Genomic DNA, 57,671 nt, shown 5'->3' with positions numbered 1-57,671 from the left:
CTTGCCCAGTTCATTATTGACGGATTCCGCAGTCTTATAGAGCGTCTTCATCGTCTTCATCTCTTCTGGCGTAAGCGGCTGCTTCGACAGATCCCTCACCGCAGTGCGGTAGGCGAAGCTCGATATTCTGGATAGAAATTGCTCCGCCTTGTTGAAGGGAAGCAGCGCAAGAGGCAGCTGGTTGATTTCATTTTGCGCCTGGCTGGTCAGCCTCCACACATTCACCAAACCTTTGCGCTGCATCCCCTGGGAGGCGGAGGATACTGCCAGCGTCTGCCCCAGTTGGTCGTGCAAGCGTCCCATATGATGGCTCAGATCGTGAAAGGCACGCTGATATTGATTCTCCGCCTTGATCAGCACGGAGTTCTTCTCCTGGTGCTCCTGATAGCCCCAGACGATGGCTCCGACGAACAGAAGCGTCGCAATCGGGAACATAATTGAACTTAAACGCGCATACATGGAGAGTCCGACCCCTTTCATTCCCAATGTGATGCCGTTATTGTGGGAAGAAGTGGGCTACATTATGCGCGGGTCGTTCTAATGAACGGACTCGAAACAAAAAAGGAAGCGCTCCGTTAGACGAGCGCTTCCTCAACAATCTCGAAATCCTCCGCATTGCTGCAAAGGCACATCTTGAATCCCGTATCAATTCGGCCCTGGTCTTTGCGGCCGCGCAAGACGAATTTCTCATGACATCGATTGCATCTGATCGTCACCTTTAGACGCTGCGACAACGTTATTCGCTCCTCCTCCTGCCGGATGTTTCCACACCCAGTATGGACGGAACGCTCAGGATTTAATCTCTTCCTCCCGCTTCAGGAAGCGGAACGGAGAAACCGCATTCGCTCTGTTCACCATCCGCATCCCCCTGAACCACAGGATGAACATAAACGGAACGGCCAGCCAGATCCAGGAAGAAGGGACGGTCAACAGCATAAAGTCGTATACCCCGTGCCAGACGATCGGAAACAGCAAGGCAAGCCACAAATAATTGCGGACGTTTTTGCCGACGGAAAATTTGGCCTTGCCCAGATAATATCCCATGAATACGCCGAAGAGAGCATGTCCCGAGACCGGAAGCAGCGCGCGCATGAAAAGCGTGCCGATCGTGGAAGGCTGCAGGAAGGCGTATAGGACGTTCTCCAACGTAGCGAAGCCAAGCGAGACGGCAACCGCATAGACGATCCCGTCGTAGGGCTCGTCGAATTCGGTGTGGTTATAAATGATATGATACAGCACGAACCATTTGAAAAATTCCTCGACTCCGGCGGAGATGATGAAAGAGTAGGTCAACGGCGATTCGCCCCACCAGAGAACAAGACTCCGCTGGACGATCATAATCGGAAGAACGATCAGAACACCGGTCATGAACATTTTCAGCACGACCGAGACCGGTTCGGTGTCATAGCGGTCTTTCCAATAGAAATAAGCCAATAACGCAATCCCCGGCACGATCGAAGCCGCTAAGATCGACACGATCAGCATTCCTTCGTCCCTCCCTTCACTCTCTCATTATAACAGCAAAAAGAGACGCGTAAAAAAAGAACTTTTCGTGAAATATGGTTTTTTTGAACATCCGCCGCTTCACGAATCGAGTAGGAGGTTGCCCATAGGTGAGTAGCCGACCTCTCACACCCTCGTAACTTACCGTTCGGTATACGGCGGTTCAACCCGCTTAAGCGCATCGTATTGGGCAGAGAAGTCATAATACCGTGCCTGTGCGAGCTTTTCGTTTGTAACAGAGCGTTGCAGTATCGCACTACCGGCATCCGCCAATATCCAAGCCTTTTGTTTCCCCATGGGTAAGCCTGCCACTCCGGCACTCCCAGCTTGCGCAAGTTTTGCACCATCGTTCTCGGCTTCTTCCACTGCTTCCAGATGTATATTCTCATCCGTCTTCGCAACCATTCATTCCAATTATGCAAGATTCCCTTCATGTCCGCTACGTAAGTAGCGCCTTCCCGGATGCTGTGCAAAAACTCGTCTCTGTTTTCCCGCAGCCACGGTAGCGCTGCCTAGACGGTCGTCTCGTCGATTTCGGGCGATCCGTGGTTGGCTTGACCTGCTTGTACGCTCGGTTCAGATTGTCTCTGTTCAGTATGCGTTCCATCAGGTCGTTTGCACCGTCTTTTTCTCTTCCTCCCCGAGCTTCGATGCTCCGCGCTCCCGCAACCTTATGTAAAAGTGAACTAGTGCGCGAGAAAATGGGGAGAGTGAGCGGACATTAGTTATGTAAAAGTGAACTAACGCGCGAGAGTGAGGGCCGTGAGCGGGCATTTGTTATGTAAAAGCGAACTAATGCCCGAGAGTGAGGGCCGTGAGCGGGCATTTGTTATGTAAAAGCGAACTAATGCCCGAAAGTGAGGGCCGTGAGCGGGCATTTGTTATGTAAAAGCGAACTAACGCGCGGAGTGAGGGGCGTGAGCGGGCATTAGTTGTGTAAAAGCGAACTAATGCCCAAGAGTGAGGGGCGTGAGCGGCATTTGTTTCTTTTTTTCCTACTCTACGTCCGCGAGACCTCCCTCGGGTAAGAGCGATAAGTTTCCCCTCATCCATCTGCCACATCTACATGATGAGATTCGGGCAGTATTGGACTTTGCGTTGGTGTTCAAGCTCGTCCGTCTCACCATGCCTTCTATGTGATTATCTGTTCGTCAGACCGAGGGTTTGCCTCGGCTTCCTTCAGGTTCGGCGTCATGGCCGACACCCTTGCCTTCAGCTAACAGTCCCTGCTGCCAAGCCTGTAATGGTGAACTTTCGCCACCTAGCTATTGACCATGCCGGGCGCACACAACACAACAAAGCCCCGATTCATTCGGGGCTTTGTTGTGTACCTATTCGGCAATTGCCATCAATTCGCGAAATGCTCTGCCAGTACCTTTACCGCGTCGGCGTCTATAATGACCTTACCGTACTCTTCCAGTACGGCCGGCGTAATTGATGTGGCTTCGCCGTATTCCGCCAGAACGGCGATAAGCGCATGATAACCTGAGCTCTCCAGACCGGCGGGATCAAAGCACAGTACCCACTGGTTCTGGTAGCGGTACAATCTGCCCTCGCCCGTCAAGCGTCCGTTCAGCGTCTTGGCCGCGCCGATCGCGTCCTCGATATCCCTGAAGCGATATATGATGGCTTCGCTTTGTTCAAGCGTCACTTCCAATTCGTAGACTTCTTCCTCGTCCTCGGCGGGGGATTCCGCATCTCTCTCCAGCTTGCCCCGGGTCACGATTACGACCATCCCTTGCGCCGGCATAGCGAATACTTCGACGGCAAGCGGTCCGGAAGCGTCGAACCCCAATTCGTTATAAGCCTGATCCATCATCTCGCTGAACAGCTCATGAACCTTGGGAATTTCGCGCCACATATCTTCCTTCTGGATCCCGCGCTCCGTCAAATCATCGAACGTGAGGAAAATCCGAATTTTGTCTTGGCTAAGCCGCTCCATCCTCATGACAGGATCCTCCTTCTGCCGGTGATAACAGCTTATGATTAAGCATATAATGCGTGAATGAAACTTTCTTGAGAACATGTTATCACTTCTCCCGCCGAAATGCACTAGGGAAAACCCTCGAATTGCAAAAAAACGGCACCGTTCCCCGCTCGGGGTGAACGATGCCGCCTCGCTTCGACAGCTGCCCGGCTAGTTGTGGCGGTGTCCGTTCTGCTCCAGAATCTCATCGACTTCCTTGCCGACCTCCGGATCCTGAGTGATCAGCTTTTTGACCTGGTCAAGTCCCCCGTCATGGGACGCGGAATGCTCCGACCGCTTCTCGCCGATTCGTCGAAATCCGTCTGCAAAGCCCGATTTCATCGCTTTTTCGATGGCTTCGTCCTTGAAGCCGCCCATGCGCCCTTTGACGTTCTGTCCGATGGACGAGGCCATCGTCATGAACCGTTGATTGCGCCGCATCATCATGACGACGGCCGCTCCAGCCAAACCGCCCAGTACGAATGTCCCGATTCTCAATTTTGCCACCTCCTTACCCTTTATATTTTGACCGCCGCCGCTCAGGACATGCCCCATCAAAATAAGGAAGCGTCGAAAGTGGTTTCCTGAGGTAAGTATGATACAATCAAGCAATCGCAACGAAATAACGGAGGGAATTCCATCATGAATCGTCGATTGATCGCATTAGGTTCAACTCTTCTTCTCGCCGGAGGCCTCGTATCCGCTTGCAGCAGCGGCGCAGAGCCCGAAGCCGGATCATCCCCGTCGGTTTCGCCAACGACATCGGCTACAGCCTCCGCTTCGCCGAGCGCGTCATCCCCTTCGGCTCCCGCGTCGCCGTCGGCAAGCCCGGAAGCCTCCGCGACCGAATCGAACGTCCCTTCGGAGCCGGTGGAAGTCAAGAAAGCTTATCGAATGAACAAAAACTACTTTATCGTCCCGATCGACAAGGAAACGACCGATAACAAGGTCGTGCTGCTGACCTTCGACGACGGCCCGAAAGCCCCGGAAACGCTCGATCCTCTTCTTGATACGCTTGACAAGCATAAGGCCAAGGCGATTTTCTTCGTCAACGGCTATCGGGTCAAGGCCAATCCGGACCTGCTGAAGCAAATCGCGGACCGCGGTCAAGTCATCGGCAATCATTCGTGGGACCATATCGAGCTGAAGAAAGAAAAGGAGCCGAAAATTCGCGAACAGCTCGAAAGCGTTCAAGCTATCGTCAAGGAATTGACAGGAGAAGCCCCCGTTTTCTTCCGCCCGCCGCACGGTTCATCCAATGATGCCGTTCGCCAGGTGGCCAAGGACAACGGATTGCTGTTCATGACCTGGTCCAACGGTTCTCTGGATTGGGATATGAACAAGATTTCCGAAGACAAAAGGCCGCAAGCCGTCATCGACAATGTCATGGAGCAGTTGCATCCCGGCAGCAATATCCTCATGCACGAGCTGCCCTGGACGGCCAAAACGCTGGACAATCTGCTGACCCGGCTGGAGGAAAAGGGATATTCCTTCGTCGATCCAGACGCCATCGATACCGAGCTGTAGAATCAAGTAAAAACGGCTTCGTCGTACTTGGAGTTCATGCTTGTCCGACCGTTCATAGAAAAGGGTTGTTCCTGGAGCCGAGCTCCGAGAACAACCCTTTTGATTATAATTTGATCGAATATAGCACTTCTTTAGCCGTAGGCTTCCAGTCGTCCAATTTTTCCGTGACGCTGTTAAACGTCCCCATGAACATCTTGCCGTCGTAATCGGTGAAGTAAATGTAATTGTACACTTCCGCTCCGTCCGGCGTCTTGATCTTAAACTCGACAAAGCCGTACGTCTTCTTATTGACCTCCAGCTTGCCGCTGTCAATCCACTCGCTGGCCGCAGCCTTATACATGCTCTTCATCTGTTCGACAAGCGGCTCGATATCTTTCTCCGTAAGCGGATTATCCACTACATTGATCGCGACATTCACCGTACCCTCTGCATCGGTATATACAAACTCCGGAGGATTTCCCGCGGGATACTTTACCTGCTTCATCTCATCCGTCATCAGCTCGAAATCCTTCGGAACCGATACGGTAACCTTATCCGAATACAGCTTGACTTCCTTCAGCTCGTAGTTGCCCTTCGGCACCTGCGTCTCCTTCTCCGTCTTTCCACAAGCCGCAGCTACCAAAGCCAAACCTACCAATACTACCAATCCAATTCGTTTCAAGTCCCTGCACTCCCTATTCTCTAGATGTGTCTTTTACATGGATACTGGATTTTTTTCCAGCATCATGTAGGACACGATCTATATTACCGGAAAGGGTTGGGACAACCCACAGGGCAAAAGACCCTAATATCCTAAATTTTCCCTAAAGAATAATGGTTAATCCGACACTTGCTAGGGCAGCTTCTCCAGACGCTGTCCCCACCAGAGCAAGCCGATAACGAGCCCCGTGAACAGCACGACCAGCGTCAAATAGAACCAACGGGAAATTTGACTGCGTTTCACGGGATGAACCTCGGAGCGCGGCGGCATGCCCGTCTCCGGCACCCCCGCGCTGGCGGCCGCTTCGGCAATGGCCAGCTCCAATTCCTCTATAGTTAACTCTTCTTCTGCAGCCGCAGGCTCTCCGAACGCCGCTTTCTTGGCGCTCATAAGTCGGTCCCATGCTGATGGAGAGCCTTGCTGATCTTCGTTCATGCTTCTTCCCTCCGAAAGCGGATAATACAGCCCATTATAAAGTCCACCAGAAAATGCGCGACAATGGGAGCCAGCAAAGTACCCGTGTAATCCATAATGAAGCCCAGCCCATAGCTGATGGCGAACACCATTCCCGTCGGGATCCAGTGGCGCAAATAACGAACATGGATCGCCGCGAACAAGATGCTTGTCCAATAGGGACCGATGGCGAACTGAATCGCCCCGCGAAACAATATTTCTTCGCAGATGGCCACCACGAGCGAAATCACGGCAATATGCCATACGGGACGCATACGGAAAAGACGTTCGTTGACGCCCCCGTCATCCGTGGCCTCCTCGGGAACAAACCGGGAAATGCCAAGATCGAAGAGCAGGACCAGAAGCGCCAATCCCGCGCCCCACAGCACAAAATCGTAGGTTGAGGGCACTGCAAAAAAATTCAGTGGATTCCGACGCTGTAATAAAACCCACACAATTCCGATAATAAGGGTAAGTGCCTGAGTAAGATAAAGATTGGCAAGCAGCATCTTATCATTTAATTCATCGACCGATACCTGACGAATCTTAATGTTGCGAATGTCGAATTTTCTCATGTTCCCTCGGCAAATGAAAATTTTTGTATGTTCAAGCCCAACGTTTTTTTCTATACTAGGACTACTATAACCTAATGACAAATGTCCGCTACTTAAAAGGAGCAACCGATGGAAAAGCGTCTAAATCGATCTGATCTCATGTTCTCTCTGGCCTTTCTGCTTATGCTAGTCATCGCTATAGGCGCCTTCTTCTACGGAGTCAAGGTAGGCACGGATCGCACCGAAGCCAAATATGCCGAGGAACCGTCCAAGGCAGCGGCGGCGGATTCGCAACCGAACGCCTATCAGCAGCAGGATTTAGTTTCATTTTATCATACCGTATTTTTGTCGTATCGTGAATTTCAAAACGAATGGCTCGCCGCCCAGAACAAGTGGCTGTCCGATCCGACCTCGGATCGCTCCGCTGCGATGAAGGAGCTGGCCAAGACGGCCAAGCGTAAATACGACGCCATTAAAGGCGTATATGTTGCGCCAATCTCTCCGCAGCTCCAAAACTCGCAAACCGATTACCTGAAAAGCCTGAAGCTGTTTGAAGAAGGGCTCGGAGAGCTGGCGACGACCGCGAATGAAGGATCGCCACAATCGACTCTCGACAAGATTAACGCCAATAGCTTCTATAAGCAAGGCTTGGCCCATGCGCTTACAGCCCAGCAGGAATATTTCGCCTCCATGCTCAAGTGGGCGGAGACCGTAGACATGGACATTCAAGGCGACTTCGTCAGCCCGGACGTTCTGTCGATCTCCAAATGGAAAAGCTTGCCGTTGATCGTGAAAATCAAGCTTTCCTCCGACTTTATGTCTCAGCAGGCCAGCCTCAACGAATATTTGCCGCACGATCTTACGGCAAAGATCGACCAGTTCATTAATTCCGGTCAAGCGGATAAACGCAAGATCAAGAGCTTTAACGCGATTGCGGAGCTGCTGACGAGCACCGAAGCGGTGAATGAGGGCTATTTTGTCGACGTCAAAACGAGATTTTACGACAATCAACTGCTGCCGCAGCTGCCCTTTTTCTCGGCCGGCAAATAGTTTTTTAGCCCTTTAACGCTATAAAGCGTCAATTGTTGCATATTCGCCATTGCTTTTGTCTGTCCGATTGCTATAAAATAGGAAAGGCAATCGGAAATACGCTCGTGCGTACAGCGACATGAAATTTAAAGAAGTGACCTTGCGGAGTCACCCTCTACGCACCGTTAGTCCGCCCTATGCGGAGGATCGGCGGTGGAGGGTGTTTTCTATATTTCGAAGGAGGGTTTTATCATGTTTAAAGTTCTCGTATCGGACCCGATCAGCGATTTGGGCATCTCGCTTCTCGTTGAAGCATCCGACATCTCCATTGACAAAAAGACAGGCCTCAGCGAGGACGAGTTGGTCGCCATTATCGGCGAATACGATGCTCTGCTCGTACGGAGTCAGACACGCGTAACGGAAAGAATCATGAATGCCGGCAATCAGTTGAAGGTGATCGGGCGTGCGGGCGTAGGCGTGGACAACATTGATCTCGATGCGGCTACCAAACGCGGCATCATCGTCATCAACGCTCCTGACGGAAATACGATCACGACCTGCGAACACACATTCGCCATGATGATGGCGCTCGCGCGCCATATCCCGCAAGCCTATGCCAAGACCGTCGGCGGCGTATGGGATCGCAAATCGTTCGTTGGCGTTGAGCTGCGGAACAAGGTGCTCGGCGTGCTCGGCATGGGCCGCATCGGCAGCGAGGTTGCCGCGCGCGCCAAGGCGTTCGGCATGGACGTGCTCGGCTACGATCCCTTCCTGACCGAAGAGCGCGCCGAGAAGATGGGCGTTCGGAAAGCATCCGTCGAAGACATTATCGCGGAAGCGGACTTCATTACGGTGCATACGCCTCTGACGCCAGAAACCCGTCATATGATCGGCAAGGAGCAGTTTGCCGTGATCAAGAAAGGCGTGCGCATCGTCAACTGCGCTCGCGGCGGCATTATCGATGAGCTTGCGCTCGTGGAAGCGATCGATGCCGGTCAAGTCGCCGGCGCAGCCTTTGACGTCTTCGAAGAAGAGCCGCCTGCAGCCGATCATCCTTTCCTGACCCACCCGAAAATCATCGTGACTCCTCACCTCGGCGCTTCCACCGTTGAAGCCCAGGAGAACGTCGCGATTGACGTTTCCGAGCAATTGCTGCATATTTTACGGAACGAGCCCTTCAAGAATGCCGTCAACATGCCTCCTGTCGCGGCTGACGTGCTTAACAAGCTGGAGCCCTACTTCCAGCTCGGCAAGAAGCTCGGCAGCTTCGCGGCGCAAATTGCCGAAGGCCCCGTCATGGAAATCGGCGTCACATACGCTGGCGATCTGGCCGACGTAGACACTCAGCCTTTGACGCGCAGAGTTGTGGAAGGCGTACTGGCCCACCACCTCGGCTCCGATCAGGTCAATGTCGTAAACGCGATGCATCTGGCCAAAAACCGCGGCGTGAACATCGTCGTAACGAAGTCTCAGGCAACGAAGGGCTTCACCAACCAGATCAGCGTACAGCTCCGCACGGACAAGGAAGAGCGTCTCGTTGCCGGCACGTTGCTGAACGGCTTCGGACCTCGCATCACTCAAGTCGACAAGTTCCCTGTCGACGTAGAGCCGCAAGGGCACATTCTGCTGATCTCGCACCACGACAAGCCGGGGATTATCGGTCGCGTGGGCACGCTCCTCGGTACAAGCGAGATCAATATCGCGTCGATGCAGGTGGGCCGGAAAATCGTCGGCGGCGCCGCGATTATGGTGCTGGGCGTAGACAAAGCCGTAACGAAGCAGGTGATCGGCGAGCTGACTGCCCTGCCTGATCTCAATAATGCCAAGGAAGTTCACTTGTACTAAGCGCATAACCCTCTCAGGGCGCGCCACAAGGCGGCAGAACGGGATGTTTCCCGGTCTGCCGCCTTTTCTCGTTCTCAGAATCGAAGAAGTCCTGACAAAAAAAGCCCTCTGGCTTGGACGAGGTAGCTTCTCAGTAGCTTCTCATCCGCCTAGAGGGCTTAATATGTCATTAGCTTTTTAATTCATCGAAGCCTTTCGGCCGATTCGCCGAAACGGGAAGCTGAATCGTGAACGTTGTCCCCACGCCAAGCTCGCTAACGGCCGAGATCGTGCCCTCGTGGGCTACAATCAGATTTTTGACGATCGCAAGTCCGAGCCCCGTCCCGCCCGTCGTTCCTCTCTTGCGGGCTTTGTCCGCCTTGTAGAACCTTTCGAAGATATAGGGCAGATCCTCCGGCGGGATGCCTTGCCCTTCGTCTATAATCCGAATCTCGAGGACGTCGCCTTTGTCGCCGGCGACTCTGGAGGCTCGCAGAGCGATCGCTGCCCCCGAAGGCGTATGACGCAGCGCATTGTCGAGCAGGTTGGTCAGCACCTGCTCCAGCCGGTCCTCATCCCCCGCCTCCAGCGTCAAGGACGGATCGTGCTCGGATTTCGTAAGCGTAATCTGCCGCTCCTTCGCCAATGCCGCGAATTTACGGTACACTCTGGACAGAAGCGCATTCACATCCAAGGGCTGGAAAGTCATCTCCAAATATCCGGCTTCCATGCGCGCCAGATCCAGTAAATCCTTCACTAGCCGCCCCATGCGCAGAGACTCGTCATGAATGACCTGGACAAGTTCTCTCCGCTCTTCGGGAGTCGCCGCAATGTCGTCCATCAGCGCTTCGCTGTAGCCCTGCACCATCGAAAGCGGGGTTCTGATCTCATGTGAGACGTTCGCTACGAAATCCTTGCGCATCTTGTCTACGCGGAATTCTTCCGTAACGTCCCGAAGCACGGCCACCGCTCCCCGAACGGAATCCGTCGAAGCGAGCGGAGTCATGACGACCGACCAAACTCCACTCTTCACATGAATTTTGACGGTCAGCTCCTTGCCGCTGGAGACGACGTTACGGAAGGTTTCCCGCAGCGGTCCGGGAATGTGGGCATCCCGAGCGGGAACATCCTCCTCCGACCAGTCAACGGAATTCCAGTCCTCCAGAAGATGCTTGCCTTGCGGATTCGTCAAGATGACTTCTCCTTCGGCATCGAAGGAAATGACGGCGTCCGTCATGCTTCGCAGCACGCTGCTGAGATGATCTCGCTCATGCTGAATATCGCGAATCAGCGTATTCAGCTCGGAGGCCATCTGGTTGAAGGTGTTGGCCAGCTCCCCGATCTCGTCGGACGATCGGGTGGCGACCCGTGTCGAGTAGTCCCCCTGGGCGACCCGGTTGGCCGCATCCTTCATCTCTCGCAGAGGATTCGTGATCTTGGTGAGCAGGAAAAAGGCGAAAAACGTCGTAAGCAGAAAGCCGACAATGCCCGAGTATATAAACAGATGCTTGATCTTGACCGGATCGGCGAACGTCAAGTCGATGTATTCGAGCAGGAAAAAACCGACCGTCGTAATGACGACCCCGACCAGCCCCATAATCGTCAGCCACATCTTGCCGACGACAGATTTCCAGATGGCCATAGGCTATTTCGCCGCCTCTAGCTTATATCCGACTCCCCATACGGTCGTAATCATGGAGGCCGCTTCGCCGGATACGCGATTCAGCTTCTCCCGAAGCCGCTTGACGTGCGTATCCACTGTGCGCAGATCGCCGAAGAAATCGTAATTCCAAACGTCCTTGAGCAGCTCCTCCCGGGAAAACACCTTATCCGGGGTGCTGGCCAAATAATGCAGCAGCTCGTATTCCTTAGGCGTCAGATTGACCTCCTGGCCGTTGGCGGTAACCCGATGCGCATCATGCTCGATGATGAGGTACGGGAATACGATGTTGTTGCTTGTATTCATTTCCTTGGACAGGAAAGCCGTCGCCGAGGAACGTCTCAGGATCGCCTTGATGCGGAAGATTACCTCGCGCGGGCTGAACGGCTTCACCACATAGTCGTCCGCGCCGACCTCAAAGCCCTGTACGCGGTTAACCTCCTCGCCCTTCGCCGTCAGCATCAGCACAGGCGTCGCCTTCTGCTGGCGCAGACGCGTGCATACCTCGATGCCGTCAATGCCCGGCAGCATCAAATCAAGCACGATCAAATCAAAATCCTCATCCTGGGCTTTGCGCAAAGCGGTTTCTCCATCCTCCGCCTCTTCAATCTCATAGCCCTCTTTTTCGAGATACATTCTAAGCAAACGGCGAATTCTCTCTTCGTCGTCTACGACCAATATCCGATTGCCCGTGTTCATGCATAACGCCCCTCTCGGTTAATATCCTCTGCGCCGTTATTATTCTGCGCCCGCGTAGGAATGCAATCCGGCAATAATAAGATTAACCCCGACCAATGTAAACATCACGACGAGGAATCCGATTACCGCAAGCCAGGCCGATCGCGTGCCTTGCCAGCCTCGGGAGAGGCGAAGGTGCAGATAAGCGCTGTAGAACAGCCAGGTAATGAGCGCCCATACCTCTTTCGGGTCCCATCCCCAGAACCTCGACCAGGCGATCTCCGCCCAGATCATCGCGAAGATCAGCGCGCCAAGCGTGAAGATCGGGAAGCCGATCGCAATCGCACGATAGCTGATTTCCTCGAGATCATCCGGATCGATATCGGACAGATGAGGATGAATTGCAGCAGTAAGCTTCTTGCGTACAAGAAGGCGGAGTAAGCCATACAGTACCAAGCCCGCAATTACGGACCAGATGACGGTATTGAGCTTGCGCCCCGCGTTGACCCCGTTCATCCAGGCCGGCGCCTCGAACAGCGGCTCCTTCATTCCCAGGAACGCCTGGAACTTAACCGTCTCGCTATTGTAAGGAGCCACGATCGGCGGAAGGCTGTACTTCACTTCCTTCACCGAAGTATACTCCGTCCCGCTGTCGTCGATCGTCGTCTTCTCTTGCGAGAAGGAAGCTTCGTAGCCCGATCCGCGGAAGGCGAAGACGGCTACGAGAAAGCCTACCAGCACGATAATAACAAAGAGGGAAAACTCCGTCCAGAACTGCGAGCGCTTGGCCGCTTTGTCCGTGCCGTTGAAGTCCACAACGCGGATCAGCTGCACGAGCGCCGCCGCGAAGCCGATGGCGAAGAACGCTTCTCCCGCTGCGGCTGTCGTTACGTGAATCTTAAGCCAGACGTTGTTCAGCGCGGGAATCAGCGGCTGCACCTCGGAAGGAAAGACCGAGGCGTAGGCAACGATTATAATGACCAGCGGAAGCGCGAAAGCCCCCAGCAGCATATTGCGATAAATCAAATGAATGACAATAAAAGCCAGCATGATCGCCATGCCCAGGAAGGTCATGAACTCGTACATGTTGCTCGTCGGGATATGCCCTCCTCCATACCAGCGGGTAAAGAAGAAGGTTAAGTGCGCCAGCCAACCGGTGACCGCAAGACCAAACCCGATTTTGCCCCAGCGCCTCGTATGGTCTTCCGGCTTGCGATTGCTCCAGCGCTTGCCTCCTACGGCAATCGCGTAGGTGATGAACGAGGCGCAATATAAGTAAAAGGCAACCATAAATGCGTCACTGCTGAAATCAAGCCACCACTTCAACGTGCATTCCTCCTGTTATCGAGCGCTTTGGGATCGACCTCTATGCCGCTTGCTCCCAACGCTCCTGCGACATCTGCTCTTAATCCGTAGCTGTTCTTGTTCGTATGTCCGCCCAAAGACAGCTTGTCTCCGTCAATTCTGAGCCAGATCCGCCTATGCTGCCAATAGAAGCCCATCACGAGGCCGATCATGGATATGGCGGCGCCGACCCAAATATAAGGCATCGCTTTATCTACGCGAATGTTCAAATACGTCGTATACTCGGAATACTTGATATTGTTCATTTTACCATCGACAAGCGCGTTTTCCACCTTCAAGGCAAATCGTCCGGTGCTGTCGCCGCGCTGCTTGAAGCTCTCGTTCAAGATCTGCTCGTAATACTTGCTCGTCTCGTTCGGCAGCGGGAAGTAAATATACACCTCGCCCTGCTTCTGCACGTCGGGGCCTTCGATGCGGAACACGAATGCCGGGTTGTTCGGCTCCCTAGTCTTCGTCATCGGGCGCTTCTGCCCGTCGAGACTGAAATCCGGGTAGTAATCGTTCAGCTTAAGCGTATATTCGCCCAGCGCGTATGTTTCCTCCGGATGATCCATCAGCAGATCGAAGCTCCCGATCGTCTTCCCGGTTTCCGAATCGCTCAGCGTCGGGTGCACGGAAATCAGACGAACCCTCTCCTGAAAGCTGTTCTGATACAGCTTGAGCCCCTTGTATGACAATGCGCTGTTCACGCGGATGTCGTGGCTCTTCACCTCGGTCAAGACCGGCTCGGCAAGCGGTTCGTCGCAGGCATCCGTGCATTCGAACAGCCGCGCCTTCGTTTCGTACAGCTTAACGACCTTGGTCCCCTTCTGATTGGCCGCAAGCTCGTCGTCGGAGTAGTAATCCAGGGTGAACTTATCGTTCGTCACATAGTAGTTGGTTCCGGGAATTTGCCGCGTTTCGCCTTCGTACAGAGCCAGATACTGGTCCATGTGCCAGGCCGGCACGCTGCGTCCCAGCACCGCCAACAGAAAAATAATCAATCCGATATGGTTGATATACGGCCCCCAGCGGCTGAAGCGGTTTTTCTCGGCGAGCAAGGCTCCATCCTCTTGCCAGACCCGATAACGCTTACGTTTCATCGCCTTGCCGAACTTCTCCAGCCAGTCCTTCGCAGGCTCTGTCAGATCGGCGGAGTATATCACCTGCTGTCGATTGATGAATTGCAAATGCTTGCGGATCTGTTGCTTGGACAGCGCGCGATACAGCGGCAGCACCCGATCCAGACTGCAAACCACAAGCGAGGTCCCGATCATGACAAGCAGGGTGATGAACCACCACGACTCGAACGTCCGGGATAAGCCGAGCGCATGATAGACAATGCCGATCGTGCCGTACTTCTCCTTATAGAAGGCCGCGAACTCGGAGCGCTCGGTTAAGTTGATCAGTGTGCTTTCCTGCTGGAAGATAGTGCCCAGAGACGCGCCGATCAATGTGATTATGATCAAGTAAACGGCAATCTTGACAGAGGAAAAAAAGTTCCATATGCGATCAACAAGATGCGGGTTCGCCTTCTGCGATCTGCGCGCTACCCCGTCATATCTCATCTCCAGCAGGGCTTTCTCGTCCTTAAGCAGCGCCTCGTCAAGCGGCTTGCCGCAGGACTCGCAGAGAACCGTTCCGACGGGATTCTGATGACCGCACTCGCATTTGGTATTCTGAAACAACGCTTAGGCCCCCTTGATAGACTTTACGACTTCGCTTGCATAAGCCGATTCACGCGTTGGTCGATCTCTTCCTCGGTCAGCAAGCCGCCAATGACGACTTCCTGAATTTTCCCGCCAGGGGTAATGAAGAACGTCGTCGGATATTGTTTGAGCCCGTATTTCTTTTCCGTCTTTCTATCCTTGTCCATTAATATAGGAAAGTCTACGCCGATCTGGCGGATGAAGCTTTCGACCGTCAGCTTGTCCTCGCTAAGGTTGATTCCGATCAGTTCCAGCCCTTCGCCCTTCCACTTCTCGTATTGCTTCTGCAGCGCAGGCATCTCGTCGCGACACGGCGGACAGAAGGTGCCCCAGAAGTTGACGATCAGCGGCTTGCCCTCGTAGTCCTTCATATCGTGAACCCGGTTGTCCAGGTCGGCCAGACGAAAGCTCGGCGGCTTGTCTCCCTTCGTAAGCACGACGCTCTTCGTAAACAGCGAATTGCCGATCGCGTAACCTCCCACAAGGAGCACGACGGCTAGAATGAAGTATTGAATCGGTTTTCGATAACGCCCCATATTGATTATTCACACCACCTATACGGCAATAACTCCATTGTAACGGAACGTTTGTCCGTCAGCAATCGACCCCTTCAAGTATACGTTGATTTTGCCGAATTTTTAGCGATTTTGTTTGTCTAAATTGGTACAATGTCACGGCATGCGCGAGGACAAGCAAAAACGCTTTCGGCGTCCTCCGACAGCCGGGGAAACTTTGCGGAGACGACACAGCGAAGCAGAACGTGATACATATAAAGTCTGTATCGTGAACAAAGAAGCCGGAAAACGGGGCTGCCCGTTCGCCGGCTCTGACGTTCGCGTAAAAGCTTCGTCTATTCCTTGTCCTGCGCAGAGGGCAGCTTGATCCCCTCCGCCATCTCCCGCAGCTTCTCCAGCTCGTCCTTCGTAAGCTTGCGATGCTTGCCTCTCTGCAGGTTGTTCAGGAACAGCCCGCCGAAGGAAATGCGCTTAAGCCTCGTCACCGGATGATGAATGGCGTCAAACATCCGTCGCACCTGTCGGTTGCGGCCTTCGTGAATCGTAATCGCGATGGTCGCGAATTTGCCTTCCGGATCAATGTCGTGATATTCGACCTCCGCCGGGGCGGTTATCCCGTCCTCCAGCTTGATTCCCTTGGCCAGCTTTTCCAGAGCGCTGCCGTGAGGCACTCTCTCCACGGTCGCGTGATACGTTTTCGGGACGTGATGGCTTGGATGGGTCAGCTTGTGCGCCAGATCTCCGTCGTTGGTCAGAAGCAGCAAGCCCTCGGAGTCGTAGTCCAGCCGACCGACCGGGTAGAGCCTTTCCTTGACCTCCTTCAGGTAATCGGTGACTACGCTTCTCCCCTTCGGATCGGAGACGCTCGTAATGACGCCTTTCGGCTTATTGAACATCATATAAATCTTCGTTTCCTGCTTAATCGCTTTGCCGGATACCGTGATTACATCGACGGCGGGATCGGCCTTGATGCCAAGCTCGGTGACTACCTTTCCATTCACGGTAACCTTGCCGGCCGTAATTAAATCCTCGCATTTGCGTCTCGAAGCCACGCCGGCGTTCGCGAGAATCTTCTGCAATCGTTCCTCCACGCTTCGTTCACCTCAACCCCATCATACCAAGCCGAACAATAACCAGCAAGCGGCAACGGCGGCGAAAAAGCCCACCAGATCCGAAAGCAGCCCGACCTTCAGGGCATATCGGGCTTGGCGAATGCCAACCGCCCCGAAATAAACGGTCAGCACGTACAAGGTCGTATCGGTGCTGCCCTGAATGGTCGAGGCGATACGAGCGGCGAAGGAATCTGGTCCCTGCTCCTTGATTAAGTCGGTAACGAAGGCAAGCGATCCCGCCCCGGTGATCGGGCGAAGCAAGGCGAGCGGCAGCACATCCCCCGGAATGCCGATACTCTCCATGAAGGGCTTGATCCACCCGATCAGCGCATCCATCGCGCCCGAGGCTCTGAACATGCTGATGGCGGTCATCATGCCGACCAAATGAGGAATAATGCTGATCGCCGTGCCGAAGCCGTCCTTCGCCCCATCGACGAACGATTCATATACGGGCACCTTGCGGAACGAAGCGTATAAGGGAATAAAAGCGATAAGAACCGGGATTGTCCAGGTGGATACCAGTTGAATAAACGCAATCACCGCGTTCAGCCTCCTCCTGCGGACGCGGGAGGCTGGATGGGCTTAGCCGTTGTTCGGGCTCCTGCGTTCGGGATTGTTCGTGCGGGAGGCGTCTTGCTCCTGCCGCGGTACCATCTGTCGATGAGGATAGCCGCTCCGGTCGAGATCAGCGTCGCCAGCAAGGTGGGAGCGACGATATCCGCGGGATGGACGGAGCCGAAATTCATTCGAATGGCGATGATCGTCGTCGGAACGAGCGTAATGCTCGCCGTATTCAGCGCCAGCAGCGTACACATCGCCGGCGTGGCGACGGTAGGCTCGGGATTCAGCTTCTGCAGCTCTTGCATCGCCTTGATTCCCATCGGCGTTGCGGCATTGCCGAGTCCCAGCAGGTTGGCGCTCATGTTGGACAAGATATACCCCATGGCCGGGTGGTCTCGGGGCACGTCGGGAAACAGCTTCCGGACCAGCGGAGCCATCAGGACCGACAGCTTGCGCACCAGACCGGACTCCTCCGCGATTCTCATCAGTCCCATCCAGAATACGAGAATGCTGACCAGCCCGAAGCATACCGTAACGCCAGTCTGGGCGCCGCCGAAGGCCGCTTCCGCCACCTTCTCCATCTTGCCGTTCGCCGCGCCGAACAAGACGCTCACGACAATCATGCCCATCCATATCCAGTTCACCATCGGTTATGTCCCTCCTTGCAGCAGCAGCGCTCGGATAGCGGTCCGAATCGCATTCGCCATTGTCGCCGTTCGCGCGGATGTCCCGGAAGCCAACGTGCCGATCGACGGATTCGGCTCATTCGCCTGTCCAGGCTTCTCCCGGTTCGGGTCCGCTGCCAGCGGTACGGAACCGATCTTTCGGTCATGCAGAACGAAGCTCAACTGCCCCCGATAGCCTAGCTGATAGTGCACGGTTCCTTCCTTAAGGGGAATAAGTCGAACTTCAAGCTGCTCTCTTTCGCCCTTGGCGAAAGGATAGAAAAAGCTTCCCTTCGTCTCGTAAGGATAGCCTTTGACCGGATCGTCGGCCTTGACTACCTGCGCGAGCGGAAAGTTGGCGAAGCCATAGTCGAGCAGCCGGGCGTGATCGACCCAGTCGTTGCGGTCGTTCAGCGTCACGGCTACCAGCTGCTGACCGCTGCGAGTTGCCGAGCTGACAAGCGTCCGCAGCGCCTGCTTCGTATACCCCGTCTTCACGCCGTCCGCCCCATCGTACATCGTCAGCATTTTATTTTTGTTAACCCATTTATAATCCCATTCCTCATTCGCTTTCGGCGCCGACTTGACCTTCGTTGAAACAATCTCTTTGAAGTCCGGCTGTTGAAGAGCATATATGGCGAGCTTGGCCAGATCGTTCGCCGAGGAGTAATGGCCGGGCTCGTCCAGTCCGTGCGGATTCATGAAATGGCTGTGGGTCAGCCCGATTTCCTCCGCCTTGCGGTTCATTAAGAACGCGAAGCCCTCTGTAGAACCTCCGACATGCTCCGCGATCGCCACCGCCGCATCGTTGCCGGAGCGCAGCATAAGTCCGTACAAAGCATTGCGCAAGGTGATCTTCTCTCCGGCTTGCAAATACAACGAAGAGCCCTCCTTGCCTGCCGCCCGCGCGCTGACTTTAATCGTACTGTCCAGATTTCCATGTTCGATTGCAACGATTGCTGTCATAATCTTCGTCAAGCTGGCGATTTTCATCGGCTCGTCCCCGTGCTGGCTGAAAAGGATACGGCCTGAGGCGACATCGGCCAATGCGGCTGCCTTGGCTTGATTCGCCGGCGGAGCGGGCAGTTGAAAGTCCGCTTGCCCGATCCGATCGGACGTTGAAGGTGCCGCATTCGCGCCCGAGACAAAGATCAGCAGCGCAAGCAGCGCGATCGCTATGGTGCGGCTGTAACGATACGATTGGCTAATGGTGAACATACGTTCCTCCTCGGGCGGCGCCGCCTGGGCGGGATGAGCCCTTCGCGAAAGTCATGTCACCATTTTATGTGCGCATGTCCCAAAGTATGTAGCCCAGCTTGTTCGCCGATTGTGCCCAGGCCAAATGGACTCAACTAGAAAAGCCGACCTTCAGGCCGGCTTGGTGTGCATTTACATGAGATTATTAGACGAATTTTTGCCGACGGTCCGTATCGATTCCGACGCGTCTCCGCTTCGCTGAAATACACTCTTCAGCTTATCGACCCATTCAGGGGCAGCATCGATAAGCCGCTCCAGAATATGGGTCTGACTATCCAGCGGTACGACTTTGACTCCTTGCGTTCCGACGACCAGGAAAGCGATCGGCGTGATCGATACGCCTCCGCCGCTGCCTCCGCCGAACGGGAGCGCTACCGAAGCGTTCTTGGCGTCTTGCCCGTTGGCATGAGAGCCTGAGCCGCCCCCCGAGGTCTCCTCCGCCGAACTGAACTCGCTGCCGCCTGCCGCGAAGCCGAAGCCGACCTTGGAGATCGGCATAATCACGCTGCCGTCCGGCGTCTGAACGGGTTCTCCAACGATGGTGTTCACGTCCACCATATCCTTGATGTTCTCCATTGCCGTTTGCATCAAACCATTGATTGGATGTTGAGACATGTTCCCACTCCTTTTATTCGTCAATTACTGAAATTTAGTTTGCGCACAAGACGGACTTTTTATGATTTGGTTTCTCGGCCCGAGAAGAGGGTAATCATGAAAAAAACCAGTTGTTATCCACTGGTATCGGGCGTACATTCTGTGATTTATCCCCATTTTAAAATGAGTTGCCGCACATAATGCGCTAATCAAAACCAGGTCAATGCCACCTGTTCCTTCTGTACCATAGACAAGGTAAGCGATAGTGGCTGCCATAGAAAGGCCGAATAGAATAAAAGCTCCGATCCATACAAACCAACGCTAAAGGCGAGCACCTATAGCGTTGATTGTATGTTCAGGGGTTAAGCCCCGCATATGCGCTCATTTACAGATTCATCCGTCCAGCATCCGCACCGGTTCGCCGACGATTGAATTCGCCTCACCCTGCCGTCAGCCCGCCGTTTCGCCGGGCGGCGTCATCCAGCTGCGCCATGCGCGAATCGCGGAGCGGATTCGAATCGTGCTTGTTCCCAGCCTGGCCAACGCCCACAGTGCGGTGATGACGCGAATGTGAAAATCCGCTTCCCATACGACCGCAAACTCGGCTGCGGAATAGTTCGGCTTGACCTCCCCATGCGGTGAAGTGCGGAAGTTGACTATCCTGCTTGCCATTCCTGTCGCGCAGCCCGATACCGCCCATAGCAGACCGGCGATCATCGCCGTAGAGGCGGCATCTCCCGTCCCGATGCGAAAATCGAGCCGCCAGCGGGTGCATTCTACCTTTTTCAGCGTACGCCTCGCCCATAATCTGAATTTGCGCGTGGAAGCAAGCAAGGTGCGGTAAGCTCTCGAATATCGGGCAATCGTCCTTCTTCCAACTGCGCGTTCATTGCCCTGCGCCTTGTCCTGACCGCTCAATCCGCCTTGCCTTTTCTCCCGATAGACGACTTGCCATCCCCGAATCACAATGGAGGGCAGAATAATCTGATAGTGAAAAAGGCCGTTCAGCGCTTGAAAGAAAATCACGAGCTGATCCAATCGGCCGCTTCGGGAATACCGAATGCGAACGCTTAGGCGCGATCCTAAACCTAAGACTACGAGTACCGTAACGATCGCCAGCGCGATCCACAGCCAGAAGGCCATACTTCCCCCGCCTTTCCTAGGGGTAGTATGGCCTTCTGGTCCATCTTCATTCTTCTGGATATTCGTTCATTCGGAATCCAGCTCGCGATCCAGATCCTCCATGGAAAGCTGACGACCCTCAATGCGGTCGAACAGCATTTTCGTCCGTTCCTCGAGCTCGTCGTCGCCGTCCGCAACCGACGGTTCCGGCAGGCTCTGAATGCTGGCCAAGCCGAAATAATCCAGAAACGATTTCGTCGTTCCGTACAGGATCGGTCTGCCTACGGCATCCGATCGGCCTTTGTCCTCGATCAGGTCCTTGCTTACTAACCGATGAATCGCCCGATCCGCCTTTACTCCCCGAATCTCCTCGATCTCGATGCGGGTAATCGGCTGTCTGTAGGCAATAATGGCCAACGTCTCCAGTGAGGATTGCGAGAGAGACGAACGGGAAGGAGAGTAAGCCAGCTTCTCGAAATAAGGCGCATGTTCAATGACCGTCGTCAACCGGTATCCGCCCGCAACCTCGGCGACACGGATGCCCCGGTTTTTCTTGGACATTTCCTTCTGAAGATCCTTCAGCACGTCCTTGACGACCTCGATGTCCGTCTCGACCACCTCGGCGGCCGTCTTCGCGCTGATTCCCTCATCCCCGGATACGAACAGCAGGCCTTCAAGTACTGATTTCAATGTCGAGTAATTCATCGCTCTCTTCTCTCCCCGTCCACGACAACACGATTTCATCGAATAAAGCGGTCTGATGGCAGGAAATCCATCTGCGCTTCATCAGCTCCAGAACGGCCAGGAAGGTAACGACGATTTCTTCCCGGTCATCCGTCTCCCTAAGCAGCTGCGAGAACAACAGTCTTCCTTCGCCGCCGGATCGATGCTTTAGCGTATCAATAATGTCAAAAATCCGGTCCTTGACCGAGATTTCGTCCTTGCGAATCGAGGACACCCGCTGCCGGCCGGCCAGACGCCTCATCGCTTTCCGAAAGGCGTTAACCAGGTCGTCCACATGCAGCCCTTCCACCGGGTTCGTCTGAACCGCCTTCTCGAACGGGGAAAGATCCGCAGGCTCCCGCGTGTACACTTGGCTGCGATCCCATTCCTTCTCCCGCAATTGACCTGCGACCGATTTGAATTTGCGATATTCGATCAGCTTGCGGATCAATTCCTCGCGCGGATCCAGACCCTCGTCTTCGTCAACCGTCAGCCAAGGCTCATCGGTCACCGGCGGCTTGGGCAGCAGCTGCCTGCTTTTCATGGAAAGCAGCGTTGCCGCCATAACGAGAAACTCGCTGGTGATATCAAGCTCAAGCTCCTGCATGGCCGCCAGGTATTCCATATATTGATCGGTAATATCGCTGATTGAAATATCCTGAATATCGATCTCCGCTTTATCAATTAGATGCAGCAGCAAATCGAGCGGCCCTTCGAACGTTTCCAGCTTGTACAGCATTGCCACGCGAGTTTCTCCTCCTGCCTTCGTCCCTAATCCGAGTCACACGCTAGAAGCAAATTTTATCAGCCCGAGATCGCCCGCGTCAAATTCGCCATCTCGATCGCCGTGACGGCCGCCTCCCAGCCTTTGTTGCCGGCCTTCGTCCCTGCGCGCTCCACCGCTTGCTCGATGCTGTCCGTCGTAAGCACGCCGAAAATCGTCGGAACGCCCGTCTTCAGCGAGATGGCGGCTACACCCTTGGCTGCTTCGTTGCATACGTAATCGAAGTGCGGCGTAGAGCCGCGAATAACGGCGCCGAGGGTAATGACTGCATCGTACTTCCCGCTCTCTGCAAGCTTCTGGGCGATGAAGGGAATTTCGAATGCGCCCGGCACCCAGGCGGTTTCGATCTCGCTCTCTTCCGCTCCGTGGCGCTTAAGCGCGTCAAGCGCGCCTCCGAGCAGCTTGGACGTAATAAACTCGTTGAACCTTCCGACGACAATCGCGTATTTTAACCCCTTGGAAACTAAGTGACCCTCATATACGATAGACATATTTGTCATCCTCTCATTGTGTATGTGGCATTCATTCATTCATTCATTCAGGCAGTGCGCCAGTGCCTTTAAATATTGTAATCCGGGTCGCCCTTGAAGGAGAGCAGATGCCCCAGCTTCGCTTTCTTCGTATGCAGATAACCGGTATTGTCCTCGTTCTCCGCCATCTGAATCGGCACGCGCTCGACGACGTTCAGCCCGTAGCCTTCCAGTCCTTTGATCTTGCGCGGATTGTTCGTCAGCAAGCGGATATCGCGTATGCCGAGATCCTTCAGAATCTGCGCCCCGATTCCGTAGTCGCGCAAGTCGGGAGCAAACCCCAATTGAATATTCGCGTCCACGGTGTCCAATCCCTTCTCCTGAAGCTCATAGGCGCGCAATTTGTTGATCAAGCCGATTCCCCGGCCTTCCTGGCGCATATACAGCAGCACTCCGCTGCCCGCTTCGTCGATCTGCCTGAGCGCGGCTTCCAATTGCGGTCCGCAATCGCAGCGATGAGAATGGAAGACATCGCCCGTCAGGCACTCGGAATGCACGCGGACAAGCACCGGCGACGACCCGTCGATCTCGCCTTTAACGAAAGCGACATGCTCCTTATTGTCGACCTCGTTCGTGTATGCGACAGCCTGGAAAGTGCCGAAGTCGGTAGGCATACGGACCGCGACCTCCCGCTTGACGAGATTCTCCTTCTCGTTGCGGTAATGAATGAGGTCCTTAATGGTGATGAGCTTCAGCCCATGCTGCTTGGCGAATACCTGGAGGTCGGGCAGACGAGCCATCGAGCCGTCTTCCTTAATGACCTCGCAGATGACTGCCGCAGGAACGGATCCGGACATCTTCGCGAGATCGACCGCCGCTTCGGTATGTCCTGCGCGCCTAAGCACGCCGCCGTCCTTGGCGATCAGCGGGAAAATATGGCCCGGTCTGCGAAAATCTTCCGGCCTGGCTTCAGGATCGATCAACGCTTTGACGGAATACGCTCTTTCGTGAGCGGATATCCCCGTAGTCGTTGACACATGATCGATGGAGACGGTGAACGCCGTGCCGTGATAATCCGTATTGTGACTGACCATCGGCGGCAGGTCAAGCGCTTCCGCCCGCTCCTGGGTAATCGGAACGCACAGCAGCCCGCGCGCCTCCTTGATCATGAAGTTGATAACCTCCGGCGTCGTCTTATCGGCCAGCGCGATAAGATCCCCTTCATTCTCGCGGTCTTCGTCGTCTACGACGATGATGACCCGCCCTTTCTTTAATTCGTCGATTGCGTCCTCAATGCGATCGAAGTGATCTTCCTGATGCTCCATCTTTATCGCTCCCTTCAAATAAATCCATTGTCGCGCAGCATGGCCTCCGACAGTCCTCCGGCCTTCGCAACGGTCGGCCCCTGCTCCCGCAAGCTCAGCAGATGATCGATATACTTCCCGAGAATGTCGCATTCGATATTTAATGTAGCTCCGGGATGCTTGTGCTGCAGCACTGTCTCCCGCAAGGTGTGCGGGATGATCGAAACCGTGAACTGCCCGGCCTCCCGATCGACGGAAACGACGGTTAAGCTGATTCCATCCAGCGTGATCGAGCCTTGCGGCACAATATGCCTGAGCATCGCCGCATCATCGGGCTCGATCGAGAACACAACCGCATTAGCCTCCGTCGTCCTTCCCCGAATCGTCCCAGTGCCGTCTACGTGCCCTTGCACCATGTGGCCGCCGAATCTTCCGCCCGCCTGCATCGCCCGCTCCAGATTCAGCGGCGTTCCCGGCTTGTAAGCATGGAGATTCGTATGGCGATAGGTTTCCGGCATCACGTCGACAGAGAAACCTCCGCGATCATATTCGACTACGGTCAAACAGACGCCGTTGACGGCTATGCTGTCCCCAAGTTTGACATCCTCAAGCACCTTGGCGGCGGAAATGCCCAGAATCATCGCTTCCCCCCGCCGCTGAACGGAGCGCAAGACACCCATTTCCTCTATGAGTCCCGTGAACATGATCCTTCCTCCTTCCAACCCCCGGCTTATGTGTGCGCCTGCGCTCATGCAGACGCGCCTCCTTCCGGATATCCCGTAACGCACCAATCCTCGCCGAAGCGGTTGATCTCGATGCGGGATAATCTCAGCGCTGAGGACATGTCCTCATGTCCCTCGAAGGCAAATGCGGAGGGCGCGCCTTCGCCGCCGACGATAATCGGGGCATAGAACAGCATCGCCTTGTCCACAAGCCCTGCCTGCAGCATCGCGCCGTTAAGCACACCCCCGCCTTCCAGCAGCACCGAGCTGATTCCTCTCTGCCCCAGTGCGCGCATCGCTTCATGCAGATCGACCCGTTCGCCGCTGCCGCAGATCACAACCTCCGCTCCAAGCTCCCGAAGCCGTTCGGCCTGAGCCTTATCCGCACCTTGCGTTGTTAGAATGATCGCTGGCGCGGTTCCGCCCAGCACTCTGGACGTTAACGGAATTCTCAGCTTGGAGTCGACGATGATTTTGGCCGGTTGCAAGCCGGGAACGCTTAGCCGGGTCGACAGCTCCGGATCGTCGGCAAGCACCGTCGATATGCCCGCCATGATACCCGCGTGACGGTGTCTTAGCGTATGCACCGCCTCCCGCGAGGCTGCGCCGGTAATCCACCGGCTATGGCCCGTGCGCGTCGCGATCCGACCATCTAGTGACATGGCCGTCTTGAGCGTCACGAATGGAATGCCGGTACGAATAAATTTGTTGAAGGCCTCGTTCAGACTCGCGGCCTCGGCTTCCAGCACGCCGACCTTCACTTCGATTCCGGCCTCCTGGAGTCTCTCAATTCCCCGACCTCCCACGACCGGATTCGGATCCACTGCAGCGACTACGACTCGGGTTACACCGTCCCGGATCAGCCTTTCGCAGCACGGCGGCGTCTGGCCCTGATGGCTGCACGGCTCAAGCGTCACATACGCCGTGGCCCCCCGCGCCTGCTCGCCGGCCATGTTCAGGGCGTGAACCTCGGCATGGCCTTCGCCCCGTTTCAGATGCGCGCCCATCCCGACGATGCGCCCTTCCTTGACGAGAACGCAGCCCACGACCGGATTGATCCCAGTCTGGCCGGAAGCCCCTTCAGCCATACTCAAGGCCAGCCGCATGTAATAATCGTCGTTTAACAGCTCCATTCAGGTCCTCCATTCCGTAAAGCCATATAAAACGCAGAAAACCCCCAGGATAAAATCATCCCGGGGGCGTTAAATGCACAGCGATAAACAGGCCTTCAAGACAGGTCTAGAAAAGCCGGATATGCAGCAGCTTCCAGTCAGCCGGATATTGACGTCCCTGAAAGGGCCGTCGTCGTCGTCGGACATCATCGAACAAAAGCATGAATTTCATGCCATAAGCTCTTCCTGTAACCGATCGGCGGGTTACCTCTTCACGAGCGCAACCTAGCGATGCTGGAGTATGCTGAATAACCCATCGCAGCCTGCAGAATTGTGAAAAAATGAACAAACCTGCCCAAAAACGGGAGATATGCCTCTGCTGCTACGACTTTTAAGCGATTTCTAAGACACGGCATGGCCGCTGCGCTTCCTTCTCCCATCCAGACTGTTACTGTCGGTCCCGGATTTGCACCAGGTCCACCGCGCCGCAGCCGCCGGAAATCCGGTAGACGCGACGACGGGTCACGGACTGACGACAGCGAGCCCGGCTTCGATTCGATCGATGGCCGTTCCCCTCTGCCGATCACCGTCGGTGGGGAATTGCACCCCGCCCCGAAGGATAAGCAACTTATTGTATGAAAGTGTATCATCCTGTGAAGCAAATTGCAAGTGCTAGACTAGGAATTAAATCCGTCAGCTTACGCGGACCGAAGCCATCTTCTCCTGGCCCTTCAAGGCGTCGACATGCTCCATGCCGGAAGAGACCTTGCCGAAAACGGTATGTACGCCGTCCAGATGAGGCTGCGGATTATAGCAAATATAAAATTGGCTGCCGCCGGTATTCGGACCGCGGTGAGCCATCGCCAAGCTTCCCCGCTCATGCCTGTTCTTGTTGTGCTCGCAGTTAATGGAGTAGCCGGGACCTCCGGTGCCATTGCCGTTAGGGCATCCGCCCTGCGCGACGAACCCGGGAATGACGCGATGGAACGGAATTCCGTCGTAGAAGCCTTCATTCGCAAGCTTCTCGAAATTCGCCACCGTGTTCGGAGCGTCTTGATCGAACAGCTCGAGAACGACTTCGTTGCCGTCCGCCAATGTGATAGTTGCTTGTTTTGCCATGGGGTAATCCTCCTTCGTTGCGTTTCGAAATCTATTGTACAATAACTTCGCCGCAATCACCATGCGAAGTCTTGCGGCTTTTCCGGCGTCGAATTGCCTTCCCCCTCCTGCCCAGCAGACGGCTTGAACAGGACATAGGCTTGCTTGGACAAATCGTAGACCACGATCCCCTTCTGCAAATGTCCGTCATTGTCCGTAATGGAATAGGAAAGCAGCGCCCGGCTTCCCTCGGGACTCCATTCCACCAGACGGAAATACGGGTCCGGACGAGGCTGCCGATCAGCTTGAAACGCGTTGCGGCTTACCAAATACTCATAGAGATTGTCTGCCAGGACAGAGCGTCCCGCATCGACGTCGACCAGATCGATACCGCCGGATATCCTCCCGCCGTACTCAATCGCCAGACCTTTTCCGTCAGGAGACCACACAAGCCTTTCGACGCTAAGCCACTCTCCGTCCAGCCGATACGTGATGCCTCTCTCCAGCTCGTGTATCCATACCCTTCCATCGTTATAGCGGGCTTCATTGAATAAGTGAAAAGCGGCGAATTTGCCGTCGGGGGAACGCGAGAACGTGTCGGCCGCGAAGTCGCGTTGGAAGACGTCAAGCGCAAATTGCGCCGCGTCCTTCACCGCAGCTTGCCCGGATTCCGCCACTCGTCCCAGAGCCTCGATCGCCTGGCTTCTGCCCGGATGCTCCGCATAGGGTACGATCTGGTTGCTGGCGTACCACTGGACGTATGCGTTCGGATAGATCAGTCCGTCAAGATACAACCAGAACAAGTCCGGAGCTTCGGGGGAATCGGGCGCCATGAAGTTGGGTCCGGTGGAATCCGGGTGCTTGGCGGCCAGCTCGTCCCAGATCGAGGGGTTGTGCCCAGAATCGGCGAGCCGCTCGCTTGAAACCGCGGATGCCGACGGGCTCGTACTGCCGATTGCTGCGCTTGCAGACGGCGCAATTCCGGATTCGCTTGGCGCCCCCTCCCTCGCTTGTCCGAACTGGCAGCCTCCCGTTACTAGAACCCCGGTCAGCACCAGCAGTTGCAGCGCTTGCTTCGAACGTGGATGATATCGCATAAATTCTCCTTTCCCTGCTCTTTTCCAATGTTCTTCGCTTCACGTCCAGCTTTTTCCTTCCTGCTTGCTGCAACCAACGCAAGTAAAAACGACTCCGCCGTCCTTAGGTACGGCGGCAGACGTTTTGTATCGAGCTATCAGATGGGTCTAAAATGACTAAATTGTATACTTTCTGATAGGGTAAAATAGGCCGCCTCATAAGCGACCTTATGAGCAGCCTTGGCTTCATTTCGGAGTCACAGCAAAAGACCGCAAATATACAATGGCGGCACAGGAATAGAATCCCTCATGCCGCCATCTCTTTTACTTCGCGATCGCTTGCTTTTGCAGTCTTTGCGGAATAATGTCGTTGCCGACAATATTGTCATAGGTTTCGCGTGCGACAACCAGATCCGCTTGGCCATCCTTCACGAAGACGACGGCCGGACGGCGAATCCGGTTATAGTTGCTCGCCATGGCATAGTTGTAAGCGCCGGTGCAGAATACGGCAAGCAGATCGCCGGATTGTACGGAAGGCAGCTTCAAATCCCAGATGAGCATATCGCCGCTTTCGCAGCATTTGCCGGCTACGGACACAACCTCGTCGGCCGAGTCGTTCGCGCGATTGGCAAGAACCGCCTCGTATTTGGATTCGTACAGCGCCGGACGCGGGTTGTCCGTCATGCCTCCGTCCACCGCAACATATTTGCGCACTCCGGGAATGTCCTTGCTCGTCCCTACCGTGTACAGGGTCGTACCCGCGTCGCCCACGATGCTGCGTCCCGGCTCGATCCAGATTTCCGGCAGCGGGAAGCTTGCGCTTTCGCACGTCTTGCGAACCGCTTCGGAAATAGCTTCCACATACACGCCGACTGGCAGCGGTTGATCGCCTTCGACGTAACGAATGCCGAAGCCTCCGCCCAGATTGAGCACCGTAAAGGTATGATTTAGCTTATCGCGAATTTCTACCGCAAAGGCGGATACTTTCTCGACCGCCATCCGGAAGCCTTCCACCTCGAAAATCTGGGAGCCGATATGGGAATGAACGCCCAGAACCTTCAGGTTAGGCAGGCCGATCGCCGTTTCGATCGCTTGGAACGCTGTGCCGTTGCCCAGATCGAAGCCGAACTTCGAATCCTGCTGGCCGGTCGAAATATAATCGTGCGTATGCGCCTCAACCCCGGGAGTGATGCGAAGCAGCACGTTCACGCGCTTGCCCTTGTCTCCCGCCAATGCGTTCAACAGGTGCAGCTCGCTGAAGTTGTCGACCACGAAGCAGCCGATGCCTGCGTCCAGCGCCATCACGATCTCTTCCGGCGTCTTGTTGTTGCCGTGAAAGTGAATGCGCTCCGCCGGGAAGCCCGCTTGAAGCGCAGTGTACAATTCGCCGTCCGAGACGACATCCAGGCTCATTCCCTCTTCCTCCGCGATGCGGCACATGGCCATCACGCAGAAGGCTTTGGAGGCGTAAGCGACCTGATGGCGCATGCCGGTCTCGCGGAAGGCTTCCATGAATTCGCGGGCGCGCTGGCGAACCAGTGCCTCGTCTACGATGTACAGGGGCGTTCCGAACTCCTTCGCCAGATCGGTAACGTCGCAGCCTCCGATTTCCAGATGACCTTTGCTATTTATTTTGCTTGTACCATGCAAGAACATATTGTTTTCCCCTTTGGTGAATTTTCCGGCCTGCGGTCGTCTCTGACTTCATCCGGTTCTTTTGCACTTTAAGACTCAGTATAACGGAAAAGCATCAAAGGGGAAATGGAGGATTTGCCACATGATTTGCACTATTGCCTTGCTCATACCGGCTGTTTGCGGTTTTTTTTCGTGCGATAGATCGACAGACGCTTCTTGTTGCTGGAGAGCGGCATCCGGAACAGGATATCGCGGAAGGCCGCTGCGTTGAACGGCAGGAAAGGCCACAAGTAAGGCGTATTGAAGGAGCGCTCCATCGCCAGGAAGAGGAACATCAGCGTCGTCCCGACAACAAAGCCGATCTCTCCGAAAAAAAACACCGCGAGCAGCAGCCCTAGTCGAATAATCCGGTTGGCTAATCCAAGCTCGTAGCTGGGCGTTGCGAACATGCCGATAGCGGACACTGCCATATATAAAATGACCTCATTGACGAACAGTCCCGTCTTCACTGCGATATCTCCGATCAGAATCGCCGACAGGAGCGTCATCGCGGTGACAAGGGGAGCAGGCGTATGGACGGCGGCAAGCCTGAGCAGATCGACGCCGATCTCCGCAATGAGGAACTGGAGGATCAACGGGATTTCCCCCGTTTTCTCCGTGCCTACAAACCATAGCCAGTCCGGACGCAGCGACGCTTTCACGTTGTACAGAAACCAGAGCGGCATCAGAAACAGGGAGGTAAAAATCCCTAAGTATCTCACCCATCTCATATAGGAGCCCATGAACGGATTCTGCCGGTTCTCTTCGGCATGCTGAACCAGATCGAAGTAGGTTGTCGGCAGCAAGATCGCGCTGGGAGAGGTGTCCACGATAACCGTGACGCTTCCGTCCAGCAGTTGCGCCGCCACAACGTCCGGCCTCTCCGTGTAGCGCACCAGCGGGAACGGGCTCCAGCTACCGCCGCTCACCGTCATTTCCTCCAACTGCTTGTCCGCCAAGGGCAAGCCGTCGATATCGATCGCTTTGATCTTGTCCCGGATGGATTCGACCAGCTCGGTATTGGCGATATCCTCGACGTATCCGATGCAGACGTCGGTCTGCGTCCGGCGCCCGACTCTTATGACCTCGAAGCGCAGATTCGGGTCGCGCAGCCTTCTGCGGATAAGCGCCACATTCACGATCAGCGTCTCCGTAAAGCCGTCCTGGCTGCCCCGGACGACCTTCTCCAGCGATGGCTGCTCCGGATTGCGCGCAGGAAAACTTTTCGCGTCGATCATCAATGCCGCCGGCTGTCCCTCCACGTAGAAAGCCGTGTTGCCCATCAACACCTCGTCGATCATCAGGGGAAACGAGGTTGTCCTCTTCACCTGCACGGCGGGCACGTACCGTTCGAGAAAGGCCTGAAGCGCGTCGGAATCAAGCTCGCTGTCCGGCTCCAGGTAGGTCAGCCGCTTGATGATCTCCGTCAGCGCCGTATCCTTGGCGAATACGCTCAGAAACAGAAGCGCCACTCTTCGCCCGCCGAAAGTCATCTCCCGAACCTGAACCTCGAAGCTTTTGTCCAGACCGATCGTATTGCGCAGCAGCTCCTTCCAGGAGTGCAGATCGTCGGGAATGCGCTGCTGCGGCTTACGCGCCGTCTCGGACGCCGTCGGCATGATCTTTTCCGCAGTCTCGCTCTCCTTGCCGGAGCGCCGATCACCCTCACCCGTCCGCGCGGCTCCGGTCTCTTCGTCGCGCTCCGGGCCGCGCGGCCAACGGCCGGCGTGGTTCAAATCCATGCTTCCGTGTTCGGTCGTTTCCATGCGTTCACGCTCCTTAAGGTTGCAGCCAAAGCCAATCGACAAGAGAACCGGTTACCTTGCCCAGCACCATAGCCGTTAACAGGGACAGCAAATACGGCTTAAGCTTCAGGCGCTTGGCCAGGATCGGCAGCACATTGAGCACCTCGGTAAGCGCAGCCGCGAACATTCCTACGAATAAGCCCTGAAACAAGGCCGGGATAAGCAGCACGACGGAAGAAATCCGATAGGCCCAATGGAACAGATCGGCGCTGCTCCAATATACCGCGCCCAGCAGCACCCCGGATTCGAACACGGCAGAGCGTCTGTGCGCCCGGGTGAATTGCACCAAGCGGGGGATTAGATCGAGGACGATCAGCAAGGCGACGAAGGCGCTCCCGACCGTAAAACCGCCTGCCAGCCCGACAACGGCCAGCAGCGCATTCCGGGCGAACTCAACCACCGCCGCGTCCCTCGTGTTTTTTCCGATACTCCTCGGTAATGACATAGTGGTTCACGTTTTCCTGATACATAAACATCTCCACCTCCAGCGGATTCGGTTCGTCGTTCAGGCGCTTGCGCAGCAGTCGGTTAAAGAAGAGCAGCATGCCCATCCCGATTCCGATCGAATAAGGAATTTGGAACACCCAGGGATGCGCGGCACTGCTTCCCGTGATCAGCTCGGTAATCCGGCGCTGCACCGCCGGCATGTTGACGTCGGCGTGAAAATTCATCATCGCCATCCCCGAGCCGAAAAACAACAGCAGCCATGCCATCGTCAAGATGAACCTGCGGGGCTTGATCTCGCCGCCGGAGGACACCTCCAGGAGGACATGAGGCTCTCCGAACGTCTCGATAACCATGCCCGGCTCCGCTTCGCGAATGGCTTTCACCACTTGAAGCATATCGATGAGAAGCAAGTTGCCGTCGCCTGACGTCACCCGATGAAGCGGCAGACGCTCCAATTTTGCCTGCAGCCCCGCTTCCGTGACCAGCCGGGCAACATCCCCGAGCGTGACGTTCGCTTCCGGGCTGATAACGGCTCTGCGGCGCAATCGAACGTATACGACTTTGGATTCCGCTTCAGCTCGATCCAACGGCCTCCCCTCCCTTAGCGCATTTCGCTTAGTATGAGGCACGGCTGCCCAATCTAACCGGACTTAAGCCAAAATGCCGATAAGCGGCAAAAAACAGGCTTTCCCACTTCTCGCGCGCTTCAGCCGACAGAACGGCGAGGCAATGCGAGAGGCAAGAAAGCCTGTTGGGAAGAGCTTCGACTGCTCACTGAGCGATCTGCTCCTTGATGTTCTGCAATATCTTTTTTTCCAATCTGCTGACCTGCACCTGCGAGATGCCGAGCCGTCCCGCTACCTCGGATTGGGTCTGATCGCGGAAATAACGAAGATAGATGATCAGCCTCTCCCGTTCGCTCAAGCCCTGTATAGCCTCCGTCAAAGCAAGCTTATCGAACCAGCGCTCCTGCGACTCATCCGCAATTTGGTCCATAAGCGTAATCGGATCGCCGTCGTTCTCGAACACCGTCTCATGAATCGACGACGGAGGCTTATTGGCTTCCTGGGCAAACACGATCTCCTCCGGCGTGACCCCGATTTCGGCGGCGATCTCGCTAATGGCAGGCGCTCGGCCGTAACGCTTGGACAATTCATCCTTCACCTTGCGGACGCGGTTGGCCATCTCCTTCAGCGAGCGGCTGACCTTTAGCGTCCCGTCGTCTCTCAGAAACCTCTGAATCTCGCCGATGATCATCGGTACCGCATAGGTCGAAAATTTGACGTCGTACGATAGATCGAACTTGTCCACCGACTTCAGCAAGCCGATACAGCCGATCTGAAACAGGTCGTCGCTGTCATAGCCGCGGTTCGAAAAGCGCTGCACGACCGACCATACCAGACGGATATTGCTGTTGACGAGCGTATCGCGCGCGGTCGTATCACCGGATTGACTCAGCGCAATCAAGCGCTTCACTTCGCTGTCATCCAAGTATGCCGGCGGAGACGTTCGTTTCCATTCTGCTTCCATGCCTCCAACCCCTGCCGCACGGTTTTAGTTAAACAACGCTTTTTTGGATTCTATCCGCTTCTTCATCCGCAAGGACGTGCCGCCCGATTCCGAGCTCGCGACGTCAAATTCGTCCATGAAGTTTTCCATGATCGTAAAGCCCATCCCCGAGCGTTCCAGTTCGGGCCGGGAGGTATAGAGAGGCTGCCGGGCCAAATCCAGATCCTCGATCCCTCTCCCCTGATCGCTGATCGCAAGAGATACCTGATCTCCGTCTATCTCCGCCTCCACGGTCACGAAGCCTTCGGCGGCGCCGTCATAGCCATGGATAATCGCGTTGGTGACCGCCTCCGAGACAACCGTTTTGATCTCGTCCAGCTGCTCCATCGTCGGATCCAATTGGGAGACGAATGCCGCTACGGACACTCTGGCAAATGCTTCATTCTCGGATCGACTCGCGAAAACAAGCTTCATATAGTTATGCCCGCTCATGAGACAACCTCCAGACTCGCAACCGCTGAACGCTCGGTGTCGTAGAACGATAGAATTTTGAACAGCCCCGACAGCTCGAACAGCCTCCTCACGCTGGACTGCGTATCGCAGACGACCATTTTCCCGCCGCGGCTTTTGATCAGCTTATACCGGCCAAGAACGACGCCAAGGCCCGAGCTGTCCATGAAGTGCAGCTCCTTCAGGCTGAGTACGACATGGTCGACTCGACCTCTCAGTATCGCATCCTCCATCTTGAATCGAACGATATCCGCCGTATGGTGGTCCAGCTCCCCTCTCAACCGGACGATCAGCACGTTGCGGTGCTGCTCCAGCTCGACCTGCAAGCTCATGTTCATTTCCCCTTCCCCATATCCTGTTTGCCTCGTCACCATTTCTACGAAGAGCTCTCCCATTCCTGCCCTCCGACAAAACTAGAAGCTACGTTGCCGAATTCGACATTTCGCGGCAAGAGGCGGCGGGCCTGATCGTCCTGCCGCCTCTGCAGACGCTATTCCGAATCCGAGAAGAACAGATGGCCTGTCGTCCTGCGAAGAAGCGTCCACCAATTCGCTCGACTGACCGCCATCGGGGATTCTACGGGAAACTCTGTCAGAACCTCGTCGCCGCGGTAAACGACGAGCTTGCCGATAGACTGCCCGATCTCGACCGGCGCTTTCACATTCGGCGCAAGCACGAGTTCATGACGAATGCCCTGGCCTGCGTCGCCCTTCTTCAGAAGCACGCTGTAGGAGCGCTTGGCGGTCAGCGGGATGCGATCGACCTTTCCCTTCTCCACCTTAAGCGTACCGATCGGATCGCCCTTCTTGTAGAGCGGCACGTTCGTGTACTGGGCGAACGCGTAATCGAACAGATGGGATACCTCGGCGTTGCGGATCTTCGTGTTCGGCTCGCCCATCACGACGGCGATCAGGCGCAGATTGTCTCTGCGGGCTGTCGCCGACAAGCAGAACTTCGCTTCGCTCGTGAAGCCGGTCTTTAATCCGTCGGCGCCGCTGTAGAACCGTACAAGCTTATTCGTATTCACGAGCCAGAACGGCTTGGGGCTGCCTTTGCGCAAGTAGTCCTGATACATCCCCGTGTATTTCGTAATATTCTCGTACTTGAGCAATTCCCGGGACATCAGCGCGATGTCGCGGGCCGAGGATACGTGACCTTCCGCGGGAAGACCGTTGCAGTTGACGAACCTGGTGTTCTTCATGCCAAGCTCGGCCGCTTTCTTGTTCATCATTTCCACGAAATGCGACTCGCTGCCTCCAAGCTTCTCGGCCAGAGCGACAGATGCGTCGTTGCCGGAAGCAAGGGCGACGCCTTTGAGCATGTCTTCTACCGTCATTTCCTCTCCAGGCTCAAGAAAGATCTGCGATCCGCCCATGGAGGAAGCGTATTCGCTTGCCCGGACTTTGTCGGTCCACTTCAAACGCCCTTCGTCGATGGCTTCCATTACAAGCAGCATCGTCATGATCTTCGTAATGCTCGCGGGCGGCAGAGATGCGGAGCTGTTCTTCTCGTAGATGACGGTCCCGCTGTCCGCATCCATGAGAATCGCCGACTTGGCATTGGATGCCATATCTGCGGCAGGCGACTTCCCCGCAGGCTCTTTTGCCTGAACCCCGGCAGGCATCGTCAAGGCAAAGATCAATACCCCGAACAAAATGCGAGGCAGAAGGCGAAACTTAAGTCGTTGCGTATCGCTGAAGGCCACTGGTGGCTCCCCCTCCTGAGACCGATAACGGCCAAAGTATGTTTTCCCACTAGTTTGTCCTTCCGCTATGGAATATATTCCCCCAAGTAAAAACGGCTTCGCCGTCCTTGGATTCGGGGGCAGACGTTTTGTATCGAGCTATCAGATGGGGATAAGCATGTCTAAATTTTATACTTTCTGTTATTGAAAAAAATAGAACGCGTCGGCATCGACGCGTTCTTCTTGACGCTATTCGGTTGTTCGCGCAGAGGAATCGAACAGATGAGCCCGCGACGGCTCGCTAAGCTCATCCAGCCTCCAAAACGCAATATTGTAGATTCCCTTCGCCTTCGCAGCTTGAATCCAATGATCGAGCGTCATCCCGTCGGCATACCAGACCGTGTGCTTCGCATTCGCCGAATCTGTGTACGAGAAGCTCATTCCGCCGCTCGCCTTATCCCGTGCGGGAGAAGCGGCATTCTGCCTAGCCAGCTCAGAGGCTTCAAGCTCGGTCAATGCTGTGGCTTTGCCAGTGCTTGCCTCCCAATCGAAGCCGCCGGTTGCCAGCGCGATATACGCCGTTCCGGGAACCCCTTTCATTCTCGCAGCCAGCTTCCCGACAAACGAGATATCTGCTTTAGGCCCCGGGCCGCTGTGTCCGCCATACAGATTGTAGGCCATCATCACGTAGATCGGGCCTTCCGGAAGGTCCAGGCTTTCAATCGGAGCCCGTGGCTCGAAGACCACTCTAAGAGACTTTCCTTCCGCCTTCAGACGAGGATGCAGCTCTTTGACAAGGCGAACGAAATTCGGCCAATCCTTGTCCTCGACTTTCTCATAATCCAGCTCGATTCCGCTAAAGCCGTAAGATTTCGTCGCTGCGACCATTTCGTCGATATGACGGCTGCGGCTTCCCGAATCGGCGACCAGATTGGAGACGAGAGCGGAATCCTTCTGCGATTGCTTGCCATCCGGATATACAATATCGTTGACCAGCGTCAAGTATAGTTCCTGTAACCCGTCGCGCTCGGCCACTCGTTTGATCTCGGGAAGCGCTTTGTGAAATTGATCCGTGAAATGCAAACGGCCGGAAGGCTCGAAATAGGCGGCAAACACTTGAAGACTCGTGAGGCCGGAGGAGACGAACTCCAGATCCGCCAGCCCTGCCTCCCATCGCCAATCCGCCAGCCAAGCCGATCTCTCCGTTTTATATTCGGTTATTTGCGGCTTCTTGGCCGCTCCGAACACGTCCTGTTTAAACAAATAGAGCAGGAAGGCGGCCAGAATCAAGACCGCCGACAGCCCTGTGACCATCATCACCCGTTTTCGCTTATAGGAATGAGAGGCTCTATACCTCATACGTCGTCCTCCCTCTTTGTGCCGTCAAAATGAATCGATCATCCAATCAATCGTCGAGTTGAATCTGCGCTTCGCTTGGCTGACAAGCTTCTCCATACCGGCGAAGCGATTGCTGTACAACTGCTCTCCGGTTTCTCCCTCTTGCTGAAGGGCATTGATCTTGACGTCCTCGAACACGCCGTCGTAGATGAGATCCTTCTTGTTCTGGTCGTTAAACCTCGACTCAAGTGCAACTGAACCGGAGGCAATGGAAGAATCGATTTCCTTGCCCTGCAGATGAGCTTTACCGTCTATCGTGACGGTGAGCTTATTTCCGCGAAAGAGCAGGCCTACCTTGCGCGTATTGCCGATATTGACCGGATATTGGCTCTCTTCCGTCAGATCCTTGGTGGACGTTTCCAACTGCGAATAGACGGTCGCCTTGTTAAGAGCGAGGTCCGTTTCCTTCCAGGAGACTTCGTCCAATTCCGATTGCAACAGCAGTTCAACCGCTTGCCCGGGTTTCTTCTGCTCTACCGACAACACGTTGTTATCGATGGCAACCCGGACGAAAGAATCCTTGCTTTTGTCGTATCTTGCGTATATCGCCTGACTTCCAACGACGTTTCCTTTCAAACTCGCTTTCAGCTCGATATCCCCGTATCGTTCGCTATCTTTGAGCACAAGCATTCCGTTGTCGGAGGGCTCGGAGGTTAATGCGATCCGATTCTCTATGAATTCGGCTGCGCCTTTAACCGTCTCCCAGTCTGCTGCCCGCTTCTTGTCGCCGAGCACGAATTTCATTTCCTGACCGGTATCTCCGCGAATTTTCATCAGAAGATGGTTCGTATACCAATAAGCAGCCGGCTGCACTCTCGTCAAATCGTAAATATCGGCCGCTTTGTCGTTTAATGCAACGCCATCGCGGTTGAAATGCATTTTGAATATACGTTTGATATTCGTATTGTTCGCATCCGTGACCAGCCTGTTCATCCCTTGGCCAAGGGCATTCGCATGCATAATCATATAGACGTTGGGAACGAAGCCCAGCTTGTCCGTATAGATGGATTCCATCAGCTTGTAATCGGCGGAGATTCTCTCTTCCATCGCATCCCGGTCTTCCGAAGGAATCATATCCTTATCCCGAAGAAAATCCATTAAGTAGTGATTGTAATAATCGATTTTGATTTTATTGCGCAAGTCGTTCTCGTCTTTCACTCCAATAAAGTTGCCTTCGCTGTCGAAAATGTTAATGTACGTCAGACGGTAACCATTGCTCCCCAGCTCCCAGTACCCGTTTTTCATCATTTTCTTCATATCCTTGGGCTGCAGAAATTTACGGTCGCTGTTGCCCATCTTATTGGCATAGGAGAGAAACGTAGCTTTGAAATTGTACTTCTCCAGAAGCGGCTGGGCGAACAGGCCGGAATCGTTGCGGCCGTCTTCGAAGGACAGAAACAGCGCCTTCTCCGGCAGCTTCTTGCCTTTCCCGTAGTAGTCCAGCACATCCTGCTGCGAGATTGTCACATAGCCTTGATCCTTAAGCGCTCTGAGCTGCTTGTTTAACTCCGTCTTGGAGATCAGCTTGGGAGTCCCTGAGCGACTGACGCCGAAATAAGACAAGGCAATAAATCCCTTGTCCTCGTTCCACTTGGAACGATCCGGCTCGGCATAGTGCTTGACATCCACCAGCACATGGAACAGGATGTAGCCTAATACGAGCAGAATTGCAAACTGTACGACCGTTTTAATAACCTTAAATCGGTTCTTTTTCCGAGAGTCAAGGACAGAGCCGTTTTTTTCTCTCCTCATGTCTGCTCCCCTTCATGCGGGGAATCGACCGACGTCGCTAGGACGACATGCCGATTCCTTTTTTATTTTTTTGCTTGCGGGCTTCCTTCTTGTTCCGGGCTTCGATATCCTGCGGCGTCTCGCGGGTGCCCCAGGTCGACTTCCAGAAGGTCACCCAGGCGACGGGCATCTGCCAGAGCAGCACGAATTCGTAAAATACGCAAAAAACCAGTCCGAATATCCACAGCTTGCTCTTGCGATAGAAAAGATGCGCCAAGCTCATCAACAGCGCCATCATCAGCAGCCCCATCAGAAATGTTCCCGGAAACACCTGATGGACCAAGGGAACGTACACCAGATTATATAGCACGATAATCGGAGCGGCGATCGGAACAATGACTCCGATTAGGAAGAACAGAGCCATGAACGGCTCTTTACGCCACATAAACAAGCTTGCTCGCAGCGATTCCCTAAGCCAAGAACGCTTCCAGCGCATTTGCTGCTTAAGAAAGACGCCCATATCGGACGGTACGATCGTGGAACAGATCGCTTTGTCTTGATAGCCTGTACGATGGGTTTGCAAAATATAGTTGGTCATGCTTCGATCGTCGCCGAACGTGGCCGGCTGTCCGAGGAACTTCTGCGTCAGCCAGGCGTCGGCATGCTTCAATACGAGCTCCTTGCGATAGCAGGATAACGGTCCTGACAAACACGTAACGCTGTCGAACCAGGATTCGGCGGCTTTCATGATCCGGAACGCGATATAGTAACGAACGGTCTGCAGCTTCGTAATAGAGTTCGTATATTTGTTCTCCACGTCTGTACGCCCGGCTACGCCGCCCATCTTGCGATCCTGGAACGGCTGAACGAGATGCCGGATGGCATTAGGCTCAAGAAAGCTGTCCGAGTCGACGAATACGACCAGATTATGCTTGGCCATCTCCACTCCCTTCACCAGAGCGACGCGTTTGCCTCCATTCTCGGGAAGAACGTGCATCCTGACTCGTTCTTTGGTGCCGAAACGCTCGGCCTCCTTATGAATCATCTCAATCACTTCGCGAATTTTCTCCGCGGAATTGTCCGTGGAACGATCGTCTACGACGATAACCTCTAGCTTGTGAACCGGATAGTCTTGATTCACGCAGCTCAGAATGGTGCGGTGTATCCATTCCTCCTCGTTAAAACAAGGGATAATGATCGATACGCCTGGAGTAAAGTAGGGATTGATTGGCACGTCGCGATATAAGGCGCCGAACAAGTAACGGGACAGCAGAAAGGACGCGGCAATGAGACTGTAGAGGTACAGCACGAAATTATACTTGAAGTAAATGACGCTCTCCACTCGCATGAGCATGACGAACAGGGCGGCGACAAATAGAAAGCCGCTGGCCATGTAGACGGAATAGCCCCACCGTTTTCTTTGAAAGTACTCGGTCAGAGGCTTCTCGAATTCGAAGGCGAGCATCAGGCGTTCCTCGCCGTCAACCTCGCGGGTAAAGCTGCGGATTACGGTTGCTTGCGTGTTGACTCCCAGCTCAAAGCCTTCCGGCATAGCGCCTGGAGGAATCTGGAAGCGAATATTCACCTTGCCGCCCACTTTGAAGCTGTCGCTGGGTTTATCCAGCGTAACCAATATTCCTGTCGACGAGATATCGACGGAACGCCCTATGACGGCGTGCCGCTTTTTCCTTCGCGCAGGTACGATAAGCACCTCGAACTCCGCTACGTAACGCAAGCTGAGCATACGCATCTGTTCCTGTGCGTAAGCATCGGTGGCGGCGTGATCCATATCGCCCTTGATGCCTCTTCGGTCATTGGAAATACGAATATTATCCGGGTCCGGTACGTTCGATAACGTACGTCTGTCCCCTCTCTGAACCGTCAGCACTTCCTCGATTCGCTTCTTCTTTTTCTTGAACACGATTCGGTCTCCAATCCGTCAAACTGATCGTTAAAGGCTCCAGTAGTAGAAGCCGCTGTCCTCAAAATCCGCTCTGTCGTAAACCCCTTTAATATCGATCAGAATTTTCGTTCGGCCCGCCGCGAACATCTCCTCGTACTCTCGTTTGCTCATCTCGGCGAATTGCTGGTGAGGCACAGCGACGACAACTGCGCTAAGCTCCTTCATATCGCTTATATCGACAAGCTCAATGCCATATTCCTCATGCACTTGCTCGCGATCCACCAATGGATCGGCAACAATTGGCGTTACCCCGTAATCCTTCAATTCTTGAATGATATCCGTAACCTTTGTGTTGCGAATGTCCGCGCAGTTTTCCTTATACGCCAATCCGAGGAAGCCGATTCTTGCGCTTGATGCGTCGATCTTCAGCTTAACAAGCGTCTTGATGATGTTCTGGGCAACATATTTGCCCATCCCGTCATTGATATGTCTTCCGGCTAGGATGATTCTGGAACGGTAGCCGGCGTCTTCGGCCTTGTAAGTCAAGTAGTAAGGATCAATTCCGATGCAGTGCCCGCCGACCAGACCCGGCTTATAGGGAAGGAAGTTCCATTTGGTACCGGCCGCCTGAAGTACGGCTTTCGTTGGGATCCCCATCTGGTTAAACAGCATCGACAGCTCGTTCATGAACGCAATATTGATGTCTCGTTGCGCATTTTCGATCACCTTGGCCGCTTCAGCAACTTTGATGCTTTCAGCCCGATAGACACCGGCCTCGATGATAAGCTCGTAGACTCTCGCAATTGTATTGAGTGTATCCTCATCCATACCGGAAACGATCTTCACGATATTTTCCAGTCGATGCTCCCGATCTCCGGGATTGATTCGTTCAGGCGAGTAGCCCACCTTGAAGTCAATTCCGCAGCGTAGACCCGACTCCGCCTCCAAAATCGGAATGCAAAGCTCCTCCGTCACTCCGGGATATACGGTGGATTCGAAAACCACGATCGATCCTGCCCTTAGCTTGCCGCCAACAATTCGGCTTGCACTCTCGACAAAGTGCAAATCCGGCACATTGCCTCTTTGAATCGGTGTCGGAACGGCCACGATGAAAAAACGAGCCTTCTCCAGCTCTTCTGTCTCCGACGTAAAAAATGCCGTGCTGTTTCTTACCGCCGCATCGCCGATATCACCGGTCAGGTCAATTCCCTGGCGATATCCTTCGATTTTTTTCGTGTTCAAGTCGAACCCGATGACTTCCGCTCGTCTGGCGAAAGCGACTGCAAGAGGCAATCCGACGTAACCAAGGCCAACGACCGCGATCGGATCCAGCCGATCAGCAATCCGCTCATATAAGTCCATATCAACTTCACCCATTTCTCCGCTATTCCTTCAAACCGATAAGATCCGCCATTTTCACAAAGGTAAAGCCTTTCTGCTTTAATCGCTTGATTGCGATCGGCAAGGCTTCTATCGTATGAATATCGTCTAGCATATGGAGCAGGATAACACTTCCGTTCTCGGTCTGCTTCATGATTTTGTTGACGATATCCTCGGCGCTGTTTCGAACATCCCAGTCAAATGTAGTAACATCATATAAAGCAATATCGGGATAGCCGATTGCGGCTATGACCTTCGCGGTTGTATCGTCGATCTCCCCCGTAGGCGGACGGAAAAGCGTTGTCGGCTTTTGCTGAATTGCTTCTGTAATGACATGATGCGCTTTGACGACATCCTCTTGAAGCTCTTGAGGCGTAAGTGTCGTCACGACTGGGTGAGAATAGGAGTGATTCGCGACGTCGTGCCCTTCCTCGATCATCGCTCTTGCCAGATTCGGATTGCCCTCGACTCCCTTGGCTCTCAGGAAAAATGTAGCCTTAACATCATTCTCCGCGAGAATGTCCAATATTTTCGTAATGGTATAATCTGTCCCCCAGTCATCGAAGGTCAGCGTAATTTTCTTCTCATCCGTTACCACATCGTAGATAAGATTGTACTTCTCGTTGGTGTAGTCCATATTCATTCTGATATCGTCGTAACCTGCGATCTGCTCCAGCGGCTTGCGCTCGCCGCCATGAGCTATCAATTCACTTAACGGAATGAGCGCATAACCGACATCCTTGGCAGCTTGTGCAACAATCGGGATCTCCTCGACAAGATCGCTGTTCTCCTCGGTGTCGATCGTAATAATTCCGCCGCGAGTTATGTATTTCCTTACGAAAGATAGCTTGTCTGCATCCGTCTCCCCCTGCCAATTGTGCAGGAACAGACTGTATACGACTACCGCCTCCATTCCCGTCTGGGCGGCCGCAAGCCTGACGTCGTCGGTATAATCCCCCGATCTGGTGCGCAAATAACGGGGCAGCTTCCCGGTTTCCTTCTTGATAATCTCATTGCTGAGCTGAATTTCCTTGTGAATTTGCGTGTAGCTAAGCTTCGACATGTCCAGTCGGCTTAATGTGTTGTTTTCAATCTCATGACCCCTGGATACGATGAATTGTGCGATATCCGGCTCTTCCGCCACGCGCATGCCCGGTACGAAAAAGGTAGCCTTAATGTTGAACTTGTCCAACTCATCCAGCAGTTTCTCCATCGTCTGCTTATCGGCCATTCCGTTAAAGGTAAGCGACAATTCCTTGCGGGCCGTGTATACGTAGGGGAGAACCTTGCTCATTGGGCCCTCGTAGCGAACGACTTCTGACTGGTTGCCAGCTTGCTCGTCCCCCTTCTTCTCCCCTCCAAAAAAGCCGCAGCCCGTAAGCATAGTCAATGATAGGCACACAACGATGCTCTTTCGGCAATATTTGCGAACGATTGACGATATTCTCATGAGAAAAAATACCCCTTTTCCAAAAAGCCAATCAAGATAATACAAAAGACCCATTAAACTAGTCTATGGGAACTATAGTTGAGTATATCGGTTCTGATCCAATATAACTATAGGTCTGAAACAAAAATAGTTTAACAAGACGCGCTGAACAAATTCTGTACAGCCGCCACGCATTATTTCTTACAAAGCCTATGTATAGTTTTTGTTCAGCTGCTACGAGTATTATTTCATGGATGAACCTCCCTGCATAGAAATACGTATATGGTAAATTATTGAAATGATACGGAGGAATAAAATGAAATTCAAAATCTTTGCCTATGTGTTAATTGTCGCAGGCGTTATTCTGCTTGCGTTCCCTTCAGTTCGTGAATATATTTACGATCGGGAGCAGCAGCAGCTTCTCGATTCTCTGGAGCAAAGCCCTGAACGGGCAGCCAAACAAACAAAAATACGCTCGGAGTACGACCGGCTCTCGGCTGTCTTCGACGGTAGCGCGGCAGGACAAGCGGCCGTCGCGAACGTTCCTGCGAATGCGGAAGAAGAGGAGACCGTCGACGAAGGCGCCATCGCCATTATTCAGATCGACAAGATCGATCTGAAGCTGCCCGTGCTGGAGGGCGCTACGATGCAGAATATGAAAGTCGGCGCCGGTCATCTCAAGGAAACGGCCGCGATCGGCGAAGTCGGCAATTCGGCCATCGCCGCACACAGGGCACGCACTACAGGCCGTCTCTTCAATCGTCTAAACGAAATGGAAATCGGAGATCGAATCGACATTCGGCTTAAAGACGGCAAAGCCGCTTATACCGTAACGGAAATCAAGGTCGTGGAGCCGACTGATCTTTCCGTATTGGAAAGCGACGGAAAGGATGCCATGCTTACGTTAATTACTTGCGAGCCGCTAGTTAACCCCACCCACAGATTGATCGTTCATGCCGTCAAAACCGAAGAATAGCTCATCTTTCATGAAACAAAAAGCCGGGATCAGAAAACGATCCCGGCTTTATTATTGCTATCATCCTAGCAGATTAATAGTATTTGATTGCATCATAATCGCTCGATTTTTTCTCGAAAGTTATTTTTTTGTTCCCTTTGGCGAGTCCTGCATCTACCGTCGTATCGACGATGACCCATTTGCCGTCCAGATAAATTTCGTTCCAAGCGTGATATTCGTCAACCAGCTTGCTGTTTCCCATGGCCAGCTTGGCTGGAATGCCGGAGCTGCGCAGCATTGCCGCATATAGCGTAGCATATCCGTAACAAATTGCTTTTCCCGATTTGAGCGTCGCGTCAATATCCGGTACATAATCTGAGGTTACGGTTCGTGCCAGCTCCTTGTCGTAACGAACGCTTTCGACGATGTAATTGTAGATGAGCTTAGCCTTCTGTTCATCCGATTCAATGCCGCGCGTTAATTCCTTCGCCTTGGCCTGGGCCTTGTCAGCGTCCTGCCAGTCGAGATTGAGCACTGAATTGAGGTAGACATCGGTAACCTTCGCTACCTTCACGGCGACTTTCTCCGAAAGAATGGCCCGATACTTATTGCCGCTGACATTCTCCAAGACGGCAATTTCGTATTCCCCGTCTCCCATCTGAGTAGGCAACCAGAACGTCCGTCCAGCCTGGTTCGGAGTCAAGGTGTATGTATAGCTTGCAGAGCCTTTTGTTACCTTGGCTTTCACGATTGCATCCGTCTTGCCCAACCGAATGCCGATCGAGCCTTTCTCTACAGCCGATTTATCGAGCTCAGCGCTCGTCTTTCCCGCATTCGCGGATGCCAGTGTTGGTAGTGCGGCCAGTAAAACCATCGCGGCCAATAACATTCTGCCTGTTTTTCTCAACATCGGGAAAACCCCTTTCGGTAGCTGGCTGCCATCTTCCGAGGAAGAAAAGGCCCTTTAGCTTTGCGTCCCTGCCTTTCAGCAGGTTTGCCGTTATCGTGAAGCTTTCGTATAAAACAAAAAAAGCCTAGACTTTCGGTAGCTGGCTGCCATCCTTCAAGAAGGGAAGGCCCTCTAGCTTTGCGTCCCTGCCTTTCGACAGGTTTGCCATTTATCGAGCTTGCTTTTCTATTAAAAGAATACCCCAAAAAGGCTCAAAATGCAAGGAAAAACCTGCCGAATCTCGGCAGGTTTCATAGATTTTTCTCTCTAATTTGGTTTATTTTTTGGAAGGAAACAATCTCTTGCGGTTGAGGAAGACGATCCCCAAGAGTACGAGACCTACGCCTGAAAGCTGCAGAGGCAGCGGGCTGTCTTCGCCTGTCTTAGGCAAGGTTTTGGCAGGAGATTTGCCGTCCGTGTCGACACCGCCGCGCGGCACGTCCTCGACATCGATCTCCACCAAGATTTCCTCTTCATTGCCGTCTTTGTCGATCACTTTAATTGTGAAGGAATCCTTGCCCTTATAGCCTTTGTCTGGCGTATAAGTCCACTTTCCGTCAGGCGTGACGGTTACTTTCCCATGCTCCGGCTGTTTGACAACCGTTGTTTTTCCGCCTTCCGGCACATCGACTTCGCCTTTAACCGGAGTGTCGATTGGCGTTTTTTCTTCAATTTCCTTGGACGGCGTTGGACTTGGCGTCGGCTCTGGGCTCGGCGTCGGTTCCGGACTTGATGTCGGTTCCGGGCTCGGCGTCGGCTCTGGGCTCGGCGTCGGTGTCGGTGTCGGTTCCGGGCTCGGAGATGGGCTCGGAGATGGTCCTGGTCCCGGATCTACCGGACCCGGAGTTCCACCGCCAGATATTCTGACGTTTGTTTTCTCAACGAGAACAGTTGTGGTTTGAGTTTTCTTAATCTCAAACTCAACCGGCGTCTTATCTAAATGGTAGCCGTTCGGCGCAAAGGTTTCGACCAACCGATACTTATTGACCGGCAGGTCCGGAAGGAACAGCTCGCCGTTCGCATCGGTCGTTAGCATGGACACATCGATGCCCGTTACAACTTCGTATACGAAGTTCATATTCGTATCCAGTTGCGTGGTTTGTGCTCTCAGCTCGAAGATCGCGCCTGGAAGAGCCAGTGTTTTGTTGTCATTGTACTTCGTTAATTTTACTGAGCGATCATTTTCCTTGTTCTCAATGATCACCATCGTTGTAGGCTGGTGAACGGAGACTTCCGTTTCGGCTTTCTCGATCACGTAGCCGTCCGCTTTTGTCTCTACCAACGTGTAGAGGCCGTAAGGCAGGTTTGTAAATTCGATGACGCCGTTGACATCCGTCGTTCCTTGATCGATCACAGCGTTCGTAGAATCACGAAGCTCGAATTCGATCCCGGACAATAGCGTGTTATGATCCTTGGCATCGACCTTGGTGAGAACCAGCTTGCCGCCGGTGCCCTGAACGTTTGTCTTGTTCAGCTTGACGATCTCAGTTTGGTTGGCCACAATCGTAAACGGAATCGGCGTTGCGTCCAATTCATAGAAGGTCGGAGCAGCCGTCTCGACCAAGGTATAATTGCCTGCCGGAAGATCGCCTTTCGCGATTCTACCGTCATCCCCCGTCGTCAGCACGTCAACGACATGATTACCGGAATCACGTAGCTCGAACGTCGCTCCCTTTAATTTTTTCGCTGCATTGGCAGCGTCCACCTTAACCAGCTCGAAGCCTTGGCGAATGACTTTGTTCACAATATTGAACGATACTGCAGGGTCCTGAAACAGAATGCTTTTGCCTGTTCCCGTCCCGTAATCCGGATCGATCAAGTATCCGCTTGGCGCCGACACTTCTTTAAGCTTGTAAGGCAATCCGCTCGTATTTTTGTTATAACGATAGTTTCTAGATGTTTCCGCTTCTCCGTTTGCATCGGTAACCAGCGTCTCTAGAAGGGTCGTCCCGCTCGAATTGTAGAGCTCAAATTTAACGCCGGCCAGCGGCTGATTCAAATCGTCCGTCTTGACGATCTTCAATTTCCCGCTACCGGTGGATGCTCCGCCACCAGCGCCAGCCAATACAACTTCAACGCCTTGCTGGTTGCCGCTGCCGATGACCGAAGAGGAATGTCCTGCAAACTCTACCTTGTTTTTGATCCGATCGCCACTATCGGCATTAATAAACGATTTGTACTCCAGAATGTAAGCCGTTTTAACAACGTTCGTGAACGTGATCGTAAAGGTATTCCCGGTTACCGTTAAATCGTACTCGGCACTATCAACCAAGCCACCCTTAACCGAAACGTTGCCCGAGTTGTCATCCGGCAATACAGTCTTGTAGAGTTTTAACGTATCCGCCAGCAGAATTTGATTGTCAGACAGCGTATCCGTCACAACCGAACCGGCTGCAATATAGGATTGGCTCGGATTTAGGGTAACCCTCCAGGAAGCAAGATCGGATTGACCTTCTTGAGTGCCCGTTTTGGTAACATACTCGCCACCATGCGCAGGCGTCACTGTAGCCGATTTTTCAAACAGGTAAGGCAATGTCGTACCGTTTTGCAAAGACGCATTGTTGGAGTAGTTACCTACAATCGGGTATGGCACATCCAGTGTCGTCTTGTATTCAATGCGATAAGCATTCGGGCCAATGTTGCCCAGCCTCAGTTCAAAGCCCTTGCGATCCGAATTCAACTGGAATTGTCCAGGAGTGATCGTAACCAGAGCCCCGAGTGTCGTAGCGTTATTCGATTCATTCAGCACGAGCTTGTTGACCTTCAGAGAGCCGTCTACGAAATCCTGGTTGCCCGTATAGGAATCTCTGATGATCGCTTCTTGAATATCGTGCAGATTGTAGTTGACGTCGATCGTCCAGGTAATCGTTTTGTCTGCAGCGCTGTATTCGCCCTTTTTGTTGCCGTTATTGAGCGTATAACTCTGTGGAACGACTTCCGCTTCTTTCATGATCGGAGTCTGAGCAACTCCGCCTTCCGTCCAGTCGATGGTCGCTTCGTTCTTATACACATTGCCTGTCGGCATGCCTCTTGTAGGATCAAACGTAGTCGTAAAAGTAATCACATGCTCTTTAGTAATTGTCACGCCTGGGTTCAGCTTGATCTTAAAGCCGCTCTCGTAATTGAGATCTCCCGTGTTGGGTTCGATTACAAATTGGGCGGCATCAGGACCGGTTACGTTGAAGGTAGTCGGGTCCAGCTTCATATGCCTTCCCGTGTAGTCGTCCGCAATGACGATATCCGCCATCGCCTTCTCATCCTTGTTTATGACAAGCTTCCATTCAATTGTCTTGTCCTTGAAGTTTTCCACGCTTACGCTTTTGTCGAAAATGACTTCTTTAATGTCCTTAGAGCCGCTTTTAGGTGTAGTGTTGGCCATTTCTACTGTGTTGGACACCGTTTCGTCCTTGTAAATACGATCTTGGGCTTGCGTCTTGTATTCGATATCGTAGGCCTTCGTAATCGGACCGTTGAAATGCAGGTTAAACCCGCCGTCGAAATCCGTCCCCAGTCCGGTCAGCGTGTAATTCGCCGGATCGACGACGCTTCCGCGCGTGCCATGACCGCTGCTGTCGATCAGCACTTCGTAGACGGTTACTATGCCGTCGACGACCTTCTGCGGAGTCTTATTGGCCGCATCGAAGGTATCTTTAACCCATGCGTTCGTTTGGGTTATTGCCTGCTGATTGTAGTTGTATTGAATATTCCAGGTGATCGTCTGCGTCTTCGAATCATACGCGCTGTCTTGTCCCGACTTGTTCAGCGGCTCGTTAAAGCTGATCGTCGCTTTGCCGATATCGCTTTGCTGCGGAACATTGTCTCCAGTCAGCTTGACCGCATTCGCGAACTCGACGTTCTTGAACGGCGCCGATGTCGGCGCTTTAACAGCCGTCGTATACGTGACCCGGAACGCCTTGTCGATATTGCCCAGATTAACCGGAAACGCTGCCGCCGTCGTACACGGCGCTGCTGCATCCACCTTCACCGTGCCGTCCAATTGGACTTCGAGCGGGCAAATCTGAATGTTGCCTTGCAGTGTCAGCTCGGGCGGAAGAGTATCCGTGAGCACCGCGTTCTGGATCGTTTTTTCTCCTTGGTTGAAATCGACCGTCCATACGATTTCATCCGAGTTGAAGTTATTTTTATTGGCTTGCGCCGTTTTCTTGAGCTTGTCCATAGCCGTATTGGCGAAGTTGACATCAATTATCCCTTGTCCGACGGAAGAGAAATTAATCTTTTGCTCCGTGCTACCTCCCATGTTAACCTTGTCGAAAAACACCCAAACATAGAAGCTGCCGCTCAACTGCTGGCCCAGAATACTATCGTTGAATGTAAAGGTAACCTTCCTGTCCGTCCCTACTTCGTATTCGCCAACACCACCGGTCAGCAACCCCGTCATTTTGCCCGGGATTGCGAACTCAGCCGGAAGGTTGAACGTATAGGTGGCACCATCGGTGTAAGAATGCGTGTCGTTGGGAAGTCCCCAGTCGAATACGATCGCAACCCGATTATTGATATTTGGCCGAATGTTCTGCAATTCGTTACCTCTTGTCTCAATGCTCCCATCGCTCTTTACTTCAGGTTCCTGATCATAAAGCTTCGCGCTTGTAATCAACGTTTCCGTAATTTCCTGACCGGCAATGCTCATTAGACTCATGCCAGGATCCCCGTATACGCTGTCTGTTACGCCGCCTTCTGCCCGGGTGAGCGAAGAAGAAGAGATCACGATGCTGAGCATTAATACAAACGCAAAAAACAAATAGAGCGGCTTTCTCAACTGTTTCATCTTACGAATTTCACCTCATCATTTTTAGTCAACGTCGGCGCGGTTATCGCGCTCAACTTTTTTCCGAAATTATGCGCTATGTCCCTCGCGGCTCGGCCTCCCCTATCGTGAATATCACAGCAAGATGTCTTACGCCAAGGATGATATGCCACGCTATCATATCATTGAGAAATGAACACATTCTGAAAAATAAAGCCAAGCTGTATCCCATGCAATTGCGACAACAAAAAAGAAGCCCGCACCCGAGGGGCAAGCTTCTTCCAAATGACAGACCTTGTTTTATATTTTCGTAATTACCGTCAGAACGAGCGACAAGAACTGTTCTTTCACGCGTTCCGTCGTCTCCATCACTTCTTCATGGGATAGCGGCTGGTCAAGTATTCCCGCCGCCGCGTTGCTAATGCACGAAATCCCGAGCACCTCGATCCCCGAATGCCGCGCCACGATGACCTCGGATACAGTGGACATGCCTACCGCGTCGGCGCCAAGCGTTCTGAACATGCGAATTTCGGCCGGCGTCTCGTAATTTGGGCCGAGCAGCCCTACGTACACGCCCTCCTTCAGCTCGAAGCCCAGCTCCTTGGCGGTTTCCTTGGCAATGCCGCGAAGCCGCTTGCTGTAGGCTTCCGACATGTCGGGGAAGCGCACGCCCAACGCGTTGTCGTTAGGACCGACGAGCGGATTTTTTCCCGTGAAGTTGATATGGTCGGAGATCAGCATCAGATTGCCCGCCGCGAAGTCCAGATTGATGCCGCCGGCGGCATTCGTAACCAGAAGCGTCGTTACGCCCAAAGCCTTCATGACCCTGACCGGCAAAGCCGTGCGTTCAGGCTCGTAGCCTTCGTACATATGGAATCGACCGCGCATGAGAATCACGTTCCGTCCTTGCAGCTTGCCGATTAGCAATTCCCCTGCATGGCCTTCCACGGTGGAAACCGGAAAATGGGGAATATCCTCGTACGGAATCGTTACCGCGTCCTCCAGCTCATCTCCCAGTACACCTAGCCCGGAGCCCAGAATCAATCCAATTTCCGGCTGGACGTCCGTCGTTCTGCGAATGAAGGATGCCGCTTCCTCGATCATCGGTTTTGTAATGGCTTGTACCAACTGAACCTCTCCTCTATCCCCTGAATTATTTCAGCAATTGCAAGAAGCTTGTGCCATGCGTTTTGAATTCCACGCCGAAGTTGTCCGCGACCGTCGCGGCAACATCCGCGAAGGTCGTCCGGTCGGCCAGAGCGCCCGCGCCCTTGAAGCCCGGGCTCCACGCCAGCAAGGGCACGTACTCGCGCGTATGATCCGTTCCGGCATGAGTCGGGTCGTTCCCGTGATCGGCCGTGATGATCAGCAGGTCGCTCTCTTTCATCGCGCCAAGAATGTCAGGCAGGGCGAGATCGAATTCCTCCAACGCTCGCCCGTACCCTTCGGGATCCCGGCGATGACCGTACAACGAATCGAAATCGACCAGATTTGTGAATAGGAATCCCGAGAAATCCTTTTGCAGCTCCCGGATCGTAACGGCAATTCCATCCGCGTTGCTCTTTGTCGAATTCGAACGGGCAATGCCTTCCCCGCTGAAAATATCGTTGATTTTGCCGACGGACACCACCTCGATGCCCTTCGCCTTGAGCCCATTCAGCACCGTCGGCTGCGGAGGCTTCACCGCGTAATCGTGCCGATTCGGCGTTCGCTGGAACGAGCCCGGCTTCCCGATATAAGGTCTGGCAATTACCCTTCCTACCGAGAACTCGTCCTTCATCGTCAGCCTGCGGGCAACCCGGCAAGCGTTGTACAGCTCCTCCAGAGGAATGATGTCTTCATGAGCAGCCAGCTGGAAGACGCTGTCCGCCGAGGTATAGACGATCCATGCCCCGCTTTTCATTTGTTCCTCGCCCAGCTCGTCGAGGATCTCGGTTCCGGAGGCCGGTTTGTTGCCGATAACCGATCGTCCCGTCTGGTCCTCGAATTCGCGAAGCAGAGCCTCGGGAAAGCCGTCGGGAAAGGTGCGGAAAGGCTTGTCGATGCGAAGTCCGGCCAGCTCCCAGTGTCCGGTCATCGTGTCCTTTCCGACTGAAACCTCCGCCATCTTGCCGTGATAGCCGGTAGGGTTCTCTTCTTGCTGCCACTGGCCCAAAGGCGCAATGTTGGCAAGGCCCATTCGCCGAAGGTTGGGAAGCTTTAATTCCGGCGACTTGTCCACGATATGTCCAAGCGTATGCGCGCCGGCGTCCCCGTAATCTTGGGCATCCGGCAATTCGCCGATGCCTACGCTATCCAGAACGATTACCGTCACTCGTTGATAAGCCATAAATGGATTCCTCTCCTCGATGCAAGTGTATTGTAAGGTCTTGGCTGTCAATTGTCCGCTCGTGCGCGAGGGTGATTGCGCTCATACACTTCCATTAGCTTCGGCTTGATCGCCGGCAGGTATTGCTGAACGGACGCCGAACCTGCATGCCCCAGCATTTCCTGAACGGCGCGAACATCGGCGCCGTTCTCAAGCAGGTGCCAGGCGAAGGAATGCCTGATTGAATGCGGCGTGATCTCCATGCCGATCTGGCCTGCGTACTTCCTTAGAATCTTCCAGAAGCCTTGACGGCTAAGCCGCGTGCCGAGGTGATTGAGAAACAAGGCCTCTTCATTGCTTCCCGGGTTCAGCAGCTCGGGCCTCGCACCTTGTATGTACTTCGCTGCCCAGGTCCGGCCGCCGGAGCCTATGGGCACCATTCTCTCCCGTCCCCCTGCTCCCAAGCATAGCAAAAATCCCATGTCCAGTCTAACATCAGCCACATTCAAAGCGACCAGCTCGGATACGCGCAGGCCGGTTGCGTACAGCAGCTCCAGCATCGCCCGGTCTCTCAGGCCCATGGATTGGCCGACATCCGGCTGCTCAAGCAGCTTGTCCAACTTAGCGGCGCTTATGGTCCTCGGGGTTTTCTTATCGGCTTTGGGTGCCTCCAGTTGCAAGGCGGGGTCGTAATCTATCGCTCGCTGAAGGACAAGATGCTTGCAGAAGGAACGAATCGCCGCGATTCTCCGCGAAATGGTCGCATTAGACCTGCCTTCTGTCCGCATCTTGCTCAAGTATGCGGTCAAGTGATGCGGCTTCATCTCCATGGCATGCCGCACGCCGCGCTCCTCCAGAAAAGCAAGAAAATCGTTGATATCTCCTAGATAGCTTTTCTCCGTCGTACGGGACACGCCCCTGACATCCGACAAATATTCGAGATAGGAGCGCAGCCCGTTCTTCAGTTCCATGATGAGTCCTTTCCCTTGCGCGTCGGCGCACGATCCGCAGCTTTCCGGACTCTATTCTACTTCAACGCGAGGGGCTTCATTTCCTTCCTTATTCGCCTTCATTCCCCTAACCAATAAAACAGACGCAAGCGATCCCCGGGAGAAGCCGTGGAATTTCCCGCCTCTCCGGCTTGGAATACTTTAGTCGCCCGCCCTGCCGGAATCTTGTAGGGATCGGAAGGGCTTAGCCATTCATGAAACCAGCCGAAGAAGCCATGCACAAATACGGCCAGCGCCAGAAAAAGAAGCGTAAACTGCAGTCGCTCCCACCATCTCTCCAAAGGGCCCTTCATCGACTCTTTTCCCCCTTTTGTCCATGCCTATACCCATCCGTATGTGCATAAGGGGGCTTTCATGTCACCATAAGCTTTCCAGCTTCGTGTAGGAAGCGCCAACGGCCTCCGCCACCTGAGGATGGGTAATCGCTCCCCGGTAAGCATTCACGCCGAGGGCCAGCATCGGATTGTGCTGAACCGCGCCCTGAAAGCCTTTCGCAGACAATTGCAGCACGTAATCGATGGTCACGTTCGTCAACGCGAGCGTAGAGGTGCGCGGAACGGCTCCGGGCATATTGGCTACCGCATAATGAATGACGCCATGCTTCTCATAGATCGGATTCTCATGCGTCGTGGCGCGGTCAATCGTCTCGATTGAACCTCCTTGATCGACGGCGACGTCTACGATCACCGCGCCCTTCTTCATCGTCCTGACCATCTCCTCCGTTACGATCCGGGGAGCGCGGGCCCCTGGAACAAGGACGGCGCCGATCAACAGATCCGCTCTGCGAACGGCGTTCGCGATATTATAAGGATTGCTCGTAAGCGTTCTGAGCCGCCCCTGAAAGACGTCGTCCAGGTAACGCATTCGGTCTCCGTTTTTCTCCAGCACGACGACCTCGGCTCCTAGCCCCAGCGCCATCTTGGCGGCGTTCGTTCCGACTATGCCGCCTCCGATAATGATGACCTCCGCAGGGGGCACACCCGGAACGCCTCCCAGCAGCACGCCCCGACCGCCCTGAAACGCCTCCAGATATTTGGCCCCCTCCTGGACGGACATGCGTCCGGCCACCTCGCTCATCGGCGTCAGCAAAGGCAGACCGCCTCCCGGAGACTGGATCGTCTCGTAGGCCAGTGCGGCAACTTGACGCTCCATGAGCGCGCGCGCCAGATTCGGAGCGGCCGCAAGATGAAGATAGGTAAACAATATTTGGTTCGGACGAAAATAATCGAATTCTTCAGGCAGCGGCTCTTTGACTTTTACAATCAGTTCGGCTGTCGACCAAACCTCCTGCGCGGTTTCCGCGAGCTGCGCTCCGGCCGCTTCATATTCCTGATCGGCGAACCCGCTGCCTTCTCCCGCTCCGCGCTGGACGACGACTTGGCAGCCTTGCTTTGCGAGCATCTCGCAGCCGGCTGGCGTAAGCGCAACTCGGTATTCCTGCTTCTTGACTTCCTTCGGCAATCCTACAATCATCTTTCCGCCTCCCGCCATCATTCCACATCCTTCCCTCTTACAATTTCCCCCGCATGAGAAAATATGTGCTTTGCTCCCTATGCACCTCATACCCAAATCCCCCATACCTTACAACAGAATAAGGGGCAAGACCCGCAAATGGAGGCATAAGATGAACGCGTTGGCAAGACAGCTAGCCCTTTCGGTCAAGCGAAAACCATCCATTCGCACCGAACGCAGAAACATCGTATTTCGCAGCCCGCACGACTATCGGCGCTGTCTGCGGCAGCTTTCCGCTGCAGGCGTTCGCCCTATTAAGAAAATCGACTCCCTGCGAATGATTTGCTGTCATGCCGACAGAGGCGATGATTGGAAGTCGTTAAGCGCCCACCCCCGCGTATCCCTCGTCGAGCGAGACCATAAGGTTAGGGCGCATGGCTTGCAGGAGGCTTCCGTATACGCCGCTTCAACGCAACAGTCGACCTTCGTCAAGTCGCGCGTACCCTGGAATATCAATCGCGTAAAGGCTCCCCGGATATGGCCGGCCGCAGCCTTCGGGAACGGCGTGAAGGTTGCCATTCTTGACACCGGGATTGCCCGGCATCCCGATCTCGATATCGCGGGAGGCGTCAATACGATAACCGGAAAATCCTATGCGGACGACAACGGACACGGCACTCATGTTGCCGGGATCGCTGCAGCGACGGGGCGTGGCAGAATATACGGCGTCGCTCCCAAGGTAAAGCTGTACGCCGTGAAAGTGCTGGACGCGTCCGGGTCGGGGTTCGTATCGGACATCGTGGAGGGAATAGAGTGGTGCCTGGCCCGGGGGGTACGGATCATGAACATGAGCTTCGGTCTCGGCGGCGACAGTCCGCTGCTGCGGAAAGCCATTCAGCAAGCCCGCCGCCGAGGCGCAGTCATCGTCGCATCCGCAGGCAACTTCGGAGCCTCGTTCCCGCTGATCGAAGCTCCCGCCCGTTATCCGGAGACCATCGCCGTTGCGGCAACGACAAGGAGCAATCGCGCAGCCAGCTTCTCCAGCAGGGGCAACGGCATCTCCTTATCCGCGCCCGGCGTCAGCATCTATTCCACCTGGCTGAACGGAACTTATCGCCGCGAGTCCGGCACCTCGATGTCCGCGCCTCATGTAACGGGCGCCGCAGCGCTGCTGCGAGCCATTCGGCCTAAGCTGACGGCGACCGAGGTTGGCATTCGCCTGCGCAAATCTGCCCTTCGTATTCCCGGAGGCAAGAAGGCCGTCGGCTCCGGGCTGCTGCAGATCGAGGCTGCGGCCCATTCTCTCTGAATGGTTTTCCGATATTTTATTGCGTACGATCAAAATAAGCGACATTCATCCACCTAATGGGCTTATTAATAAGTTTTCAAATGCCGATAAACAAATATATGTCGGCTGTTGTAACATTTCGACAGCATACCTTGCATTTCAATCAAGGAGAGAAAGCAAAGCCTTATGAGAGTGATACTAGTAGATGATGAAGGATTGGCGCTTAAGGATCTGGAACGGCAGCTAGATAAAATCGGCGGCATCGAAATCGTCGGCACCTTCCTCTGTGCGTCCGACGCTCTAGAGCGCATAGAAGAGTTAAAGCCCGATGCCGCTTTTCTCGACATCGACATGCCCGAGATTTCAGGCCTGGAAGCTGCAGAGCAGGTCCACCGTCTGAACGGAGACATCCAGATCGTATTCGTCACCGCTTACCACGAATATGCCATTAAAGCCTTCGAGCTGGCCGCCCTGGACTATATCCTCAAGCCGGTGAACGCGGACAGGCTTGCGCGAACGGTAGAACGGTTAAAGCTAACCGAGCCGTCCAGACCCACCTCCTCCGAGCCTCCGATGGCAAAGGTCAGCTGCTTCGAGCGGTTAACCATCGAGTATGGAAAATCGGAACCTTTCGCCTGGCGGACGGTTCGCGCTCAGGAGCTGTTCGCCTATATGGTGTACAAGCGGAATCAGCCCGTTCGCAAAGACATTTTGCTGGAACTGCTATGGCCGAACAGCGAATATAAGAAAGCCTTCACACAGCTCTACACTACGGTGTATCAGATTCGCAAATCGCTTGAAGCCGCCGGCCTGACGATTCGATTGACGAATAGCGGCAGCGATTACTATCTGGATCTGGGCGGCAATCGTTACGATGTGCAGGAGTGGGAGCTTGCCTACCAAGCCCTGCCGGAGCTGACGCCGGAAACCGCCGACGACCATGTGGCCTGGTTGAAGGAGTATACGGGAGATTTTCTCGCGGAGAACGATTACGCTTGGGCCGAGAACGAGCGGCAGAGGCTTCGGGATCTCTGGTACAATCATGCTCTGGCCATAAGCGAGATGTGGAAAGCAGCCGGCTTCCGCAAGGAGACGCTTGCGATTTACGGGCTGATGGAGCAGCGCTACCCCTTCTCCGAGGAAGTGTATTTTCTGACGATGCAATATCATGCGGACAACGGGGACAACGGCATGGCGGGAATCAAGTACGCCCAGCTCTGCGCCATGCTCAAGGAGGAGTATGACATTCAACCTTCCCTGGCGGTGCGCCAATGGGTTGAATCGTTGAAAAAAAGGGAGACCTGATGGGGTCGAGGCCACTGAAAAAGTCTTTCAACTAAAAGAAGGTAACGTTCCTCAATTACATTGAGAGAGCAGTACCTTCTTTGCTGTATAATTAAAGTATTACAGCG

Annotated in this window: 53 protein-coding genes and 3 riboswitches (1 of these 56 running past the window's edge); of the genes, 6 read left to right on the top strand and 47 right to left on the bottom strand. The window is 54.2% G+C overall.

Translation table 11 applies throughout. The features are described from left to right. From ypeB to ACFO1S_RS04745, 5 genes are all read right to left on the bottom strand, one after another. A protein-coding gene (gene ypeB / locus ACFO1S_RS04765; RefSeq protein WP_204603371.1) for a germination protein YpeB crosses the window boundary here: on the bottom strand, positions 1 to 459 show its 5' portion. 903 nt of this gene lie to the left of the window's left edge; 459 of the gene's 1,362 nt are visible here — the first part of the coding sequence; the start codon lies at positions 457 to 459; the stop codon falls past the left edge of the window. A 116-nt stretch (positions 460 to 575) separates the two neighbouring features. After that, the gene (locus ACFO1S_RS04760; RefSeq protein WP_204603372.1) at positions 576 to 734 is read right to left on the bottom strand and encodes a hypothetical protein; all 159 of its coding nucleotides are present in this window, start codon (positions 732 to 734) and stop codon (positions 576 to 578) included. Positions 735 to 789: 55 nt separating this feature from the next. After that, positions 790 to 1,485, bottom strand: a complete 696-nt coding sequence (gene prsW, locus ACFO1S_RS04755; RefSeq protein WP_204603373.1) for a glutamic-type intramembrane protease PrsW — start codon at positions 1,483 to 1,485, stop codon at positions 790 to 792. Between the two features lie 1,366 nt (positions 1,486 to 2,851). After that, entirely contained in the window at positions 2,852 to 3,451 is a 600-nt protein-coding gene (locus ACFO1S_RS04750) for a genetic competence negative regulator (RefSeq protein ID WP_204603375.1), read from the bottom strand. A gap of 189 nt (positions 3,452 to 3,640) precedes the next feature. Further along, the gene (locus ACFO1S_RS04745) at positions 3,641 to 3,967 is read right to left on the bottom strand and encodes a hypothetical protein (RefSeq protein WP_204603376.1); all 327 of its coding nucleotides are present in this window, start codon (positions 3,965 to 3,967) and stop codon (positions 3,641 to 3,643) included. 144 nt (positions 3,968 to 4,111) lie between these two features. Between ACFO1S_RS04745 and ACFO1S_RS04740 the strand changes: the two genes are divergently transcribed. After that, complete coding sequence (locus ACFO1S_RS04740; protein WP_204603377.1) at positions 4,112 to 4,996, top strand: polysaccharide deacetylase family protein; 885 nt, start codon at positions 4,112 to 4,114, stop codon at positions 4,994 to 4,996. Between the two features lie 103 nt (positions 4,997 to 5,099). On the opposite strand, the gene ACFO1S_RS04735 is transcribed toward ACFO1S_RS04740, so the two are convergent. The 3 genes from ACFO1S_RS04735 to ACFO1S_RS04725 form a co-directional block, all read right to left on the bottom strand. Then, positions 5,100 to 5,657 (bottom strand): hypothetical protein, encoded by a 558-nt coding sequence (locus ACFO1S_RS04735; protein ID WP_204603378.1) that lies wholly within the window; start codon positions 5,655 to 5,657, stop codon positions 5,100 to 5,102. Positions 5,658 to 5,828: 171 nt separating this feature from the next. Then, positions 5,829 to 6,131 carry a hypothetical protein gene (locus ACFO1S_RS04730; protein WP_204603379.1) on the bottom strand — a complete coding sequence of 101 codons (303 nt, stop codon included), beginning with the start codon at positions 6,129 to 6,131 and terminating at the stop codon, positions 5,829 to 5,831. Further along, positions 6,128 to 6,724 (bottom strand): CPBP family intramembrane glutamic endopeptidase, encoded by a 597-nt coding sequence (locus ACFO1S_RS04725; RefSeq protein WP_204603380.1) that lies wholly within the window; start codon positions 6,722 to 6,724, stop codon positions 6,128 to 6,130. Before ACFO1S_RS04725 ends, ACFO1S_RS04730 begins: the two co-directional genes overlap by 4 nt. Before the next feature lie 108 nt (positions 6,725 to 6,832). Here ACFO1S_RS04725 and ACFO1S_RS04720 point away from each other — a divergent pair, with 108 nt between their 5' ends. Both ACFO1S_RS04720 and serA read left to right on the top strand, forming a co-directional pair. Further along, positions 6,833 to 7,753 carry a hypothetical protein gene (locus ACFO1S_RS04720; RefSeq protein ID WP_204603381.1) on the top strand — a complete coding sequence of 307 codons (921 nt, stop codon included), beginning with the start codon at positions 6,833 to 6,835 and terminating at the stop codon, positions 7,751 to 7,753. Positions 7,754 to 7,984: 231 nt separating this feature from the next. Next, a complete protein-coding gene (gene serA, locus ACFO1S_RS04715; RefSeq protein ID WP_204603382.1) occupies positions 7,985 to 9,577 on the top strand; it encodes a phosphoglycerate dehydrogenase in 1,593 nt (530 codons plus the stop codon). 169 nt (positions 9,578 to 9,746) lie between these two features. Here the strand turns inward: serA and ACFO1S_RS04710 are convergent, their stop codons facing one another. From ACFO1S_RS04710 to ACFO1S_RS04555, 32 genes are all read right to left on the bottom strand, one after another. Next, positions 9,747 to 11,198: a HAMP domain-containing sensor histidine kinase gene (locus tag ACFO1S_RS04710; protein ID WP_204603383.1), complete on the bottom strand. Its 1,452-nt coding sequence runs from the start codon at positions 11,196 to 11,198 to the stop codon at positions 9,747 to 9,749. 3 nt (positions 11,199 to 11,201) lie between these two features. Continuing rightward, positions 11,202 to 11,915, bottom strand: a complete 714-nt coding sequence (locus tag ACFO1S_RS04705; RefSeq protein ID WP_204603384.1) for a response regulator transcription factor — start codon at positions 11,913 to 11,915, stop codon at positions 11,202 to 11,204. Positions 11,916 to 11,954: 39 nt separating this feature from the next. Beyond that, the gene (gene ccsA, locus ACFO1S_RS04700) at positions 11,955 to 13,184 is read right to left on the bottom strand and encodes a cytochrome c biogenesis protein CcsA (protein WP_204603429.1); all 1,230 of its coding nucleotides are present in this window, start codon (positions 13,182 to 13,184) and stop codon (positions 11,955 to 11,957) included. Between the two features lie 32 nt (positions 13,185 to 13,216). Beyond that, the gene (gene resB, locus ACFO1S_RS04695) at positions 13,217 to 14,926 is read right to left on the bottom strand and encodes a cytochrome c biogenesis protein ResB (RefSeq protein WP_204603385.1); all 1,710 of its coding nucleotides are present in this window, start codon (positions 14,924 to 14,926) and stop codon (positions 13,217 to 13,219) included. A 23-nt stretch (positions 14,927 to 14,949) separates the two neighbouring features. Then, positions 14,950 to 15,483, bottom strand: a complete 534-nt coding sequence (locus ACFO1S_RS04690) for a redoxin domain-containing protein (protein WP_204603386.1) — start codon at positions 15,481 to 15,483, stop codon at positions 14,950 to 14,952. Between the two features lie 314 nt (positions 15,484 to 15,797). Next, positions 15,798 to 16,553, bottom strand: coding sequence for a pseudouridine synthase (locus tag ACFO1S_RS04685; RefSeq protein ID WP_204603387.1), 756 nt, complete (start codon positions 16,551 to 16,553; stop codon positions 15,798 to 15,800). A gap of 21 nt (positions 16,554 to 16,574) precedes the next feature. Continuing rightward, entirely contained in the window at positions 16,575 to 17,114 is a 540-nt protein-coding gene (locus tag ACFO1S_RS04680) for a spore maturation protein (protein ID WP_378126338.1), read from the bottom strand. Between the two features lie 5 nt (positions 17,115 to 17,119). After that, positions 17,120 to 17,782 (bottom strand): nucleoside recognition domain-containing protein, encoded by a 663-nt coding sequence (locus tag ACFO1S_RS04675; RefSeq protein WP_204603388.1) that lies wholly within the window; start codon positions 17,780 to 17,782, stop codon positions 17,120 to 17,122. Between the two features lie 3 nt (positions 17,783 to 17,785). Continuing rightward, positions 17,786 to 19,018: a D-alanyl-D-alanine carboxypeptidase family protein gene (locus tag ACFO1S_RS04670; protein ID WP_204603389.1), complete on the bottom strand. Its 1,233-nt coding sequence runs from the start codon at positions 19,016 to 19,018 to the stop codon at positions 17,786 to 17,788. 171 nt (positions 19,019 to 19,189) lie between these two features. After that, on the bottom strand, positions 19,190 to 19,672 hold the full coding sequence (gene ytfJ, locus ACFO1S_RS04665; protein WP_204603390.1) for a GerW family sporulation protein: 483 nt from the start codon (positions 19,670 to 19,672) through the stop codon (positions 19,190 to 19,192). 429 nt (positions 19,673 to 20,101) lie between these two features. Beyond that, positions 20,102 to 20,794, bottom strand: a complete 693-nt coding sequence (locus tag ACFO1S_RS04660; protein ID WP_204603391.1) for a DUF2953 domain-containing protein — start codon at positions 20,792 to 20,794, stop codon at positions 20,102 to 20,104. 66 nt (positions 20,795 to 20,860) lie between these two features. Further along, positions 20,861 to 21,478, bottom strand: a complete 618-nt coding sequence (scpB, locus tag ACFO1S_RS04655; RefSeq protein WP_204603392.1) for an SMC-Scp complex subunit ScpB — start codon at positions 21,476 to 21,478, stop codon at positions 20,861 to 20,863. After that, positions 21,447 to 22,235, bottom strand: coding sequence for a segregation and condensation protein A (locus ACFO1S_RS04650; RefSeq protein ID WP_204603431.1), 789 nt, complete (start codon positions 22,233 to 22,235; stop codon positions 21,447 to 21,449). The genes scpB and ACFO1S_RS04650 overlap by 32 nt, the downstream gene beginning before the upstream one ends. 65 nt (positions 22,236 to 22,300) lie before the next feature. Continuing rightward, positions 22,301 to 22,771, bottom strand: a complete 471-nt coding sequence (ribH, locus tag ACFO1S_RS04645; protein ID WP_204603393.1) for a 6,7-dimethyl-8-ribityllumazine synthase — start codon at positions 22,769 to 22,771, stop codon at positions 22,301 to 22,303. Positions 22,772 to 22,839: 68 nt separating this feature from the next. Beyond that, positions 22,840 to 24,075: a bifunctional 3,4-dihydroxy-2-butanone-4-phosphate synthase/GTP cyclohydrolase II gene (locus tag ACFO1S_RS04640; RefSeq protein WP_204603394.1), complete on the bottom strand. Its 1,236-nt coding sequence runs from the start codon at positions 24,073 to 24,075 to the stop codon at positions 22,840 to 22,842. A 14-nt stretch (positions 24,076 to 24,089) separates the two neighbouring features. Further along, entirely contained in the window at positions 24,090 to 24,758 is a 669-nt protein-coding gene (gene ribE, locus ACFO1S_RS04635; RefSeq protein WP_204603395.1) for a riboflavin synthase, read from the bottom strand. Between the two features lie 44 nt (positions 24,759 to 24,802). Further along, on the bottom strand, positions 24,803 to 25,909 hold the full coding sequence (gene ribD / locus ACFO1S_RS04630) for a bifunctional diaminohydroxyphosphoribosylaminopyrimidine deaminase/5-amino-6-(5-phosphoribosylamino)uracil reductase RibD (RefSeq protein ID WP_204603396.1): 1,107 nt from the start codon (positions 25,907 to 25,909) through the stop codon (positions 24,803 to 24,805). A gap of 403 nt (positions 25,910 to 26,312) precedes the next feature. Next, positions 26,313 to 26,512: riboswitch (FMN riboswitch) on the bottom strand. 69 nt (positions 26,513 to 26,581) lie between these two features. Next, positions 26,582 to 27,007 carry a peptidylprolyl isomerase gene (locus ACFO1S_RS04625; RefSeq protein ID WP_204603397.1) on the bottom strand — a complete coding sequence of 142 codons (426 nt, stop codon included), beginning with the start codon at positions 27,005 to 27,007 and terminating at the stop codon, positions 26,582 to 26,584. Between the two features lie 56 nt (positions 27,008 to 27,063). After that, positions 27,064 to 28,083: a hypothetical protein gene (locus tag ACFO1S_RS04620; protein ID WP_204603398.1), complete on the bottom strand. Its 1,020-nt coding sequence runs from the start codon at positions 28,081 to 28,083 to the stop codon at positions 27,064 to 27,066. Between the two features lie 303 nt (positions 28,084 to 28,386). Beyond that, complete coding sequence (gene lysA, locus ACFO1S_RS04615; RefSeq protein ID WP_204603399.1) at positions 28,387 to 29,718, bottom strand: diaminopimelate decarboxylase; 1,332 nt, start codon at positions 29,716 to 29,718, stop codon at positions 28,387 to 28,389. 143 nt (positions 29,719 to 29,861) lie between these two features. Then, positions 29,862 to 31,502, bottom strand: coding sequence for a spore germination protein (locus tag ACFO1S_RS04610; RefSeq protein ID WP_204603400.1), 1,641 nt, complete (start codon positions 31,500 to 31,502; stop codon positions 29,862 to 29,864). Positions 31,503 to 31,515: 13 nt separating this feature from the next. Next, entirely contained in the window at positions 31,516 to 31,941 is a 426-nt protein-coding gene (locus ACFO1S_RS04605; protein ID WP_378126334.1) for a stage V sporulation protein AB, read from the bottom strand. After that, on the bottom strand, positions 31,934 to 32,575 hold the full coding sequence (locus tag ACFO1S_RS04600; protein WP_204603402.1) for a stage V sporulation protein AA: 642 nt from the start codon (positions 32,573 to 32,575) through the stop codon (positions 31,934 to 31,936). The genes ACFO1S_RS04605 and ACFO1S_RS04600 overlap by 8 nt, the downstream gene beginning before the upstream one ends. Before the next feature lie 184 nt (positions 32,576 to 32,759). Further along, positions 32,760 to 33,518, bottom strand: coding sequence for an RNA polymerase sporulation sigma factor SigF (sigF, locus tag ACFO1S_RS04595; RefSeq protein ID WP_204603403.1), 759 nt, complete (start codon positions 33,516 to 33,518; stop codon positions 32,760 to 32,762). A gap of 24 nt (positions 33,519 to 33,542) precedes the next feature. Then, positions 33,543 to 33,989: an anti-sigma F factor gene (spoIIAB, locus tag ACFO1S_RS04590; RefSeq protein WP_204603404.1), complete on the bottom strand. Its 447-nt coding sequence runs from the start codon at positions 33,987 to 33,989 to the stop codon at positions 33,543 to 33,545. Continuing rightward, positions 33,986 to 34,339: an anti-sigma F factor antagonist gene (spoIIAA, locus tag ACFO1S_RS04585; RefSeq protein WP_204603432.1), complete on the bottom strand. Its 354-nt coding sequence runs from the start codon at positions 34,337 to 34,339 to the stop codon at positions 33,986 to 33,988. Before spoIIAA ends, spoIIAB begins: the two co-directional genes overlap by 4 nt. 158 nt (positions 34,340 to 34,497) lie before the next feature. Then, a complete protein-coding gene (locus ACFO1S_RS04580) occupies positions 34,498 to 35,631 on the bottom strand; it encodes a serine hydrolase (RefSeq protein WP_204603433.1) in 1,134 nt (377 codons plus the stop codon). A gap of 309 nt (positions 35,632 to 35,940) precedes the next feature. After that, positions 35,941 to 37,050 (bottom strand): glycosyl hydrolase family 18 protein, encoded by a 1,110-nt coding sequence (locus ACFO1S_RS04575; protein ID WP_204603405.1) that lies wholly within the window; start codon positions 37,048 to 37,050, stop codon positions 35,941 to 35,943. A 24-nt stretch (positions 37,051 to 37,074) separates the two neighbouring features. Beyond that, complete coding sequence (locus ACFO1S_RS04570; RefSeq protein WP_204603406.1) at positions 37,075 to 38,841, bottom strand: polysaccharide deacetylase family protein; 1,767 nt, start codon at positions 38,839 to 38,841, stop codon at positions 37,075 to 37,077. Between the two features lie 37 nt (positions 38,842 to 38,878). After that, positions 38,879 to 40,741, bottom strand: a complete 1,863-nt coding sequence (locus ACFO1S_RS04565) for a glycosyltransferase family 2 protein (RefSeq protein ID WP_378126333.1) — start codon at positions 40,739 to 40,741, stop codon at positions 38,879 to 38,881. A gap of 30 nt (positions 40,742 to 40,771) precedes the next feature. Further along, positions 40,772 to 42,085: a nucleotide sugar dehydrogenase gene (locus ACFO1S_RS04560; protein ID WP_204603407.1), complete on the bottom strand. Its 1,314-nt coding sequence runs from the start codon at positions 42,083 to 42,085 to the stop codon at positions 40,772 to 40,774. Positions 42,086 to 42,107: 22 nt separating this feature from the next. After that, positions 42,108 to 43,553, bottom strand: coding sequence for a polysaccharide deacetylase family protein (locus tag ACFO1S_RS04555; RefSeq protein ID WP_204603408.1), 1,446 nt, complete (start codon positions 43,551 to 43,553; stop codon positions 42,108 to 42,110). A gap of 295 nt (positions 43,554 to 43,848) precedes the next feature. Between ACFO1S_RS04555 and ACFO1S_RS04550 the strand changes: the two genes are divergently transcribed. Next, positions 43,849 to 44,508, top strand: a complete 660-nt coding sequence (locus ACFO1S_RS04550) for a class D sortase (RefSeq protein ID WP_204603409.1) — start codon at positions 43,849 to 43,851, stop codon at positions 44,506 to 44,508. A 73-nt stretch (positions 44,509 to 44,581) separates the two neighbouring features. Here ACFO1S_RS04550 and ACFO1S_RS04545 read toward each other — a convergent pair whose 3' ends face one another. The 7 genes from ACFO1S_RS04545 to ald form a co-directional block, all read right to left on the bottom strand. Continuing rightward, entirely contained in the window at positions 44,582 to 45,397 is an 816-nt protein-coding gene (locus ACFO1S_RS04545; RefSeq protein WP_204603410.1) for a transglutaminase-like domain-containing protein, read from the bottom strand. Positions 45,398 to 45,410: 13 nt separating this feature from the next. Further along, positions 45,411 to 45,496: riboswitch (cyclic di-GMP riboswitch) on the bottom strand. A 32-nt stretch (positions 45,497 to 45,528) separates the two neighbouring features. Further along, positions 45,529 to 45,613, bottom strand: a riboswitch (cyclic di-GMP riboswitch). A gap of 100 nt (positions 45,614 to 45,713) precedes the next feature. Continuing rightward, entirely contained in the window at positions 45,714 to 50,222 is a 4,509-nt protein-coding gene (locus ACFO1S_RS04540; protein ID WP_204603411.1) for a SpaA isopeptide-forming pilin-related protein, read from the bottom strand. A gap of 279 nt (positions 50,223 to 50,501) precedes the next feature. Beyond that, positions 50,502 to 51,305: a purine-nucleoside phosphorylase gene (locus tag ACFO1S_RS04535; RefSeq protein WP_204603435.1), complete on the bottom strand. Its 804-nt coding sequence runs from the start codon at positions 51,303 to 51,305 to the stop codon at positions 50,502 to 50,504. Between the two features lie 49 nt (positions 51,306 to 51,354). Further along, complete coding sequence (locus tag ACFO1S_RS04530; RefSeq protein ID WP_204603412.1) at positions 51,355 to 52,530, bottom strand: phosphopentomutase; 1,176 nt, start codon at positions 52,528 to 52,530, stop codon at positions 51,355 to 51,357. A 47-nt stretch (positions 52,531 to 52,577) separates the two neighbouring features. After that, positions 52,578 to 53,480: a tyrosine recombinase gene (locus ACFO1S_RS04525; RefSeq protein WP_204603413.1), complete on the bottom strand. Its 903-nt coding sequence runs from the start codon at positions 53,478 to 53,480 to the stop codon at positions 52,578 to 52,580. A gap of 98 nt (positions 53,481 to 53,578) precedes the next feature. Beyond that, complete coding sequence (locus tag ACFO1S_RS04520; RefSeq protein WP_204603414.1) at positions 53,579 to 53,812, bottom strand: DUF4227 family protein; 234 nt, start codon at positions 53,810 to 53,812, stop codon at positions 53,579 to 53,581. Between the two features lie 64 nt (positions 53,813 to 53,876). Further along, complete coding sequence (gene ald / locus ACFO1S_RS04515; RefSeq protein ID WP_204603415.1) at positions 53,877 to 54,992, bottom strand: alanine dehydrogenase; 1,116 nt, start codon at positions 54,990 to 54,992, stop codon at positions 53,877 to 53,879. Between the two features lie 151 nt (positions 54,993 to 55,143). Here ald and ACFO1S_RS04510 point away from each other — a divergent pair, with 151 nt between their 5' ends. Beyond that, entirely contained in the window at positions 55,144 to 56,280 is a 1,137-nt protein-coding gene (locus tag ACFO1S_RS04510; protein ID WP_204603416.1) for a S8 family peptidase, read from the top strand. Between the two features lie 165 nt (positions 56,281 to 56,445). Beyond that, positions 56,446 to 57,564 carry a response regulator gene (locus ACFO1S_RS04505; RefSeq protein WP_204603417.1) on the top strand — a complete coding sequence of 373 codons (1,119 nt, stop codon included), beginning with the start codon at positions 56,446 to 56,448 and terminating at the stop codon, positions 57,562 to 57,564. The last annotated feature ends 107 nt before the right edge of the window (positions 57,565 to 57,671 follow it).

Source organism: Cohnella boryungensis, from assembly GCF_042651945.1.
Lineage (GTDB): Bacteria > Bacillota > Bacilli > Paenibacillales > Paenibacillaceae > Cohnella > Cohnella boryungensis.
This window is presented reverse-complemented; position numbering and strand designations above follow the sequence as displayed.

What these genes read in the sequence shown, in the direction of transcription:
- lysA (WP_204603399.1), bottom strand. Translation starts at nt 29,718, where the DNA reads ATGTTCTTGCATGGTACAAGCAAAATAAATAGCAAAGGTCATCTGGAA.
- ACFO1S_RS04505 (WP_204603417.1), top strand. Translation starts at nt 56,446, where the DNA reads ATGAGAGTGATACTAGTAGATGATGAAGGATTGGCGCTTAAGGATCTG.
- ACFO1S_RS04705 (WP_204603384.1), bottom strand. Translation starts at nt 11,915, where the DNA reads ATGAACACGGGCAATCGGATATTGGTCGTAGACGACGAAGAGAGAATT.
- ACFO1S_RS04720 (WP_204603381.1), top strand. Translation starts at nt 6,833, where the DNA reads ATGGAAAAGCGTCTAAATCGATCTGATCTCATGTTCTCTCTGGCCTTT.
- ACFO1S_RS04530 (WP_204603412.1), bottom strand. Translation starts at nt 52,530, where the DNA reads ATGGCTTATCAACGAGTGACGGTAATCGTTCTGGATAGCGTAGGCATC.
- ACFO1S_RS04640 (WP_204603394.1), bottom strand. Translation starts at nt 24,075, where the DNA reads ATGGAGCATCAGGAAGATCACTTCGATCGCATTGAGGACGCAATCGAC.
- ACFO1S_RS04660 (WP_204603391.1), bottom strand. Translation starts at nt 20,794, where the DNA reads ATGGCCTTCTGGCTGTGGATCGCGCTGGCGATCGTTACGGTACTCGTA.
- spoIIAB (WP_204603404.1), bottom strand. Translation starts at nt 33,989, where the DNA reads ATGAGCGGGCATAACTATATGAAGCTTGTTTTCGCGAGTCGATCCGAG.
- ACFO1S_RS04725 (WP_204603380.1), bottom strand. Translation starts at nt 6,724, where the DNA reads ATGAGAAAATTCGACATTCGCAACATTAAGATTCGTCAGGTATCGGTC.
- sigF (WP_204603403.1), bottom strand. Translation starts at nt 33,518, where the DNA reads ATGGAAGCAGAATGGAAACGAACGTCTCCGCCGGCATACTTGGATGAC.
- ACFO1S_RS04650 (WP_204603431.1), bottom strand. Translation starts at nt 22,235, where the DNA reads ATGCTGTACAAGCTGGAAACGTTCGAAGGGCCGCTCGATTTGCTGCTG.
- prsW (WP_204603373.1), bottom strand. Translation starts at nt 1,485, where the DNA reads ATGCTGATCGTGTCGATCTTAGCGGCTTCGATCGTGCCGGGGATTGCG.
- spoIIAA (WP_204603432.1), bottom strand. Translation starts at nt 34,339, where the DNA reads ATGAGCTTGCAGGTCGAGCTGGAGCAGCACCGCAACGTGCTGATCGTC.
- ACFO1S_RS04580 (WP_204603433.1), bottom strand. Translation starts at nt 35,631, where the DNA reads ATGCCTGCCGGGGTTCAGGCAAAAGAGCCTGCGGGGAAGTCGCCTGCC.
- ACFO1S_RS04670 (WP_204603389.1), bottom strand. Translation starts at nt 19,018, where the DNA reads ATGTTCACCATTAGCCAATCGTATCGTTACAGCCGCACCATAGCGATC.
- ribD (WP_204603396.1), bottom strand. Translation starts at nt 25,909, where the DNA reads ATGGAGCTGTTAAACGACGATTATTACATGCGGCTGGCCTTGAGTATG.
- ACFO1S_RS04555 (WP_204603408.1), bottom strand. Translation starts at nt 43,553, where the DNA reads ATGAGAATATCGTCAATCGTTCGCAAATATTGCCGAAAGAGCATCGTT.
- ACFO1S_RS04560 (WP_204603407.1), bottom strand. Translation starts at nt 42,085, where the DNA reads ATGGACTTATATGAGCGGATTGCTGATCGGCTGGATCCGATCGCGGTC.
- ACFO1S_RS04620 (WP_204603398.1), bottom strand. Translation starts at nt 28,083, where the DNA reads ATGCGATATCATCCACGTTCGAAGCAAGCGCTGCAACTGCTGGTGCTG.
- ccsA (WP_204603429.1), bottom strand. Translation starts at nt 13,184, where the DNA reads ATGGTTGCCTTTTACTTATATTGCGCCTCGTTCATCACCTACGCGATT.
- ACFO1S_RS04570 (WP_204603406.1), bottom strand. Translation starts at nt 38,841, where the DNA reads ATGAGGAGAGAAAAAAACGGCTCTGTCCTTGACTCTCGGAAAAAGAAC.
- ACFO1S_RS04675 (WP_204603388.1), bottom strand. Translation starts at nt 17,782, where the DNA reads ATGGTGAACTGGATATGGATGGGCATGATTGTCGTGAGCGTCTTGTTC.
- ACFO1S_RS04525 (WP_204603413.1), bottom strand. Translation starts at nt 53,480, where the DNA reads ATGGAACTGAAGAACGGGCTGCGCTCCTATCTCGAATATTTGTCGGAT.
- ACFO1S_RS04510 (WP_204603416.1), top strand. Translation starts at nt 55,144, where the DNA reads ATGAACGCGTTGGCAAGACAGCTAGCCCTTTCGGTCAAGCGAAAACCA.
- ACFO1S_RS04625 (WP_204603397.1), bottom strand. Translation starts at nt 27,007, where the DNA reads ATGGCAAAACAAGCAACTATCACATTGGCGGACGGCAACGAAGTCGTT.
- ytfJ (WP_204603390.1), bottom strand. Translation starts at nt 19,672, where the DNA reads ATGTCTCAACATCCAATCAATGGTTTGATGCAAACGGCAATGGAGAAC.
- ACFO1S_RS04610 (WP_204603400.1), bottom strand. Translation starts at nt 31,502, where the DNA reads ATGGAAACGACCGAACACGGAAGCATGGATTTGAACCACGCCGGCCGT.
- ACFO1S_RS04730 (WP_204603379.1), bottom strand. Translation starts at nt 6,131, where the DNA reads ATGAACGAAGATCAGCAAGGCTCTCCATCAGCATGGGACCGACTTATG.
- ACFO1S_RS04710 (WP_204603383.1), bottom strand. Translation starts at nt 11,198, where the DNA reads ATGGCCATCTGGAAATCTGTCGTCGGCAAGATGTGGCTGACGATTATG.
- ACFO1S_RS04740 (WP_204603377.1), top strand. Translation starts at nt 4,112, where the DNA reads ATGAATCGTCGATTGATCGCATTAGGTTCAACTCTTCTTCTCGCCGGA.
- ACFO1S_RS04535 (WP_204603435.1), bottom strand. Translation starts at nt 51,305, where the DNA reads ATGATCGAGGAAGCGGCATCCTTCATTCGCAGAACGACGGACGTCCAG.
- ACFO1S_RS04520 (WP_204603414.1), bottom strand. Translation starts at nt 53,812, where the DNA reads ATGAAGGGCCCTTTGGAGAGATGGTGGGAGCGACTGCAGTTTACGCTT.
- ald (WP_204603415.1), bottom strand. Translation starts at nt 54,992, where the DNA reads ATGATTGTAGGATTGCCGAAGGAAGTCAAGAAGCAGGAATACCGAGTT.
- ACFO1S_RS04575 (WP_204603405.1), bottom strand. Translation starts at nt 37,050, where the DNA reads ATGAGGTATAGAGCCTCTCATTCCTATAAGCGAAAACGGGTGATGATG.
- ACFO1S_RS04545 (WP_204603410.1), bottom strand. Translation starts at nt 45,397, where the DNA reads ATGTTGAGAAAAACAGGCAGAATGTTATTGGCCGCGATGGTTTTACTG.
- ACFO1S_RS04540 (WP_204603411.1), bottom strand. Translation starts at nt 50,222, where the DNA reads ATGAAACAGTTGAGAAAGCCGCTCTATTTGTTTTTTGCGTTTGTATTA.
- ribH (WP_204603393.1), bottom strand. Translation starts at nt 22,771, where the DNA reads ATGTCTATCGTATATGAGGGTCACTTAGTTTCCAAGGGGTTAAAATAC.
- ACFO1S_RS04690 (WP_204603386.1), bottom strand. Translation starts at nt 15,483, where the DNA reads ATGGGGCGTTATCGAAAACCGATTCAATACTTCATTCTAGCCGTCGTG.
- ACFO1S_RS04550 (WP_204603409.1), top strand. Translation starts at nt 43,849, where the DNA reads ATGAAATTCAAAATCTTTGCCTATGTGTTAATTGTCGCAGGCGTTATT.
- scpB (WP_204603392.1), bottom strand. Translation starts at nt 21,478, where the DNA reads ATGAATTACTCGACATTGAAATCAGTACTTGAAGGCCTGCTGTTCGTA.
- ribE (WP_204603395.1), bottom strand. Translation starts at nt 24,758, where the DNA reads ATGTTCACGGGACTCATAGAGGAAATGGGTGTCTTGCGCTCCGTTCAG.
- ACFO1S_RS04750 (WP_204603375.1), bottom strand. Translation starts at nt 3,451, where the DNA reads ATGAGGATGGAGCGGCTTAGCCAAGACAAAATTCGGATTTTCCTCACG.
- serA (WP_204603382.1), top strand. Translation starts at nt 7,985, where the DNA reads ATGTTTAAAGTTCTCGTATCGGACCCGATCAGCGATTTGGGCATCTCG.